This is a genomic window from Bifidobacterium sp. VU/mBH4 (B4), from assembly GCF_058199535.1.
Genome location: NZ_JBVPQJ010000001.1, coordinates 516,414 through 574,084 on the forward strand (window position 1 = coordinate 516,414; position 57,671 = coordinate 574,084).

At 60.8% G+C, this 57,671-nt stretch carries 46 protein-coding genes and 1 tRNA gene (2 of these 47 cut by a window edge); 27 read left to right on the top strand and 20 right to left on the bottom strand.

What is annotated here, in order from left to right; all coding sequences use genetic code 11:
* A protein-coding gene (locus tag AC0AII_RS02245; RefSeq protein ID WP_490445930.1) for an alpha/beta hydrolase crosses the window boundary here: on the bottom strand, positions 1-201 show its 5' end (the start). Its footprint begins 1,164 nt before the window's first position; only the first 201 of its 1,365 coding nucleotides appear in the window; it begins with the start codon at positions 199-201; the stop codon falls past the left edge of the window.
* A 220-nt stretch (positions 202-421) separates the two neighbouring features.
* On the opposite strand from AC0AII_RS02245, the gene AC0AII_RS02250 reads away from it, so the two are divergent.
* Positions 422-1,342 carry a metal ABC transporter solute-binding protein, Zn/Mn family gene (locus tag AC0AII_RS02250; protein ID WP_490445931.1) on the top strand — a complete coding sequence of 307 codons (921 nt, stop codon included), beginning with the start codon at positions 422-424 and terminating at the stop codon, positions 1,340-1,342.
* A 126-nt stretch (positions 1,343-1,468) separates the two neighbouring features.
* On the top strand, positions 1,469-3,646 hold the full coding sequence (locus tag AC0AII_RS02255) for an LTA synthase family protein (protein ID WP_490445932.1): 2,178 nt from the start codon (positions 1,469-1,471) through the stop codon (positions 3,644-3,646).
* Here AC0AII_RS02255 and purD read toward each other — a convergent pair.
* From purD to purT, 6 genes are all read right to left on the bottom strand, one after another.
* A complete protein-coding gene (gene purD / locus AC0AII_RS02260; RefSeq protein ID WP_490445933.1) occupies positions 3,643-4,914 on the bottom strand; it encodes a phosphoribosylamine--glycine ligase in 1,272 nt (423 codons plus the stop codon). The genes AC0AII_RS02255 and purD overlap by 4 nt on opposite strands.
* A 15-nt stretch (positions 4,915-4,929) precedes the next feature.
* The gene (gene purM, locus AC0AII_RS02265) at positions 4,930-5,982 is read right to left on the bottom strand and encodes a phosphoribosylformylglycinamidine cyclo-ligase (RefSeq protein WP_490445934.1); all 1,053 of its coding nucleotides are present in this window, start codon (positions 5,980-5,982) and stop codon (positions 4,930-4,932) included.
* 45 nt (positions 5,983-6,027) lie between these two features.
* Positions 6,028-7,533: an amidophosphoribosyltransferase gene (gene purF, locus AC0AII_RS02270; protein WP_490445935.1), complete on the bottom strand. Its 1,506-nt coding sequence runs from the start codon at positions 7,531-7,533 to the stop codon at positions 6,028-6,030.
* Positions 7,534-7,550: 17 nt separating this feature from the next.
* Positions 7,551-11,330 carry a phosphoribosylformylglycinamidine synthase gene (locus tag AC0AII_RS02275; protein ID WP_490445936.1) on the bottom strand — a complete coding sequence of 1,260 codons (3,780 nt, stop codon included), beginning with the start codon at positions 11,328-11,330 and terminating at the stop codon, positions 7,551-7,553.
* Between the two features lie 79 nt (positions 11,331-11,409).
* Positions 11,410-12,162: a phosphoribosylaminoimidazolesuccinocarboxamide synthase gene (gene purC, locus AC0AII_RS02280; protein WP_490445937.1), complete on the bottom strand. Its 753-nt coding sequence runs from the start codon at positions 12,160-12,162 to the stop codon at positions 11,410-11,412.
* Positions 12,163-12,239: 77 nt separating this feature from the next.
* Positions 12,240-13,547: a formate-dependent phosphoribosylglycinamide formyltransferase gene (gene purT / locus AC0AII_RS02285; RefSeq protein ID WP_490445938.1), complete on the bottom strand. Its 1,308-nt coding sequence runs from the start codon at positions 13,545-13,547 to the stop codon at positions 12,240-12,242.
* A 135-nt stretch (positions 13,548-13,682) separates the two neighbouring features.
* On the opposite strand from purT, the gene AC0AII_RS02290 reads away from it, so the two are divergent.
* From AC0AII_RS02290 to AC0AII_RS02310, 5 genes are all read left to right on the top strand, one after another.
* Positions 13,683-14,735, top strand: coding sequence for a methionine ABC transporter ATP-binding protein (locus tag AC0AII_RS02290; protein ID WP_490445939.1), 1,053 nt, complete (start codon positions 13,683-13,685; stop codon positions 14,733-14,735).
* Positions 14,732-15,412 carry a methionine ABC transporter permease gene (locus tag AC0AII_RS02295; RefSeq protein WP_198200016.1) on the top strand — a complete coding sequence of 227 codons (681 nt, stop codon included), beginning with the start codon at positions 14,732-14,734 and terminating at the stop codon, positions 15,410-15,412. The genes AC0AII_RS02290 and AC0AII_RS02295 overlap by 4 nt, the downstream gene beginning before the upstream one ends.
* Before the next feature lie 25 nt (positions 15,413-15,437).
* Complete coding sequence (locus tag AC0AII_RS02300; protein ID WP_490445940.1) at positions 15,438-16,319, top strand: MetQ/NlpA family ABC transporter substrate-binding protein; 882 nt, start codon at positions 15,438-15,440, stop codon at positions 16,317-16,319.
* Positions 16,320-16,352: 33 nt separating this feature from the next.
* On the top strand, positions 16,353-17,216 hold the full coding sequence (locus AC0AII_RS02305) for a MetQ/NlpA family ABC transporter substrate-binding protein (RefSeq protein ID WP_490445941.1): 864 nt from the start codon (positions 16,353-16,355) through the stop codon (positions 17,214-17,216).
* A gap of 77 nt (positions 17,217-17,293) precedes the next feature.
* Positions 17,294-18,451 carry a glycosyltransferase gene (locus AC0AII_RS02310; protein WP_490445942.1) on the top strand — a complete coding sequence of 386 codons (1,158 nt, stop codon included), beginning with the start codon at positions 17,294-17,296 and terminating at the stop codon, positions 18,449-18,451.
* Between the two features lie 12 nt (positions 18,452-18,463).
* Here the strand turns inward: AC0AII_RS02310 and AC0AII_RS02315 are convergent, their stop codons facing one another.
* Positions 18,464-19,240, bottom strand: coding sequence for an ABC transporter permease (locus tag AC0AII_RS02315; RefSeq protein ID WP_490445943.1), 777 nt, complete (start codon positions 19,238-19,240; stop codon positions 18,464-18,466).
* A complete protein-coding gene (locus AC0AII_RS02320; protein ID WP_490445944.1) occupies positions 19,237-20,169 on the bottom strand; it encodes an ABC transporter ATP-binding protein in 933 nt (310 codons plus the stop codon). Before AC0AII_RS02320 ends, AC0AII_RS02315 begins: the two co-directional genes overlap by 4 nt.
* A 157-nt stretch (positions 20,170-20,326) precedes the next feature.
* On the opposite strand from AC0AII_RS02320, the gene AC0AII_RS02325 reads away from it, so the two are divergent.
* Positions 20,327-21,019: a response regulator transcription factor gene (locus tag AC0AII_RS02325; RefSeq protein WP_015022157.1), complete on the top strand. Its 693-nt coding sequence runs from the start codon at positions 20,327-20,329 to the stop codon at positions 21,017-21,019.
* Positions 21,020-21,068: 49 nt separating this feature from the next.
* Positions 21,069-21,974, top strand: a complete 906-nt coding sequence (locus tag AC0AII_RS02330) for a sensor histidine kinase (protein WP_490445945.1) — start codon at positions 21,069-21,071, stop codon at positions 21,972-21,974.
* A gap of 190 nt (positions 21,975-22,164) precedes the next feature.
* Here the strand turns inward: AC0AII_RS02330 and AC0AII_RS02335 are convergent, their stop codons facing one another.
* The 10 genes from AC0AII_RS02335 to AC0AII_RS02380 all read right to left on the bottom strand — a co-directional run bounded on the left by AC0AII_RS02335 (position 22,165) and on the right by AC0AII_RS02380 (position 33,587).
* On the bottom strand, positions 22,165-23,214 hold the full coding sequence (locus tag AC0AII_RS02335; RefSeq protein WP_490445946.1) for an NAD(P)-dependent alcohol dehydrogenase: 1,050 nt from the start codon (positions 23,212-23,214) through the stop codon (positions 22,165-22,167).
* A gap of 267 nt (positions 23,215-23,481) precedes the next feature.
* Positions 23,482-24,507, bottom strand: a complete 1,026-nt coding sequence (locus AC0AII_RS02340; RefSeq protein WP_490446092.1) for a threonine aldolase family protein — start codon at positions 24,505-24,507, stop codon at positions 23,482-23,484.
* Positions 24,508-24,588: 81 nt separating this feature from the next.
* Complete coding sequence (locus AC0AII_RS02345) at positions 24,589-25,998, bottom strand: NAD(P)(+) transhydrogenase (Re/Si-specific) subunit beta (RefSeq protein WP_490445947.1); 1,410 nt, start codon at positions 25,996-25,998, stop codon at positions 24,589-24,591.
* Positions 25,995-26,363: an NAD(P) transhydrogenase subunit alpha part 2 gene (locus AC0AII_RS02350; protein WP_490445948.1), complete on the bottom strand. Its 369-nt coding sequence runs from the start codon at positions 26,361-26,363 to the stop codon at positions 25,995-25,997. The genes AC0AII_RS02345 and AC0AII_RS02350 overlap by 4 nt, the downstream gene beginning before the upstream one ends.
* Complete coding sequence (locus AC0AII_RS02355) at positions 26,360-27,550, bottom strand: NAD(P) transhydrogenase subunit alpha (protein WP_490445949.1); 1,191 nt, start codon at positions 27,548-27,550, stop codon at positions 26,360-26,362. The genes AC0AII_RS02350 and AC0AII_RS02355 overlap by 4 nt, the downstream gene beginning before the upstream one ends.
* A gap of 557 nt (positions 27,551-28,107) precedes the next feature.
* Positions 28,108-29,013 carry a hypothetical protein gene (locus AC0AII_RS02360; RefSeq protein ID WP_490445950.1) on the bottom strand — a complete coding sequence of 302 codons (906 nt, stop codon included), beginning with the start codon at positions 29,011-29,013 and terminating at the stop codon, positions 28,108-28,110.
* 635 nt (positions 29,014-29,648) lie between these two features.
* Positions 29,649-31,067, bottom strand: coding sequence for a hypothetical protein (locus tag AC0AII_RS02365; RefSeq protein WP_490445951.1), 1,419 nt, complete (start codon positions 31,065-31,067; stop codon positions 29,649-29,651).
* A 333-nt stretch (positions 31,068-31,400) separates the two neighbouring features.
* Positions 31,401-31,473 (bottom strand) — tRNA-His (locus AC0AII_RS02370).
* A gap of 540 nt (positions 31,474-32,013) precedes the next feature.
* Positions 32,014-32,592, bottom strand: coding sequence for a DNA-deoxyinosine glycosylase (locus AC0AII_RS02375; protein ID WP_490445952.1), 579 nt, complete (start codon positions 32,590-32,592; stop codon positions 32,014-32,016).
* Positions 32,589-33,587, bottom strand: a complete 999-nt coding sequence (locus AC0AII_RS02380) for a YwiC-like family protein (RefSeq protein WP_490445953.1) — start codon at positions 33,585-33,587, stop codon at positions 32,589-32,591. The genes AC0AII_RS02375 and AC0AII_RS02380 overlap by 4 nt, the downstream gene beginning before the upstream one ends.
* A gap of 112 nt (positions 33,588-33,699) precedes the next feature.
* Between AC0AII_RS02380 and AC0AII_RS02385 the strand changes: the two genes are divergently transcribed.
* The 10 genes from AC0AII_RS02385 to gmk all read left to right on the top strand — a co-directional run bounded on the left by AC0AII_RS02385 (position 33,700) and on the right by gmk (position 46,058).
* On the top strand, positions 33,700-34,068 hold the full coding sequence (locus tag AC0AII_RS02385) for a DUF488 domain-containing protein (protein WP_490445954.1): 369 nt from the start codon (positions 33,700-33,702) through the stop codon (positions 34,066-34,068).
* Positions 34,069-34,623: 555 nt separating this feature from the next.
* Positions 34,624-34,995, top strand: coding sequence for a 30S ribosomal protein S12 (gene rpsL / locus AC0AII_RS02390; protein WP_015022141.1), 372 nt, complete (start codon positions 34,624-34,626; stop codon positions 34,993-34,995).
* A 3-nt stretch (positions 34,996-34,998) separates the two neighbouring features.
* Positions 34,999-35,469 carry a 30S ribosomal protein S7 gene (gene rpsG / locus AC0AII_RS02395; RefSeq protein ID WP_015022140.1) on the top strand — a complete coding sequence of 157 codons (471 nt, stop codon included), beginning with the start codon at positions 34,999-35,001 and terminating at the stop codon, positions 35,467-35,469.
* A 26-nt stretch (positions 35,470-35,495) separates the two neighbouring features.
* Entirely contained in the window at positions 35,496-37,622 is a 2,127-nt protein-coding gene (gene fusA / locus AC0AII_RS02400; protein ID WP_101432624.1) for an elongation factor G, read from the top strand.
* 195 nt (positions 37,623-37,817) lie between these two features.
* Entirely contained in the window at positions 37,818-39,017 is a 1,200-nt protein-coding gene (gene tuf, locus AC0AII_RS02405; protein ID WP_024626601.1) for an elongation factor Tu, read from the top strand.
* A gap of 236 nt (positions 39,018-39,253) precedes the next feature.
* Positions 39,254-39,817, top strand: coding sequence for an elongation factor P (efp, locus tag AC0AII_RS02410; RefSeq protein ID WP_045935559.1), 564 nt, complete (start codon positions 39,254-39,256; stop codon positions 39,815-39,817).
* 22 nt (positions 39,818-39,839) lie between these two features.
* Positions 39,840-40,544, top strand: a complete 705-nt coding sequence (gene nusB / locus AC0AII_RS02415) for a transcription antitermination factor NusB (RefSeq protein ID WP_045935558.1) — start codon at positions 39,840-39,842, stop codon at positions 40,542-40,544.
* Positions 40,545-40,740: 196 nt separating this feature from the next.
* On the top strand, positions 40,741-41,970 hold the full coding sequence (gene carA, locus AC0AII_RS02420; RefSeq protein WP_490445955.1) for a glutamine-hydrolyzing carbamoyl-phosphate synthase small subunit: 1,230 nt from the start codon (positions 40,741-40,743) through the stop codon (positions 41,968-41,970).
* Positions 41,963-45,337, top strand: coding sequence for a carbamoyl-phosphate synthase large subunit (gene carB / locus AC0AII_RS02425; RefSeq protein WP_490445956.1), 3,375 nt, complete (start codon positions 41,963-41,965; stop codon positions 45,335-45,337). Before carA ends, carB begins: the two co-directional genes overlap by 8 nt.
* A gap of 97 nt (positions 45,338-45,434) precedes the next feature.
* A complete protein-coding gene (gmk, locus tag AC0AII_RS02430; RefSeq protein WP_490446093.1) occupies positions 45,435-46,058 on the top strand; it encodes a guanylate kinase in 624 nt (207 codons plus the stop codon).
* Positions 46,059-46,137: 79 nt separating this feature from the next.
* Here gmk and ilvD read toward each other — a convergent pair whose 3' ends face one another.
* Positions 46,138-47,997, bottom strand: a complete 1,860-nt coding sequence (ilvD, locus tag AC0AII_RS02435; RefSeq protein WP_101432618.1) for a dihydroxy-acid dehydratase — start codon at positions 47,995-47,997, stop codon at positions 46,138-46,140.
* Positions 47,998-48,175: 178 nt separating this feature from the next.
* Between ilvD and rpoZ the strand changes: the two genes are divergently transcribed.
* The 8 genes from rpoZ to AC0AII_RS02475 all read left to right on the top strand — a co-directional run.
* Positions 48,176-48,460: a DNA-directed RNA polymerase subunit omega gene (rpoZ, locus tag AC0AII_RS02440; RefSeq protein WP_015022131.1), complete on the top strand. Its 285-nt coding sequence runs from the start codon at positions 48,176-48,178 to the stop codon at positions 48,458-48,460.
* Positions 48,461-48,521: 61 nt separating this feature from the next.
* Positions 48,522-49,742, top strand: a complete 1,221-nt coding sequence (gene metK / locus AC0AII_RS02445; protein WP_490445957.1) for a methionine adenosyltransferase — start codon at positions 48,522-48,524, stop codon at positions 49,740-49,742.
* A 92-nt stretch (positions 49,743-49,834) separates the two neighbouring features.
* On the top strand, positions 49,835-52,138 hold the full coding sequence (locus AC0AII_RS02450) for a primosomal protein N' family DNA-binding protein (protein WP_490445958.1): 2,304 nt from the start codon (positions 49,835-49,837) through the stop codon (positions 52,136-52,138).
* 99 nt (positions 52,139-52,237) lie between these two features.
* Positions 52,238-52,942: an HAD family hydrolase gene (locus tag AC0AII_RS02455; protein WP_490445959.1), complete on the top strand. Its 705-nt coding sequence runs from the start codon at positions 52,238-52,240 to the stop codon at positions 52,940-52,942.
* A 45-nt stretch (positions 52,943-52,987) separates the two neighbouring features.
* Positions 52,988-53,962, top strand: a complete 975-nt coding sequence (gene fmt, locus AC0AII_RS02460) for a methionyl-tRNA formyltransferase (protein WP_490445960.1) — start codon at positions 52,988-52,990, stop codon at positions 53,960-53,962.
* 65 nt (positions 53,963-54,027) lie between these two features.
* The gene (arc, locus tag AC0AII_RS02465) at positions 54,028-55,605 is read left to right on the top strand and encodes a proteasome ATPase (RefSeq protein ID WP_490445961.1); all 1,578 of its coding nucleotides are present in this window, start codon (positions 54,028-54,030) and stop codon (positions 55,603-55,605) included.
* Positions 55,602-57,110 (top strand): depupylase/deamidase Dop, encoded by a 1,509-nt coding sequence (dop, locus tag AC0AII_RS02470; protein ID WP_490445962.1) that lies wholly within the window; start codon positions 55,602-55,604, stop codon positions 57,108-57,110. The genes arc and dop overlap by 4 nt, the downstream gene beginning before the upstream one ends.
* 90 nt (positions 57,111-57,200) lie before the next feature.
* Positions 57,201-57,671, top strand: the 5' portion of a protein-coding gene (locus AC0AII_RS02475; protein ID WP_045924645.1) for an inositol monophosphatase family protein. 366 nt of this gene lie beyond the right edge of the window; 471 of the gene's 837 nt are visible here — the first part of the coding sequence; its start codon is at positions 57,201-57,203; its stop codon lies beyond the right edge, outside the window.

Here is a 57,671-nt window from a genome sequence, read left to right on the forward strand (position 1 = left end):
GACATCGGAGACCAGCCAGGTGGCCAACAGCCCCAGGCCTCCAATGCCTAGGGCAATGGCCACTTGGCGAAGCAGGATCCGCCAGCGTCCGTGCGTCAGCCCGGTCAGCGTCAGCACGATCAGGGCCAGGGCTGTCAGCGAAAATATTGACGCAGGCAGCCACCCCTGGGTCAGATGGACCTTTGCCAGCCATGCACCCATGCCATTCCTTCCAGCCAAAATACATCCGCAGTTCAGTATAGGGAGTGTCCGGTCGCATGGCAGCCATTTGAGCAGTCATTCATGCTTGCCAAGACCGCATCTTCAGATTCCGGTCATGGGTTCGTCTATGGTAGATTTATTGATAATCAATCTCAGTAACGGTCGGCGAGCCTGACGACAGGTCTGTCCCATGCTGCCGCTAGGAAGGAACCCCCCATTCATGCATGCCAGCAGCCCACGCCTCCGCCGGACCCGCACCTTGGTCGCCGCCCTCCTGGCCGGACTGACCCTGCTGATCTGTCTGACAGGTTGCGGAAAGAGCGAATCGTCCTCGTCGTCCACGGGATCCGGCCCTCTGCAGGTGGTGGCCAGCATCAACCAATGGCAGTCCCTGGCCGTGGACCTGGGCGGCGACCAGGCCCGGGTGGATACCATTCTGAGCAACACCTCGACTGATGCCCACGACTATGAGCCGACGACGGCGGACATCGCCCGGATCAGTCGTGCAGATCTGGTCATCGTCAACGGGGCCGGCATCGACGACTGGGCTGCCAAGGCCGCGGAAACCGGACAGGCCAAACTGGTGGACGTATCCAAGGCGGCAGGGCGCAAGACCGGCGACAACCCCCATCTCTGGTTTTCCTCCCAGGGCAGGGGGGCAGCCGCCAAGGCCGTGCATGAGGCCTACCGGCAGCTGCGTCCAGACCGAGCGGCTGGCTTCGACAAGGCCTACCGGGACTGGCAGGGTCGGCAGGCCCGGTTGGACGATCAGATTGCCGATGCGCGCAAGCACACCCAGGGACGGCGCTACGCGGCCACGGAATCGGCTGCCTACTACCTTTGCCATGATCTGGGCATGGAGGATCTGACCCCCGAGGGGTACCTGCGGGCGGCCGCCAACGAGAGCGAGCCCTCGCCTGAGGACCTGGTGGCCTTCCGTCATTTGCTGGCATCCGGACGCTTGGACATGCTGGTCCTCAATACCCAAGAAGTCACTCGAACCTCCAAGGAGCTGGCTGCTGAGGCCGGCAAGGCGCATGTGCCGGTGTTCGAGGTCAGCGAGCAGCGCCCCGATAAGTACCGGAACCTGGAGGATTGGATCAGCGCCCTGGTCCAGCAGGTGCCGGGCGCCAAGGCCTGATGAGTCCGCTTGCGCTTGATGTTCGCTAAGGGGTGTTTTCGTGGGGCTTGTCGTCCTTGATGGGAACAATGGCACAGGTATCGGTAAAGGCCCAGCGGGCCCAATCGCCAAAGTCAGGAGTATGCGGTGAAGGATCGTAAGCGTCAGCCCGGCCGGTGGACATCCTGGATGCAGAACATGACCGGACGTCTTCGGGTACGCGGGTGGGTCTACCTGCTCGCCTTCATCCTGATTGACTTCCTGTCGGTGGGCATTCTGCAGTGGGGGGTCTCACTGAACAGCTCCCGCGTCGAGCTGTCCAACCCGCTGATCGGATTCTGGGGCTTCATCTCGGCCATGTGGACCCAGCGTCGGTTCGTCCTGGTGCTCAACATGCTGGCTGTGGGCCTGGTCTACCTGGCTCTGACCTACCTGACCAATCGCTTCTGGGCGGCATCAGGCCTGATTCTGGCCATCTGTGCGGTCATTGCGGTCATTGAACGCTTCAAGGTGCGTGCACGGTATGAGGCCATCTTGCCCTCGGATCTGGATTTCCTCCATGCTGATGCGGCCAACCTGGTCTCCTTCCTGCCGGCCCGGTCCCTGATCATGATCGGGCTGGGTGTTGTGGCCCTGATCGTCCTCGGAGCGCTGTGCTGGGTGCTGACACGGATGGATGCCCGTCGTGGCCGTCCGGTGGCTACTGGCAACAAGCCTTTGGGCGCCGGGCTGCGTACGGCAGGGGTCCTGGTTCCGGTTCTGGTGGTGGCGGTCTTCATGTCTACTGTGGGCACGTATGGCAGTCCCGCCTATCGTTTCTCGCAGTTCATGGGCGACATACCCTCCATGTGGGACTCGGTCTATGACGCCCAGCGCAACGGGGTCTTCGTGTCATTCTCCCGGCAGCTGCGGCCCAAGGTCATGGACCAGCCGGCAGGATACAGTCGTGCCACCATGCAGTCTCTTGCCCATCGATACCAGCTTTCCGCGGACCGCATCAACCATGACCGCAAGGCCTATATGAATGAGTCGAGCCTGGTCTACATCCTCTCCGAGTCGTTCTCGGATCCCACACGGGTGCCGGGCGTCGCGCTCAACCAGGACCCCATGCCTCATATCAGATCCATCAAGGGGGGGACCACCAGCGGGCTCATGCTCTCCTCCGGCTACGGCGGGGGCACGGCCAATCTGGAGTTCCAGGCCATGACCGGCCTATCCATGGCCAACTTCGATCCCTCGCTGACCTCCCCCTATCAGCAGGTCATCCCTCACCTGAACTGGATACCCACGGTCAATCAGGCTTGGGGGACGCCATCCAGGTCCCTGGCCTTCCACCCTTATGAGTCCTCCATGTATTCCAGGGCCGAGAACTACAAGAAGTTCGGCTTCTCGCACTTCTACTCGCTGACTGGCCCTGACCAGATAGCCCACCAGGACCGCATCGACCGCAGCCAGTATGTGGGGGATCGCTCCGCCTACGAATCCGCCTTGGAGCAGATGAGCGACGACAGGGGCAACCAGTTCGTCGAGGTCATCACCATGCAGAATCACATGCCCTACAACGACTGGTATGACGACAACGGCTTCTCAGTCAGCTCATCCGACCCCAACAGGCCCCTGGGCGACGATGAGATGCAATCCATACGCACCTACGCCAAGGGGGTCAGCCTGAGCGATCAGGCTACAGCCGATTTCCTGAACAGCCTCGATTCCCAAAGCAAGCCGGTCACCGTGGTCTTCTACGGGGATCACCTGCCTGGCATCTATGGCACGGCGAGCTGGGACGAGCGCAACTCTCTGGCCCTGCATCTGACCGATTACTTTATCTGGTCTAACAAGGCCTCGGATGCTTCGGGAACGCAGGTAAGCAACAGTGCCTATTCCTCGCCCAACTTCTTCCAGGCCCAGGCGGCCGAGCACATGGATGCCAAGGTCTCGCCCTTTACGGCCTTCCTGACCGAGCTACACGACAAGATCAGCGCTATCGAGCCTCCGGTGGCCAACCAGATCCAGGACTGGAACAGAATACCGGCAGGGCAGACCAACTATCTGAATGCTCAGGGTCAGCCCATGGATGCCCGAGACTTCGACAAGGCCACCCGGCAGCTCCTGAATGACTACAAGCTGATCCAGTACGACATCATGGCCGGCAAGCACTACCTGCAGGGGACCGGCTTCACTGCCACGCCCACCCGCCGCTCCGACGCTGTCCGGCAGAAGGCTGAAAAGAAGCGCCAGGCCAAAGAGCAGGCCAAGGAGCAAGTCCGTCAGGAAGAGCAGAACCGGGACAAGGACCGGGAGAGCTCGACCAGTTCGGCCAACTAGGCTTCCAGTCCGCGGTGGCCGATGTCGTGTCGATAGAAGAGTCCGGGCATCGTCAATCCGTCCAGCCGGTCATAGACCCGACGGGCTGCCTGGGCCAGGTCGTTGCCTTGGGCCACGACCAGGGCTGTCCTTCCTGAGGAGGACGTCAGACCAGTGGAAGCCGAGCCGGACACTCCGGCGTAGTAGGCTCTGAGATCCTGCTCCGGGGCGATCAGCGGCACGGGCACCCCGGTCTTGGGATTGCCGGGATAGCCCTGGGCTGCCAGAACCACCCCCAAGCGGCTGTGGGAGTCGTCCCAGGTGAACTGCGGCTCTCCGCCCTCCATCAGCGTGCGGATGGCCGCGCCCAGGTCGCTGGTCAGCGCAGGCAGCACCACCTCGGTCTCCGGGTCCCCCAGTCGCGCATTGAATTCGATGACCTGAGGGCCTTGGTCGGTGACCATCAATCCTGTGTAGAGGACTCCGGTGAAGGGGCTGCCTTCCTGAACCAGGGCACGGACGGTGGGTGCCACGATAGTATCCAGGGCCTTTTGGGTCAGTTCCGGGCCGAACTGCGGCAGAGGGGAGTAGGCCCCCATGCCGCCGGTGTTGGGACCACGATCCTCGTCATAGGCGGGCTTGTGATCCTGGGATAGGGGCATGGGCCAGAACTGCTCGCCTCTGACGAAGCACATGAGCGAGCACTCCTGGCCCACCAGCCGATCCTCGATGACCACCTGGGCTCCAGCCTGCCCGAACTTATGATCGATGAAGATGGCATCCAGGGCCTGCATGGCCTGGTCAAGGTCGGCGGCCACCGTCACGCCCTTGCCGGCTGCCAGCCCGTCAGCCTTGATGACTACCGGCGCCCCGTGCGAGCGCACATAGGCCTTGGCGGTCTCCAGGTCGTGGAAGACCTCATAGTCGGCGGTAGGGATCCCATGCCTGCGCATCAGATCCTTGGCAAAGCCTTTGGATCCTTCGATGCGGGCCGCAGCCTTGGTAGGACCAAAGGCGGGGATGCCGGCAACCTGCAGGTCGTCTACCAGCCCAGCGGTCAGCGGGGCTTCGGGTCCGACGAAGACCCAGTCGATCCCCAGCTCGTGTATAGCAGCGATCAGTTGTTCAGGCTGCGAGGAATCCACCTGCAGCAGGCTGATGCCGTCCGGCTCCATGCCGGGGTTGCCCGGGGCGCACCAGACATGATCCACTCCTGGCCCAGACAGCAGGGTGGTGGCGATGACGTGCTCCCTGGCTCCCGATCCTATGACCAGTACCTTGTCCGCCATGATGGGCTCCTCTCGCTATTGCTGACGACCGTTTTCATTGAGGATGACCTGCTGGCCGTTTTGAGCACCCGTCACCCGTCCGATCAGGGCGTAGGGCTCCTGCTCCTCATCCAGGACTGCGCGGGCCTGGTCCAGCTGGTCAGGAGAAACCACCAGAACCATCCCAATGCCCATGTTGAAGATGTTGTACATCTCCAGATGGTCGACCCTGCCCATCTCTTCGATCATTGTGAAGATGGGCGGCACCTTCCAGGCATTCAGGTCGAAGCTGGCAGCCAGCCCCTCGGGCAGGATCCTGGGCACTTTTTCCACGAAGCCGCCGCCGGTGATGTGGGCGGCGCCCCTGAGCAGGCCGGAGGCGAAGAGCGGGCGCAGGGCCTTGACATAGATGCGGGTGGGGGTCAACAGTTCCTCTCCCAGAGTCCGTCCGCCAAGCTGGTAGGGCCGATCCTCCAGCTTCATGCCTCCCTGGTCCAGCAGGACCTGTCGGATCAGCGAGAAGCCGTTGGAGTGGACGCCTGAGGAGGGCAGGCCGATCAGCTGGTCGCCTTCTCTGATGGCCGAACCGTCCACCAGGGACTCCCGCTCGACCACACCCACGGTGAATCCAGCCAGGTCGTACTCGTCGGGCTGGTACATGTCGGGCATCTCAGCGGTCTCCCCGCCTACCAGGGCGGCCCCGGCCTGGACGCAGCCGTCGGCCACGCCCTTGACCACCTGCTCCAGCAGAGCCGGGTCGTTGTGTCCGCAGGCGATGTAGTCCAGGAAAATCAGCGGCTCGGCCCCCTGGGCGATGATGTCATTGACGCACATGGCCACGCAGTCCTGGCCGATGGTGTCATGGCGGCCGGCTTCCCGGGCCACCAACAGCTTGGTGCCCACGCCGTCAGTGCCCGAGACCAGGACCGGGTGGCGGTAATTGAGCGCAGACAGGTCGAAGTCGCCGCCGAAGCCGCCGATGTCGCCGGCGCCCGGCCTGCGGGTCCTGGCCGTGTGGGAGCGGATCCTGTCGATCAATTCGTATCCGGCCTCCACCGATACCCCAGCCTGCTCATATGCCTTCGGCATGGATGCCCCTTTCTCTGCTCTGGCTGTTCTGCTTTCCGCTAGTGCTCATTGGCTGGCTTCCTGCCCCGACCCCGCAGGCATGTCAAGCCCGTAGGATCCCCTGGAGGCTTCCAGCCGGGCCCGGTCCTCTGGGGTCAGCGAGGCCAGGAAGCCCTGCTCGTAGTCGTCAAGCCGTGTGGGGTAGTCTCCGTTGAAGTAGGCCACGCAGAGCCCCTGGTAGGGTGCATCACGACCCAGGCCGATGGAATCCACCAGACCGTCCAGACTCAGATAGGCCAGGGAATCGGCCTCGATGGCTTCCCTGATCTGCTCCACGGACTTCTTGGCGGCAATCAGCTCGGAGGTCCGTTGGATGTCGATGCCGTAGTAGCAGGGATAGCGCAGGGGCGGGGAGGCGATGCGCATGTGCACCTCGCTGGCCCCAGCCTCCCGAAGCAGACGGACGATTCTGCGCGAGGTGGTGCCCCGGACAATGGAATCATCGATGACCACCACCCGTTTGCCGGCTACAACGCCGCGTACAGCCGCTAGTTTCATTCTGACACCCTGTTCGCGCATGGCCTGGCTGGGCTGAATGAAGGTGCGTGCTACATACTGGTTCTTGATCAGCCCCATCTCGTTGGGCAGCCCGGCCGCCTCAGCATATCCGGAAGCTGCTGACAGGGAGGAGTTGGGCACCCCGATGACCATGTCGGCGTCCACCGGGGCCTCACGGGCCAGCCTGGCCCCCATCCGCTTGCGGGCCGAGTGGACATTGACCCCGTAAATATTGGAGTCGGGCCTGGCGAAGTAGATGAACTCCATGGAGCATATGGACAGGCAGGTCTGATCGGTATAGCGCTCGATGCTGTAGCCTGAGTCATCCACCCGGACGATTTCGCCGGGGCCGATGTCCCGGACCAGCGTGGCGCCGACCAGATCCAAGGCGCAGGTCTCCGAGGCCAGGACATAGGCCCCTCCTGGCAGCTGGCCCAGGGAGAGGGGGCGGAAGCCGTTGGGGTCCATGGCTCCAATCATGGCGTCCTTGGTCATGAGCAGGTAGGCGAAGCCGCCATGAACCTGGCGCAGGGCCTGCTTGAGCGCCGCCATGAAGTCCTTTTCAGGGCTGCGCCGGATCAGGTGCATGAGCACCTCAGTGTCGGAGTTGGAATGGAAGATGGCCCCCTGATCCTCCAGCTGCGCCTTGAGGCTGGTGCAGTTAGTCAGGTTGCCGTTGTGGGCCAGGGCTATGTCACCGTCATGGAAGCGGAAGACGAAGGGCTGGATATTCTCGATGGATCCTGAACCGGTCGTGGCGTAGCGTACATGGCCGATGGCCCGGTTTCCGGTCAGCGGCGCCAGGCTGGACTCGTCCGGGAAGACCTGAGTGAGCAGGCCCAGGCCCCGCCGTCCGATCAGGTGCCCCTGGTCGTTGGAAACGATGCCGGCACCCTCCTGGCCGCGGTGCTGCAGGGCGTGCAGGCCGAAGTAGGTCATTCGGGCAGCATCGGGGTGTCCCCAGACCCCGAAGATCCCGCACTCCTCGTGGATGCCTTCAAGCTCCAACGACATGGTCTACGTCCTTTCCCCTAGGCGGCAAAGTAGTCCACTCCTGATTGGAAGAGCGGCTGCGTACGTTTTCCGGGCACATTGAGGTACAGGTCGGGGCCGCTGCGCTCCGTGTGGCCCATCTTGCCCAGCACCCGGCCGTCCGGGCTGGTGATGGCCTCGACGGCCATCTCGGATCCATTGGGGTTGACCAACGGATCCATGGAGGGACGGCCCTGCTCATCTACATACTGGGCGGCCACCTGTCCTCGGTCGATCAGGGTGCGCAGGAGGCCGGGCTCGGCCACGAACCGCCCTTCGCCATGGCTAATGGGCATGGTGTGGATATCGCCCACCCGGCAGGCGCTCAGCCAGGGAGAGCGTGTGGAGCTGATCCGGGTGTGGACCAGACGGCTCTGATGGCGGCCGATGGCGTTGACGGCCAGGGTGGGATCCTCGGGCGAGCCGGTGACGATTTTGCCATAGGGAACCAGGCCCAGTTTGATCAGCGCCTGGAAGCCGTTGCAGACGCCCAAAACCAGCCCGTCCCGGTCCTGCAAAAGCTCCTGGAGGGCATCGGCAACCTGGTTCGAACGCAGGAAGGATGCCACCAATTTGGCCGAACCGTCGGGTTCATCGCCGCCGGAGAAGCCTCCGGGCAGCATCAGTATCTGGCTGCTGCGGATGGCCCGGGCCAGACGGCGGGAGCTCTCGGTCACGTCTTCGGCGTTCAGATTGCGGATGACCACGGTATCCACCTGGGCTCCAGCATCCCGGAAGGCCCGGGCGGAGTCGAACTCGCAGTTGGTTCCCGGGAAGACGGGCATGACCACCCTAGGGTGTGCGGTCTTGGAAGTCCCCTTGGATCTGCGCGCAGCAGGCCTGCTGGGCTCACGGTCGGTGCGGCCAATGGTCGGCACCGGGTCGCCGTGGCCTCGGTATGGGAAGATTGATTCCAGGCCCCTGGCACGGATCTCCTCGAGTTCGGCCAGGTCCAGATCCTCGCTGCCGCAGCGCAGGCGGTAATCCTCACGGGTGTGTCCAAGGAGGTGCAAATGCAGGCCGGAATCCTGAATAAATAAGGGCTCCGGACCAGAAGCCTCCAGGATGAAGCTTCCATAGGCGGGACGGAAGAGCGCCGATATAGCAGTGTTTGCTGCCATATCCAACCCGATCTTGTTACCCAGGCACATCTCCATCAGGGATTGGGCCAGGCATCCGTAGCCTGGAGCGGCTGCCGCATCCACCAGGCCCTGGCTGATCATCGTCTCCACCTGGTCCATGACGGTCCGCAGGCTCTCCGGATCGGGCAGCAATCCGTCCTCCTGGTAATCGGGCGCCAAGAGATAGACCTGGCGGTCCGCTGCCTTGAATTCGGGGGAGATAGCATCCTTGGCCTGTCCCAAGGCCACGGCGAAGCTGATCAGGGTGGGCGGCACATCCAGGTCCTCGAAGCTGCCGGACATGGAGTCCTTGCCGCCTATGGCCCCCACGGAAAGATCCAGCTGGGCCTGGAGGGCTCCTAGAACGCCGGCCACTGGCAGACCCCATCGCCGGGGTTTGTCGCCGGGCTTGGGGTAGTACTCCTGCAGACTCAGGTGGGCATGGGAACGGCTGAAGCCAGAGGCCACCAGCTTGGCCAGGCTCTCGACCACGGCCAGGTAGGCGCCGGTGTAAGGGTCCTGGCTGCTGATCCAGGGGTTGAATCCCCAGGCCATGGCCGAGGCGGTGGTGGTGTGTCCGTCCACCGGCAGCTTGGCCACCATGGCCTGGGCCGGTGTCAGCTGTCGGGCTCCGCCGAAGGGCATGAGGACGGTGCCTGCGCCGATGGTGGAGTCGAACTGTTCGGCCAGACCCTGCTGGGAGCAGACGTTGATGTCTGTAAGCAGGGCCCTCATGCGTGCGTCCAGGCTGCCTTGGACTTCAAAGGGGGCATGGTAGGGAGCAGGGACCGCCACCTGGGCATCGGCCTTATGAGGGGCGCCGTTGGAGGCCAGGAAGGATCGGGGGATGTCCACGATGGTCTCTGATCGCCAGGTCATCCGCAGCCGGGGTTCTTCGGTGACCTCGGCGATGACGGTGGCCTCGAGGTCCTCCTGCTGGGCGTACTCGATGAAGGCGGGCGCATCTTCGGCAGCCAGGGCCACGGCCATGCGCTCCTGGCTCTCGGAAATGGCGATTTCAGTCCCGTCCAGCCCCTGGTACTTGAGCGGCACCCGATCCAGGTTCACGTCCAGTCCGTCCGCCAGCTCGCCTACGGCCACAGCAACGCCGCCGGCTCCGAAGTCGTTGCAACGCTCAATCAGCCTGGCTGCCTCCGGGCGACGGAAGAGGCGCTGGAGCTTGCGCTCCTCAGGGGCATCGCCCTTCTGCACCTCGGCTCCGCAGCGTTCCAGACTTTCTTCGTTCTGGGACTTGGAGGCTCCGGTCGCGCCGCCGATTCCATCGCGGCCGGTCCTTCCGCCCACCAGGATGATCAGATCGCCGGGTGCGGGCTGGCGGCGGATCACATGGTCAGCCGGGGTGGCGGCCACCACAGCGCCCACTTCCATCCGCTTGGCCGCATAGCCGGGGTGGTAGATCTCCCGAACCTGCCCGGTGGCCAGACCTATCTGGTTGCCGTAGGAGGAGTAGCCATCGGCCGCCTGACGGACGATCCGGCTCTGGGGCAGCTTGCCCGGCAGGGTCTGATCCAGCGGCTGACGGGGATCTGCTGCCCCGCTGACCCTCATAGCCTGGTAGACGTAGCCTCTTCCGGAGAGTGGATCGCGGATGGCTCCGCCGATGCAGGTGGCGGCACCGCCGAAGGGCTCGATCTCGGTGGGATGGTTATGCGTTTCATTTTTGAAGAGGAAGAGCCAGTCTTCATCCTGGCCGTCCACGTCGACCTTGGTCCGGACAGTGCAGGCGTTGACCTCCTCGGACTGGTCCATGTCGTTCAGGATCCCGCGTTTCTGCAGGTATTTGGCCCCGATGGTGGCCATGTCCATCAGGCATTCAGGTTGGTCCTGACGGCCCAGCTCTGCGCGAATGGCCCGGTAATGCTCCAGCGTGGCCCGGACTCGAGGGTTGTCTGCATCGATCCGCTCCAGCCTGGTATTGAAGGTGGTGTGCCGACAGTGGTCGGACCAGTAGGTGTCGATCACCTTGAGCTCGGTCAGGGTAGGATCCCGCTTTTCCTGGCGGTAGTGGTCCTGGCAGAAGCGGACATCCGGCAGATCCATGGCCAGGTCCAGCTTGTCAATCAGCGCTTCGAGTTCAGGATCATTCAGATCGCGGAACCCGTCCAATACGGGCACTGGATCCGGATCGTCATCAGGCATGGCCAGGGTCTTGGGCTGCTCCAGCCCTACCACCCGTGAGTCGACCGGGTTGACCAGGTAATTGCGGATGGCCTCGATCTGCTCGGCATCCAGGTCTCCTTGGAGCAGGTAGACAGTGGCCGTGGCCACCAGGGGGCGGGCGCCCTGGCCGATCAGCTGGACACACTGGGCCGCGGAGTCGGCTCGCTGATCGAACTGACCGGGCAGGGGGGCCACGGCGAAAAGCATGGGGGAGTCCAGTGGTGGCAGATCCTTATCGCCCTTCATGCGTAGGGCCTGCTCCAGCCGGGTGGCCACCAGGTCGGTCTGGGGCTGGGTGAAGACCGTGGGCAGGCAGCGTTTGAAGAGGTCTTCGTCGATGCCTTCCAGATCGTAGCGGTTGAACATGCGCAGGCCGGTCAGCCCTTGCACGCCCGGCAGGGTGCGCAGCTGTTGGGCAAGCCTGTCGGCGGCCTGGTCGAAGCCCCGCTTTTTCTCGGTATAGACACGGAAGAGCACAATGGATCCTTTCGCGATGGACTGGTTGGGGACCAATGAAAAACCCGGAGGCGATATGCTCGCTTCCGGGTCCACCGATTCAGCTGTTCGATTGGCTTTCGCGCTCCTCCAATTCGGTCAGCCCATCCAGAATGGTTTGATAAGCCGGAATGATGCTGCCTAGGTCCCTGCGGAAGATGTCCTTGTCCAGGTGGATGACCTGGCCGTCATGATTGTTGCCGATGGCCCAGAGCCGGCAGGTGTCGGGGGTGATCTCGTCACCGAGGAGGATGATGCCCGATCCGGTCTTGCCCATTTCGATCTTGAAGTCCACCAGCTCCACGTTGATGGCGCGGAAGATGCTGGTCAGGGCCCCGTTGATTTCCCGGGTCTTCGCGGCGATGATGTCCAGATCCTGCTCAGTGGCCAGTCCCAGGGCCAGAATGTCGTCCCTGTTGATAAACGGATCATCCAGAGGATCGGACTTGTAGAAGAATTCCAGCACCGGCTGCTTCAGGGCAGTGCCTTCATCAACCCCGTACCGCTGGGCGAAGGAGCCTGCGGCCCGGTTGCGCATGACGATCTCCAGCGGGAACATGTCCAGCCGGCGGTTGAGCTGTTCGGTATCCGAGATGCTGCGTATGAAGTGGCTGGGGATGCCCCGACGGGCCAGCAGGGAGAATATCACCGTGGTGATCCTGTTGTTCAGTCTGGCCTTGCCTTCGATATTGGCCTTCTTGGCCCCGTTCCCCGCGGTGGCCTGGTCGGTGTACTCAACCCAGAGTATGTCCGGGTCATCCGTCTCGTACAGTTTCTTGGCCTTGCCTTGATAGCGCATTCCCAACTTTTCCACTGTTCGCCTTCCTCGAGTTTGTTGCGAATTGGAAACTTCTGCACTGCTTGGGACACGACCACCATAGCAAGCCCGGGTTACATCCCCGCGCCCACCCGCGGTTTCAGATCGCTGGCCACGGCTTCAGCGCGTTCGGTGGCGGTCTGCAGATCCGGCCCCAAGGCCAGGGCCACGCCCATGCGGCGCAGGCCATGCACTTCGGGCTTGGAGAAGATGCGCAGGTCGGTGCCTGGGTGGTCCAGGGCCTGCGGCAGGCCTTGGAAGCTGACCGGTCCCTGGCCCCTGACCAGGATGGGTCGGCTGACCGCGCAGGTGCCCTCCGGCAGATTCAGGGCCAGATCCTCCTGATGAACGGGAATGCCCAGGATGGCCCGGGCGTGAAGGTCGAACTCGGTCAGGCGTTGGGAGATCATGGTCACCATGCCGGTGTCATGGGGGCGCGGGGCCACCTCATTAAAGAGCAGCGACCCGTCGCGCAGGACGAAGATCTCCACTCCATAGATTCCCCAACCGGTCTCGCCAGTCTGGCGGGCCAGGGAGGTCATGGCCTCAACCAGCTGGGTGGCCATGCTCCGGGCCTGCTGCAAGATGTCGGGATTCAGCTCCGCCGGTTGCCAGGAGAGCCGGTAGTCCCCGTCCTCCTGTCGCTGGCCGATGGGCGTGCAGGTGGCCACGCCGGCCGAGGAGGCCACGGTCAGAACAGTCAGCTCATGGGCCAGGGGGGCCAGAGCCTCCACAATGACCTCGGCTTTGCCCTGGTGCTTGGTGGCTGCCCGGCCCTGGGTCAGTGCCGAATTCCAAGCTTGAGACAAGCCCTCCTTGCTCCGCACCAGGGTCTGTCCGTGTCCGGAGGAGCTCATCAAGGGTTTGACCATGCAGGGGTAGCCCACCTGGTCCGCCGCACTGGCCAGCTCTTCGGGTGAGTCGGCGAATCGGTAGGGGGTAGTGGGCAGGCCTACCTGTTCGTGGGCGAAGACGCGCAGGGCCCTGCGATCCATGCACATGGCCGCCAGGGGGGCGGCAGGCACTACCTGGATGCCCCGGGCCGCGGCACCGACCAGGCGGTCTGTGGCGATGGCCTCCACTTCAGGCACGATCAAATCGGGGTGGACCTTGTCGATCAGGTCCTCCAAAGCCTGGGGATCGCTCATTTTCACTTGGTAGCCCGCATGGGCCACCTGGGTGGCCGGTGCGCCAGGGTAGGAGTCCGCCGCGCCAACCCAGGCACCCAGCCGCATCAGACTGATGGCTATCTCGCGGCCGAGTTCGCCGGCTCCTAGGAGAAGGACTCGTGTAGGTCTTGGCCCCAGAGGAGAGCCGAACGGTCGCTCCCCGGCATTGATGGTGTTGATAATCCGCTGCTGACCGGATGCGCTCATACCCATATTCTGCCACCGACCCATCGACCAAGCAGGCGGTTTATCGATACATGCCTATAAGCGACATCTATAGAGGCCTTCTTGTCCGCTGGCCGCCGGGACGATTACCATGTCATGCAGTCGACCAGGGAAGGCGGGAACGTGAGCGAGCGGACACCGGCGGTGCGGATGGAGCACCTGACCAAGACCTATCACAGCGACGACGACGAAGACAAGACGGCACTGGCCGACATCGATCTGACCGTCGAGACTGGGGATATTTTTGGCATCATCGGACTGAGTGGGGCGGGCAAGTCCACTCTGGTCCGCTGCATCAACGGGCTGGAGGATTACGACTCGGGCAGCGTCAAGGTTCGCGGCCGTGAGGTCAAGGATCTGTCACCGGCTGAGTTGAGGGACCTGAGGCGTCGTACCGGCATGATCTTCCAGCACTTCAACCTGATGCCCTCCAGGACGGTTGCCGACAATGTCGGCCTGCCTCTGCGGGGGAGCGGCCGCGACCGTGCATCTCGACGGGCCCGGGTGTCGGAGCTTCTGGAACTGGTAGGGCTGACCGAGCTGGCCGACCACTATCCCGCTGAGCTCTCCGGCGGCCAGCAGCAGCGCGTGGCCATCGCCCGAGCCTTGGCCAATGAGCCGGATATCCTGCTCAGCGACGAGGCCACCAGCGCGCTGGATCCGACCACCACGCGCTCCATTCTTCAGCTGCTGCGTGACCTGCACGACCAGCTGGGCATCACCGTGGTCATGATCACCCATGAGATGTCGGTCATCCGGCAGATCTGCAACCGGGTGGCGGTCATCGACCAAGGCGTCATCGTGGAGCAGGGCAGGGTCTTCGATGTCTTTGCAGACCCCAAGGCCCAGCTGACCAAATCCTTCGTGGCCACCACCTCCAACCTAGACAAGGTCAAGGATCTGATGGCCGCCGATTCGCCCCTGGTGGCCCTGGAGCCCGGGCAGATCCTCATGCGCATGTCCTATGTCTCCAAGGAGGTCTCCGAGGCCCTGGTCTCCACCATCAGCCGTCGCTACAACCTGGACGTCAACATCATCTTCGGCGACATCGATGTGGTGGAGGGGGCGCCCCTGGGCGGTCTGGTGGTCAGGATGGGCGGCGACGCTGACAATATCCGCCAGGCCATGGAATACCTGCGCGCGCGCAACATCGGAATCGAGGTTCTCAAGTCATGACGTCCCTGCTTACCACCTGGTTCCCCAACGTCATGAGCCGGCTGCCGGAGTTCTTCAGCAGCATGGTTCAGACCCTGGTCATGGTCGGCGTCTCCGGGGTGATCTCCTTCCTGCTAGCCCTGGTCATCGGAGTGGGGCTGATCATCAGCCGACGTGACGGCATCCATCACAACGGTCTGGTCTTCACCGTCCTGGACAAGCTGATCGACCTCTTCCGCTCCATCCCCTTCATCATCCTGGCGGCGGCCCTGGTGCCGGTGACCAGGATGCTCATGGGCACGGCCATCGGGCCCAAGGGGGCGATCTTCCCCCTGGTCGTGGGCATTACCCCCTTCTTCTCCCGACAGATCGAGTCGGCCCTTGCCGGTCTGGATCCTGGGTATGTCGAGGCGGCGGAGTCCATGGGTATGACCACCTGGCAGATCATCTGGCATGTCTACCTGCGTGAGGGCATCCCCTCCATCATTCGGGTGACCACCATCACCATCGTCAGTCTGGTGGGCGAGACCGCCACCGTGGGCATCGTGGGCGGCGGCGGCCTGGGTGACTTTGCCATCCGTCTGGGCTACCAGCGGTCCATGAACGACGTGACCATCGCCACCATCATCGTGCTGGTCATTTTCATCGCCCTGATCGAACTGTTCGGCCGGCTTCTGGCCGAGGTCGTCGAACACTGAGCAACCCGGGAAAGGTCAGATTATCGTGGTCGGTCGTAGTCACGTCGGCAAAAAGAACAGAGCCAAGGTCCAACTGGCGGCGCTCAGCCTGGTCATCGTCCTCCTGCTGGCGTTGGTGGTCGGCACCGATGTCCGCCTGAACCGGGTGGGTGCCGATGTCAAGGTCGTCAAGGTCGGTGTCATCGGCAGCTCGGACGACCAGATCTGGAAGGCCGTCCAGGCAGAGCTGGATCGGCGTGGCGAGCATATCAGGATCGAGCTCAAGCCCTTCCAGGACGCCATCTACGTCAACCAGGCCACATCCAACCGCGAGGTGGACTTCAACGCCGCCCAGCATTACGCCTACCTGGAGGACGATGTGAAAACCAACCACTACCAGCTGGCCGTGCTTGGCAATACCTACATCTCGCCCATGAACCTCTATTCGCAGCGCTATGCCAAGCCCTCGCAGTTCCAGGACGGCGACCGGGTGGCCATTCCCAACAACGCCACCAACATGGGCCGGGCCCTGAAGGTCCTGGCCGATGCCAAGCTGATCGGTCTGCGCGACCCCAAGGCCACCAACCCGCTGCCCGAGGATGTGGTGGACAATCCCAAGCATCTGCGCATAGAGCAGGTGGATCCGGCCGGCATCCTCAACCTGCTGCCTGACTATGCAGGCGGGGTCACCAATGCCAACTTCGTGGTCGATGGTGGACGAAGCGTGCACGATGCCATCCACGAGGTTCCCTACGACCTGCAGAACCCGGCCAACAAGCCATACATCAACATCATCGTCACCACCAGGGATCAGCGGAACAATCCCACCTACGCCGCAGTAGTACGCGCCTATCATTCCAAGCCTGTGGCCGACACTATCGTCCGTGTCTACAAGGGCGCCTGTCTGCCGGCCTTCAAGGTTTCCTGATGCGATAGGTTCCAACAATGAAGGAGGACGGATATGAGCACCAGAAGAACCAGAGCCAAGCGAGAGCTGGCGGCAGTTTCGGTCGTCATCCTGGTGGTCGCCGTCCTGATGGGCGTGGCCTATGTCAAGGTCAACCAGCCCGAGCGCGGCCAGCGGGAGATCAGCATCGGCCTGGTCGGCGACGCCGATGAGGAGATCTGGAAGGCCGTGCAGCACGAACTGGACCAGCGCCGGGCAGGCATAAGAATCAAGCTCCGGTCCTTCCAATACGGGCGTTATGCCAATCAGTCGCTGGCCAACGGGGAGATCGACCTGAACGCCTTCCAGCACTACGCCTTTCTGGAGCAGGAGACCAAGCAGCACGGATACCGGTTCGCCGCCATCGGCGACACCTACATTTCACCCCTCAACCTGTACTCCAAGAAGTACCGGAGCGTCGACCAGATAGGGCGAGGCGAGCGGCTGGCCATTCCTAGTGATCCCATTGACTTGGGCCGGTCCCTGAAGGTGCTTGCCAGCGCCGGGCTGATCGGTCTGCGAGACCCCAAGGCCACCACGCCGGTTCCTGAAGACATCGTCGACAACCCGCGCGGGCTGGTCCTGGACCAGGTCGATCCGCCGGGAATCGTCAAGGTCCTGCCCGACTATGCGGCCGGCATTACCAACACCAATTTCATCCTGGATGCCGGCATGAAGATCCAGGATGCCATCTACCAGGTGCCTGGCGATCTCAAATCGCCAGCCAATCACCCCTATGTCAACATCATCGTGGCCAGGCAGGCCGACAAGAACGACCCCTCATACAAGACCCTGGTCTCCGCCTACCACAGCCGATATGTGGCGGATGCCATCAACCGCTACTATCGTGGGGCGGCCGTCCCGGCCTTCTCCTACTAATAGTGGGTGCAATCGGGTCGTTGCTCTGTCTTGGTTCGGCCCAAGTCTGCTGATGATGAACAGCGGAGGGAACGCTGATGAGGGATCCTGCTCGCCTGACGCTGGCCTTGGTCCTGGACTCCTTTGGCAACAGGGGCAACGGGACCTCCAACTCCGCCATCCAATACGCTCAGGGTCTGGAGGCTCTTGGGCACCGGGTCCGTCTGGTGGGGGTGGGATCGACCGAGTATCCGGCACGGGTGCATCGAATTCCTCTGGTTTCCCGTGTGGCGGCCAGGCAGCAGATGAGCTTCGCCCGTGCCGATCCGGAACTCTTCCGAAGGGCCTTTGCCGGTGTGGATCTGGTCCATATCTACGAACCATTCGCCTTCGGCCGTGCCGCCCTGGCACAGGCCAGTTCTATGGGCATACCGGTGACCGCAGGGTTTCACATTCAGCCTGAGAACATCACTTATTCCGCAGGCCCATTGCGCTGGCTGCCCGGGGTGGATGCGGCCATCTACCGGCTCTTTCGGTTCTGGCTCTACGACCATGTCGGGCACATCCACGTTCCCACTCAGCTGACGGCCGACCTGCTGCGCTCGCATGGGTACAAGGCCCGTCTGCACGTCATATCCAACGGGTACCAGCCTAGGTTCAACCCTGGTGACCGATACGAGCGGCAGCGATCCGGTCGGTTGATCCAGGTCGTGGCCTCTGGCAGGCTGGCTCGGGAAAAGGATCATCTGACCCTGATCCGTGCCCTGGCCTTGTGCAGGAACAAATATAGGATCCGCTTGACCATAGCAGGTACAGGTCCCATGGAGTGCCGGCTGAGAGCGGAAGCCGCCCGGCAGCTGGCCGGCATGCAGGTTTCGATTGGATTCCATCAGAACGCGACCATGCCTGATCTGCTCAGGCAGGCCGACCTGCTGGTCCACCCATCCATCGCGGATCTGGAATCCGTCAGCGTCCTGGAGGGGATGGCCTGCGGCGCAGTCCCGATCATCGCCCGATCCAGCCTGAGTGCCGCAGGACACTTCGCCCTGACGCAGCACTCGCTCTTCCCAGTCGGCAAGGCTCAGGCACTAGCTGCGCAAATTGACTGGTGGATAGACCATCCTGATGTCTTTGCAGTCTGGTCCAGACGCTACGCCGAACATACCAAGGAACACTACTCCCTGGATGCCTCTGTCAGGGCCTTTGCCCATATGGCCGTGCAGGCCGTCAGCGGTCAAGAGCCGGGCCGGGTATAGGCTTGACCTGGCTTAGATCTCCTGCTTGGATATGATCAGAGCCGATCCGAAGATGGCCACCAGGACCACGCCTGCGGATACTCCGGCGTAGATCCAGGCCTGATCGGCCTTCAGAGTGTTAAGGATGATCTGTTCGCCGAACCCGACGAAGTCGATGTATTTCAGCCATTGCCATTTCGCAGTCAACTCGACGAGGCCGATCAGCATGGGCCATATCACGATCACCACCGCTGGGATGACCAGGGATTTGGTAAGGATCAAGAGAATAATGCCCAGGCTGATGATGACGGAGATGCAGAAGCTGACCAATAGGGTCATGACGGCCACATCCTTGCATAGGATGCCCCAGCCGGCCCCAGGCTTCCTTCCTAGGGCCAGTCCGGTCAGCAGAATAGCGACGAAGTAGCACAGGGTTAGGAGGATGATGTCGATCAGGATGGTCACATACTTGCCGAGGATGAACTGTATGCGCGAGATGCCCGATGTCAGCGTGTTCTTCAGAGTGTGCTGGCTGTATTCCGCGCCAATGACGATGACGAAGACCGCGATGTAGAAGTAGATTAGAGACGAGGCGGAGGCGACACCTGCTTGCAGGCCTGTCCTAATGGTCCAGCTTTGCCCTTCGATTTCCGACAGTTTATGAGCGTATTCTTCGCCTCCGGTGGTGATTCCCATAGTGCTCTTGCGCCATGTGGTCACTATGCCGAGTGCCATAGTGGCAATGAGCAGAATCAGCATGCCGATGGATCTCCGCTGCCTGTAAAAGTCGGCCCTGATCTGGTTAATCATTGTTGTTTCCTCGACTCTTGAGAATCCTTGTTGAGCAGATCTGTGAAATATTCCTCCAACGATCCTTTCTGCTGGCTGATTTGATTGACCAGGATGCCTTCCTGAACCAGAAGTCTGTTGATGGGGCCCGGCTCCAGGTTCTCCTGCCTGATCAGAATCTGATGGTCGTCAAGGACTTGGAAGGGGCCGATTTCCCGGCGATCCAGGATCATGGCGGCCCTGGAGCTCTGGTCCACGTCTATCAACAGTCCATTTTGATTGATCCGGTCTAGTTCATCCTTGTTTACTTCCTTGATCAGGCGACCGTGGCTGATGAACCCGAACCGGGAGGAGACCAGGTAGAGTTCGCTCAGAATGTGACTGGAGATGAGGATGGTCGTCCGGCGCTCCTTGTTGAGCCTGTCCAGGAGTGTTCTGAATTCCATGATTCCTCCCGGGTCCAGGCCGTTGATGGGTTCGTCCAGAATCAGGAAATCGGGTCGTGTGAGGATGGCCATGGCCAACCCCAGGCGCTGACGCTGGCCCAGAGAGAGGTGACCGGCACGAGTCTTGGCCTTTTCGCTCAGGCCGACGAAGTCGATGGTCTGAGCGATGGCGTTGTCGTCGGTCAGCCCGTGCTGGATGGCTGTCAGTTCCATGTTCTGGCTGACGGTGAGTTTTTTAAAGGCGGCCGGAGCCTCAATGATCGAGCCTATTCTGCTTAGTATCCGGCTGTCCTTGCCAATTGTGTGCCCCATCAGCCTTATGGTTCCCTCCTGGATGGGGGAGAGCCCGGTGATCAGACGCATAAGAGTGGTTTTGCCGGCGCCGTTCTCACCGATCAGCCCGTAGACCTCGCCCTTGTTTATGGAAAGGCTGACATCGTCCAGTGCCTGAAAGCGTCCGAACCGTTTGCTGGCATGGCTAATATCCAGAATGGTATCGTCCATGGGGTTCCTTTCTCTATGTCGCTATCAGAGAATCTAAAGTGCCTTTCTTAATTGCATGGCTAAGAAATCATTAAGAATTGCATAAATCCGCTTGGGCGAGACCGGCCTCGTTAGGTGGCTTCAGTAACATGAGAGTGACCTGCGAAAGGAAGACAGTATGCCGACGATTCTGGTCGTGGAGGATCAGGAGGACATCCAGTCCCTGCTCAAGGATGTGCTGGGCGAGACCTACAGGATTATCCAGGCGACGACGGGCGCCCAGGCCTTGGCCCGCTTTCAGCAGGAGGAACCCGACCTGATCCTTCTGGATCTGATGCTCCCTGTAGTCACCGGGGACAGCGTCCTCAAGGCCATTCGGCATATGTCGTCGGTGCCGGTCATCATCCTCACGGCCATTCAGGATAAGACCAGAACCGTCAGCCTCCTGGAGCAGGGCGCCAATGATTATGTGACCAAGCCTTTCGACATTGACGAGCTCCGCGCTCGTGTCCAGGTCCAGCTGCGCCAATCCGGGGCACTGAAAGCCGATGCGGATGCAGCAGGTGAATCCGACGCCAAGATTTGTTTTCAGGGGATCGAGCTGGACCGGATGGAGCACACGGTCAGCGTTGATGGGCACAGGGTCGAACTGGCACGCAAGGAATTCGCCATCCTTGAGCTTCTGATGGACCATCCACATCGGGTCTTCGAGAAGGAGGACCTCTACAGGCAGGTTTGGAACCAGCCATACATCAATGCCGAGAATACTCTCAATGTGCACCTGAGCACCTTGCGGACCAGTCTGAACAGATACGCCGGCAGTCAGCGCTACATCGTGTCGGTCTGGGGCATCGGCGTTCGCCTGGTCTGAATTCGGATGGAAGAAAGAACGATGAATAAGGGTCGTCGGAGGTGAATTCGTGAAGGTGGCCGCACTTGTTTTGGGTCTTGTCGCCCTCGCCCTGGCGATTGGCCTGATAATGCTGATTGTCGACCTCAAACGGATCAGTGACGATCTGGACTTCATCAACCATGCCGACACTAACGCCTTGGTAACCACTGGGTCCAATATCGGGCTCATCCGCACTCTGGCGGATAGGATCAATGCCGTTCTGAACAAGACCAGGCGGCTGCAGATCACCCAGGCTGAGCAGAACAAGCAAGTCCGGCAGATGCTGACCAACCTAACCCATGACATCAAGACCCCGCTGACCGTGGCCAGGGGATACGCCCAGCTGCTCAAGGAGGGATCGGCTGATCAGGAGCAATTGGGTAAGATCCTCAACAACCTGCAATCGGTGGATCACTATCTGCATTACCTGATGGATTTCAATCTGATACAGGAGAAGAGCGTGAGCCTGGATCTGACTAGGGTGAACCTATCGGAACTGGTTCAGCAGGAGCTCTTCAACGCTTTCGATTCTTTGACTGCGCGGTCGGTTGCGGTGGAGCCCAGAATCCAAACTGGTGTGGAAATTACGACGGACCAGACCATGATGAGTCGAATAATTCAGAACCTGATCGGCAACTGGCTCAAGTATGCTGACGAATCAGCCTGGGTCGAACTGATCAAGGGCAAAGATGGGCGAATACATCTGGATTTCGGCAATAAAACCAAGGGCGGAGCCGTCGATGTAGACAGACTCATGGAACGGTTCCAGACCGATGACCAATCACGGACCAAGATCAGAAGCACAGGTCTGGGTCTCAGCATTGTTGACTCCCTGGTGGATTCTCTGGGCGGTTCCATGAGCCTAGAATCCGCTAACGGTATTTTCCTCGTCCACTTGCTGCTAAGCGATGCCACGCAAACGAGCGAACTGTAAATAATGCGGGTCTGAGCCGCTTAGTGAGATGACAGTGGCCTGTCATGGCCTTATAGCAAGACTATGACAGGCCATCAGCGCATGTAGGCGGAGAATGGTGTCAGCACATGAATCTGACAGTACTTAAATCTGATGGTGCTTAATTCCGACCGACAGATGGGCGGCTTCTCCGTCTACATTCAAGGGAAAATCAAGCCTTGGTGTGGGGAACTACAACAGCCCTTGCCGAGAGCTTGTTGTCGACCAGCTTGTGATAGGCCTCCAGGGCATTGTCCAGCGAGTAGGTTTCGATCTCGGTCTCGATCTGGCCGTGGCGATACATGTTGGCCACATCGTAGAGCTCAGGAATAGAGCCCCAGTACACGCCCAGCAGCTCCTGTTCCCAGGGCTTGGAGTACCAGTCGTATTCCGCTTTGCCGCCGGCGATGCCGACCACGGTCACCCGGGATCCCGGGCCGCCCGAAGCCTGTGCGGCAGCAATGGTCGGGGCCACACCCACGAAATCGAAGGCAGCATCCACGCCCTCGCCATGGGTGATCTTCCTGATGTTCTCCACCTGGTGCTCGTCGCTCATAACGGGAATGGCACCCTTGGCCTCAGCCTTGGCCAGAGCCTCCGGCTTGGTGTCAGTGGCGATCACGGTAGCGCCGGTCAGCGCGTGCAGAATCTGAATGGCGATCTGGCCCAGCCCGCCCAGGCCAATGACCAGAGCATACTTTCCACCACCGTTCAGGTGGGGCATGGCAGCCCGGATGGCATGGTAAGGAGTCAGAGCCGCATCAGCCAGGGGTGCTGCGCCGATTGGATCCGCATCGCCCAGGGGCACCAGGTTGCGGGCAGGGACAGTCATGTATTCGGCCATGCCGCCATCGCGTCCCAGTCCCAGGGCCAGTGACTTATTGGTCGCGGCGCTGGAGCAGTAGTTTTCCTGGCCGGCCACGCAGTGAGGGCAGTGGCCGCATCCGGTGGGCCCGTAGACGATGTAGGCATCGCCCTTCTTGAAGCCCGTGACATCGGGTCCTACCTCTTCCACCCAGCCGGTGGTCTCATGCCCCAGAATGAATGGCGGTTTGGTGTGGCTCCCGGTTTCTGGTGTGTAATCTTGGAAGACGGAGACGTCGGAATGGCAGCAACCTGCTCCGGCCACCTTGAGCAGAACTTCGCCGCTACCAGGGGTCGGCTCCGGCACTTCCTTGAGGGTGGGGAAGGTATTGAATTGTTCGAAAACAACGGCTTTCATAAGCTTCCTTTCATCGTTGAAACATTTCGACCCCCGATGCTCAGGGCGGGGGTGTGTGCATCAGCATTGTTGCAATAAAAATCTTACTGAACGAGAGCTTTGCACTCACCCGAACGAGTGTGATATGTCCAACAATGTGGGATTGGTCGTGTTTGCAGGGCGGATGAAAAGTTCACGTACACATGCGAATACCCCTCCCTAAGGAAGACCAGCAGGGGAGGGGTAGCAGGATGACCGTGGTTTGTCTTGGTTGAGCTCGGAGGGCCTTTACAGCAAATTGATCAGAGCTTGGGTGTCCTCAACAGTCGTCGCCCATGAGGTGGCCAGTCGGATCACGGTGTGGGTGGCATCGCTGCGTTCCCAGAAGTCGAAGGCGACCTGCTTGGATAGCTCTTCCATGCGCTCATTGTCCAAGCGGACGAAGGTCTGATTGGTGGGGGAGTCCATGACAATCTGATACCCCTTCTCATGCAGGGCCTTCTTGATCATCGCTGCTGTCTGGATGGCGTTGCGGCTGATTCGTGAATAGAGGTCATCGGTGAAAAGAGCGTCGAACTGCACACCCAAGAGTCTTCCCTTGGCCAAAAGGGCACCTCTCCTTTTGACCATGGTGCTGAAATGCTCGGGAGCGTTTCCCCTGGGGAAGACCACCGCTTCCCCACAGAGTGCTCCGACCTTGGTCCCTCCGATGTAGAAGACGTCGCAAAGACGGGCTATGTCCGTCAGGTCGACATCGGTTCCGGGGGCCACCAGTCCGTACCCAAGCCTGGCCCCGTCCAGGTAGAGCGGAATCTTGTGTTCCCGACAGGTCTGCGAAAGGTCTTCCAGCTCCTCGCGGGTATAGAGGGTTCCATACTCGGTGGGATGGGAGATGTAGACCATGCCGGGGAAGACCATCTGCTCATGGTTTTCGTCGGCGTAGAAGCCTTCCAGGAAGGCCTTAAGGTCCTCGGCGCGAATCTTGCCCTGTTCGCCGGGAATGGTCAGGACCTTATGGCCTACGGCTTCGATGGCACCGGCCTCGTGGACATTGACATGGCCCGTATCTGCAGCGACTACTCCCTGGTAGGACTCCAACAGACAGGAGGCGACGACCTGGTTGGTCTGGGTCCCTCCGGCCATGAAAAAGACCTGGGCCTGGGGGCAGTTACAGGCTTGGGAGATCTTCTGAGCGGCGGAGGAACAGTACCGATCCTTGCCATAGCCGGGAAGGTGCTCCATGTTGGTGTCGATCAGCCGCTGCAGGACTGCGGGGTGAGCGCCCTCGGAATAGTCGTTGACGAATGACAGCATGTGGGTCCTTCCGGTTCGACGATTATTGGCTCCGGACCAGCCAAGCCGATCCGGAGCCATGACTCTTATTACAGCATATGCTCAGGCTATGAGCTCCTTGACGGATGCAATGATCGCCTGGAGGCTGACCTTGGCGTCGTTGAAGAGCATCTGGGTGTTCGGGTTGAAGTAGAGCTCATTTTCGATGCCGGCGTACCCCTTGCCCCTGCCTCTCTTGAGGACGACAACGTGCTGGGCCTTGTCGACGTCCAGGATGGGCATGCCGGAGACTGCGGTCCCTGGTCGGCGTGCGGCCGGGTTCGTCACGTCATTGGCGCCCACTACCAAGGCGACGTTGGCTGAGGGGAACTGGGGATTGATGTCGTCGAGGTCGATCAATTCCTCATAGGGGACGTTGGCCTCGGCCAAGAGGACGTTCATATGTCCGGGCATACGGCCGGCCACAGGATGGATGGCATAGGAGACCTCCACGCCTCGGCCCTTGAGCAGCTCGCCCAGGTCGGCCAGTTCGCGCTGGGCCTGGGCTTGTGCCAGTCCGAAGCCGGGGACGAAGATGACCTTGTCCGCATAGACCAGCTGGACGGCTACATCGTCGGGCGTGGTCTCCTTCATGGTCCCTTGGGCGCTCGCGTCCTGAGATGCGCTAGTCGAGGAGCCGCCGAACCCTCCGGCCAGCACGCTCAGGAGCGGCCGGTTCATGGCCTGGGCCATCAGGACGGATAGGGTGGCACCTGCTGCGCCGACCAAAGCGCCTGCCACGATCAGAGCGACGTTGTCGATGGCCAGACCGTTCATGGCCACAGCTGTGCCGGTGCAAGCGTTCAGGACGGAGATGACCACGGGCATGTCGGCGCCGCCGATGGGGATGACGAAGACCAGTCCGTAGCCCAGGGCGAATATGGCTGTAAGGAGGGCCCATAGGGTCCGGTGGTCCGGATTCAGGCAGAGCATGACCAGGCTGAGGACCGTCAACAGGGCGAAGAGCACATTCCAGACAGCCTTGGCCGGCAGCTTCAGATTTTTGATCAGGCTGATGCCCTGGAGCTTGCCGGCAGCTATCAGGGAGCCGGTGAAGGTGATGGAACCGATGACCACGCCCAGGCCGGCGGTGATCAGCACCACCAGAGTCGGGGTGCCCTCGGAAGTCAGTATGTCGTTCAGGGCGACCAGGGCTGCAGCGCCGCCGCCTACCGTGTTGAAGACGGAAACCAGCTGAGGCATGTCCGTCATTTTGACCTTCTTGGCTGAGTAGACTCCTGCTGCGGACCCGATCAGGATGCCAAGCACGAGCAACACGATGGCCAGGGAGGAGGTGAAACCGGTGGCGAACAGGTGGATGAAGGCCATAGCCACGGCGATGACCATGCCTGCCGCAGAAATCCTATTGCCTGTACGTGCCGTCTTGGGTGAGTTCATGTAGTGCAGACCCATGACGAACATGACCGAGGAAAGGAGATAGACGAACCAGGTAATGATGTCGAGGGTGTTCACTTGTCGGCCCCCTGATCCTTAGCGGTCTCGGTCGTGGCGGTCGAAGCCTGTTCGTCCTGACCGGCCTTTTCCTTTCCCTTGTCGGGTTTGGAGGATTTGAACATCTCCAGCATCCTGTCGGTCACCACGTAGCCGCCCACCACATTCATGGCGCCAAGGACGGCAGCCAGGAAAATAAGCACGTAGGAAAGCGGGGAATGAGCCTCCGCCGCGATGATAACCACCCCGACGATCACAATGCCATGAATGGAGTTGGCGCCTGACATGAGCGGTGTGTGCAGCGTGGCCGGAACCTTGCCGATCACCTCCACGCCGATCAGCAGGGCCAGAATGAAGAGCGTAATGGCTATGACCACAGAATTCATTGCTCTTGACCTTTCTCTTCGGTCTCTTCGGCATCTGGAGCTTCTGTGCTTCCATGCGTGCCGGATTCGGCTGCTCCTGATACAACCAATGCTTGATCGATTTCGTCGTCCGCTCTGATGCCGAGCGTGCCATCACGAAGGAAATGCACCAGCACGTCCGCCACATTTCTGGACAGCAGGTTGGAGGCTGTCGTGGCTACGCCGCTGGCCAGGAATGGGGCCCCGATCATGATGACCCCCTTGTCGGTGGTCCTGGTTCCCACCAGTGATCCCTCGACATTGCCGCCCAGGTCGCTGGCAGCGCAGTCTACGATCACGGCTCCGGGATGGAGATTAGCCACACCCTTGGCGCTCAAGAGGCGGGGAGGTTTTCCGCCTGGAACCTTGGCCGTGGTGATGACCACATCGAAGCCCGCCGCTTTGGCATCCACCGCAGCCTGCTGCTGAGCCTGCTCCTGATCGGTCAGCTGGCGCGCATAGCCGCCCTGGCCCTGTCCCTTGGAGAAGTCAAGCCCCAGGTCGAGGAACTTGGCTCCCAAGGATTCCACCTCCTGCCTGGAAGCGGGTCTGACATCGTAGGCAGTGACCACGGCTCCCAGGCGTTTTGCGGTCCCGATGGCCTGCAGACCTGCGATCCCCGCGCCCAGGACCAGGACTTTGGCTGGTCGGATGGTTCCTGCTGCAGTGGTCATCATAGGGAAGAAGGATCCATAGGCATCGGCAGCCACCAGTGCTGCCTTGTATCCCATGACCGAGTTCTGCGAGGTCATCTCATCCATGGACTGGGCCGAGCTGAGTTGGCGGGGAAGTCGTTCCATGGCGATTCCGGTAAGCCCGGACGCTTCTAGGGACTTGATGTAGTCCTTGTCGCTCAATGACCCCAGCATGCCGATGATCCATGTTCCGGCTGGAATTCGCTTGAGCAAGGAGCTATCCGGTCTGTTGACGAAACCCAGGACTTGTGACTTGGATAGGATGCTATCCCTGTCGGTGACTGTGGCTCCCGTCTGCTGGTAGTCCTCATCCCGGAAGCCGGCTCGGGCTCCGGCTCCGGACTCCAATAGGCAAGCAATGCCTTGCCTAGTCAGCCGAGTCACGATGTCAGGGGTTAGGGCCACACGGGACTCGTCATCGTCAGTCTCTTTGAGGACCCCGAAGGTTACAGGAGATTGTTCTGGTCCACTCATGTCTTTCCTTTTTCAAGCACAACTGTGTGTGAGCAATTTCACCAATGATTCTAGTCGGTGCATGTTGCTGTTGGGAGGTTATTGCAGCCTGTATGTGCTTGCGCTTTATAAGTATCAGTCGAGAAGGGACCGAGCTCAAGGTATTTTCCGAATGTGGACGAGAAATAGAAGGGACATGAAGCTGTGCCTGCATAGTTGCACCCGCGTAACCTATGCAATGTCTGAAGAGTTGTATTGTCCGAGGAGTGGGCTCACGGTTTTGTTGCCGAATTTTTTGGGAGCCGGTCGGCGTAGCACATGGCATCGTAGCCTCTGTCCATCCGACAGTTTCCAGCTATGACCAGCTACGGTATGTGGGTTGATCATGCAAGGGTGCCGCGCGTCTTCAAGAATGATACGTGGCACCCTGAGACGCAAAATCTCAGTGGGCACGAGACCTTGGCGACAGAACGACTTGGCGAGCTGATTTGTTCGTCTGCTGTGACGGTCTCACATTGACAGTCAGTCTGCCTTTCTGGACTTGTGTGTCGTCTCTGATTTATGTGCGCTGTGGCGCCTTATTCCTTTCCCTCATGCTTATCGTTTGCCGCGGAATCCTTGGGCTTGGACTGCAGGGGATTGTGATGGTAGATAAGGGCGAAGGCAGCCAGGGTCTCGATCATGCTGGCGATGATCCAGGCGATCACGATGGCGTTCTGGTGTTTGCCGACTGTTCCCATTCGGGTGAAGATGAAGACATCCATGATGAAGGTCTGCAGCACCAGAAGGACCGTCGCCACAACCACGGTCCTGGTATGCCTGTCCGTCTCCGTTCCCTCTCCCTCCGGCTTGCCGGGAGACTTGAAGCTGGCATAGGAGAGGAGCCAGATGCCGATTCCGAACAAGACTGCGGCAAGAGGCAGGGAGAAGAAGATCGGCATGGTGCTCAGGCTGAGGCCCAGAGCTGCGACTAGGACTGCTGAGGCCAGGCCTAGATAGAAGGAGTCATGGTTCTTCGCCTTCCGTGGTTTGGGTAAGCTGGCAACACTTGGTTGAGATGGTTTGCCGACAGGCTTACTGGGTTGGCTTGGCTTGTCATCGTGGAAGGAGTCATGCTCTCTGTCTGTGTGAGAGGCTTGCTCGCGGTCGGTAGCTATGGTCTGTTCCTGCTTATTTTCCGTTTCAGGCCTGCTATGATCAGTGTCCTTGTTGGATGAATCCCTGCCTTCCTTCTCGCCTGTTTGTTCAGGTGTAGGCTTCGGCTTGGGTGAATTTTCTACATGGTTATCTTTGCTGGCCTTGGGATTGTCCACCGGCTTTGGCATATGGTTCTTGGTGTTCATTGTTGGTTGTTGGGAACTTTCCCGGGTGTTATTGCTCTGTATGGAATTGCTTTCATGCCTCTTCTGCTGGCTGTCGGGCACCCGCGATTCCTCATGCCTGCCTTGGTACTTATTCGCTCGTTCGTTTCGATTGTTGCTCATCTGACCCTCCAGGCTTGTTCTTCCCCGTAAATTGTGGCAGGTCATCTGGCGGCCTACCCATTTCCGGGAAGCAACCTCTGTTGAGGCCAGTGTATGTGCCATTTTCTCGTAAAAGTGGCATTGACCGGCACCAAGCAGATATCGTTCCGCTATTGACTTTTAAAGGATGTAGCAACGATACTCTAGCGTTGGAAAGAGGGTTTATTTAGCGCTGGAGAGTAAACCGTAAAATTTAGTAAAATATGTAGTTTCATCAGGCATGAAGAATTTCCTATTCTAATCTTATAAGCGTCTGTCCTTAATCTTTCGCTATCCGTTCGCCCTGCAAACTTCGTGGTTTAGCCGTCTTTGTCATGTGAGAATTATGGATGAGATGCCTTCTCTACTCGTCGCTGAAACGTTGAATAAACAAGGTAAACTTCGGATTTCCGATGCTCATTGATAGTGCTCATTGACGGATAAGTATGTGAGGGCGACCAGTTTAGTATATGTAATTGGTTTCTCAGAAGCTGGAATCACGAATTCAGATGTAAAGAATGCCAGCATCTAACTTTCGCAAAGATGAAGCCACCCCCGCTTTGTTTCTGCGGCTTTTAACAGCATGCGATGGGTGGCTTTAATGAAACTCGTGCTTACTACTCTATTCCTGCGAGAGCTAATTTGTAATCATCGAGGGCGTTCTGGTAGCTTCCAATCGATTTTCCGATTTTTTGTGGGTCATAGCCCCACGGTGTGAATATGGTTACGTATCGCTTGATGATGCTTGCCAGGTGCTGATCGAGCCAAGGTAAAGGATCTTGACTCCATACCACGCGTGGGTATTCGTTTTGCTTTTGAGGTTGTTCAACCGTCATCAGTGCGCGTAATCCATATACCAAGGGTGTGATGAACCCATCCGGACTCAGATATTCTACTTGTTCATGACCATATGGAGCTAAATGGCTGTTGTGGCGCCGATTGAGTGATTTTACAGCGTTGATTTTCCCGTAGCTTCCGCCGTTTTTGTTGTAAAGCCTAGGGAATGTCGCATAAATGTGGTCATACAGACGAGGAAGTTGCACAGCGATCTGAAATGCACTGTAGACGCTTGGATTGCTAAGCTCGCGCTGATATCCCTTACCTTGTGATGAAACGCTATCCAGACTCATGAACTGCTCGAATTTGTTCAGACAGACAGCCTTGCTCGAATAAAGTTGCACCGGATTTGGTGCCTCAAAGGGTTTTCCGGACTTGTTTGGTATCGAAGGCAACAATGATAGTGGTATCCATGCCAAAGCTATGACATCTGCGGCTTTGATGTCACCTCCATCATTGGTTTTCCACTCAATGCGCTTCTCAACGTCAGGATCCTGTTCGGACAGTAGTTTTTTGAAGGCATCAAAATAACCATGCTTGTTGGCCTTGGTGCTTACTGTCAACTGAACATTGTTGTTGCGTGCATTACAAATGTCCAAGAGGTTTGAATTGAATTCATCGAGGCAATTGCTATCGTTCTGGTCTCTAGGAAGCAATAGCTCTATCGGGACTAAAACGTCCAATCGCGTTACGGATTCCGTATCGTCTTCATCTTTGCGGGTGTCTTGGAGGTACTGGTCAATCAGATCATGGAACTTGTACCAAGCAGACTTGAAGTCGCTCCAAGTTTTTATGGATCGAGGGAAGGGGTGATTTGCTGCATCCATTGCTAGGCGCAGTACATACAAACCTATAGCCAGAGCATTGTGACCGCCGTCCAAAATACCCTCAGTCTGTCGGTCCTTGAAGTGCAGACGATAACGATGGCGTTCAAGCTGCTCATATTCGGAGGATGCCACGAGTAAACCTTTGGTTTTGAAAGGAAAGATGTCTGGAGTATTCTCGATTGAATCTTGAATGTCGTTGGTCACTGTGCCGACCTTTGATGAACGGGGATTCGCATCAAGATCTAGCACGTCGATAAGATTTATTAAACTTCGAATCTTTGCGTACCCGACGACACGGGTAATACATCCACTGTATTGCTCGTCGTATTGGATGAATTTAATTATCGCAACATCGTTCTTCAGATTATCCATAACTAATTCCTTACTTATAGCAATATGAAACATCAATATAAGGAAGGAGTAGGTTAAGCGTCATTGCGCAAGAAAAACACAAACTACCTAAACCTATCCAGGCTTATAACCAGATCTTATCCAAGATCTTTAATAAAGAGTATAGAGTTGCTCCGATGATTTGTCAAATTCAAGTTGGAGAGACGATGTGGTTATTGTTAATGGCATTTATGTGATAGAGAATCGTGCACTGTTTATGCGCAATGGAGCTTTTGTCAGGTATAGGGACCTTTATGGTTCAAGGAATTCGATTTAATCATTTGTAGGAAAACATGGAAGCCTACTAACAAAACGGGTGGCTAACGCGGCTCGAACGCGCGACCTCCTGAACCACAATCAGGTGCTCTACCGACTGAGCTATAGCCACCATGGTGAATCGACCCGCATGGCAGATCAATGCAACAGATGAAACTATACACGATGGCATGACATGGCACGCCGGTGAAGCCTGACCCATGTGGCAAAGGTTGTGCTTCGTCTTTGGGTTTTCAGTTTACGACCATGGCCTCTATATAAAGTCTCCGGCACAACTGGGCTCTGGTTGTCGACTTGAAGTCTGGATCATTCAACGCTTGTCGCGCGCTCTTTGACGTGCAGAAGGACTTATGAGTATAGCCTTCTCCTTCATGCAGAACATGTTGCCGCGTGCCCAAACCCAGTCGGGTTGCCGTCACCGATACATATCTGAGGACTGCAACTGGCTGGTCATCTGAGTTCACCAGAACCGTGCGTCGGTCGGAGTAGGGCAGTGTTCATGATCGTGGATGCACTCTGCATCAGGCAGGCCATAGCAGTTGTGCGCCCATTCAGAATCGCGGTTACCGGCCGATTGCGTTCTGGACCGGGGAAGGGGAATTCATCTTTGGGAAGGTTCCCAACATTTCCGGCTTTGACTGTCGGTATTTGTCTACTTGCCAAAGTCGATGCGAGTGTCTTGCCTATTGGGCTCTTCGTCGTCCAGCACTTTTCTTATTGGGTGGTAGGCCTTGATTAGATCAGCCAGATTCATGGCGGCATTGGCAGGGCTGGTGGATGGCAGATTGATCATGGTCGGTCGATACCTCTTTTTCTCCAGGTTCGGCAGGCAGTAGCGACGGTACAGCTGACCGGCCTTGCGTCCTGTGGTGAATATGGTGCCGATGGGCGCATGGTCCAGCAGGCCGGCGATGTCGGTAGGCACGACATTGGTGATTGAAGCATCGGAGGCACCGTGGATGTCGCATTCTTGGATGACATCCCAGAGGGCGATGTGGTGATTGATGACAAATCTGGCGCGGACAGCTGGATCAGGCTCTGGAACAGGCTGGTCGAAGAGTGCGGCCAGCACGGGCCAGAAGCGGTTGCGCGGAAACATGTAGTAGAAGCCAGCCTCGCGCGAACTCGGGCTGGGTATGGATCCAAGGATCAGTACACGGGACCGGTCATCCCAAACAGGCCCGAACCCGTGGGTGACGTGGGTGACGTGTGAGGACGAACCTGCAGTCATGCGCCGAGCAGGCTTGTCAGAGCCGCAGTCATCACGTCAGCCTGAGCGATCACCAGGATGAAGACCAGCAGGCTGGTGGCGCATTCGACCAGTCCCACGTACAGAATGGGGATGCGGCGCCGACGGGAGATTGCGGGCAGCAGGGCCGCGCGAACCAGCAGAACCAGGGCGGTCAACAGAGGCCACCATCCTGCGTTGCGCACCATGGCGATCCCGATCAGGCAGAGGGCCAGGTTCCAGGCCAGGGAAAGCAGGTAGCACCAGGTCTTGCCACGCTCGCGGATCATGGTCTTGACGAAGATGACCGAACCGAACTGGGTCACAGCGAAGACAGCTGCACTGACCACTCCGATCGATGGCAGGGCGGCGCTTGGCAGGAATCCGCTGGTGAAGCAGTCCACAGCGGGATTCGGTCGGCACCCGAAGTAACCGGTGTTCGCGCCTTCCAGTCCTGGTCCGGGCTTCTGGAATCGCGACCCCAGGGAGACGGCGATCAGACAGAGCGTGCAGGCCGCAATCACGGCCACGGCATCGTTCCACCAGGAGCGTTCCGTGCGCATCCAGGCGGCAGCGAAGTTCAGCACGCCCAGCACCAGGTAGAGCGGGGCCCATCGCAGGAGCCCGGGGGTGCCGATCAATAGGATCAGCCCGGTCACGGCCGTGAGCAGAGCGTATCCCAAAGCTGGTGGCGCAAATCTGGCAGCTCGGTGCGATACCATCCACCGTGAGCCGGTGAACTCAAAGCAGTAGCAGAAAGCCCAGGCGACCATGAGCAGCAGGCTCCTCCAGGTCGGGCCTCCGACCAGCAGCCCAGCCAAGCCCGGCATCAAGGCCATGGCCCAGCCGCCTATCTGGTCGGGTATCCATAGGCGCCGCCACTGTCGTCCCTTGGATCCTGGTCCGGTCGGTTTTGCCGAATTGCGGGCTTGAGGGCTTGGTCTGCTGCCGTTTGATCCGGCCGCCTTGCCCTTGTCTGCGTCTGTAAGCATACTCATCAGCCTACGCCCCGGTATGGCAGTCGCTGCCTCTTCCGTAATGCCGATTCCGTCAATATCATGGTTCAAGGAGACATGAATCACTCGGGTCCCTGGTTTCAGGAGGCAGATGATGGGTCAGGTGGATATCAAGCGCGTATACGAGCAGGCCGCTGACGAGGATGGGATCCGCGTCCTGGTCGACAGGCTCTGGCCGCGCGGCGTCAGCAAGGAGCGGGCCGCCCTGTCCGGCTGGATCAAGGATGTCGCACCCAGTTCGGATCTGCGGCGTTGGTGGCATCATGATCCGGACCGTTTCGAGGAATTCGCCCGCCGCTACCGCACTGAGTTAGATGATAACCCCGCCTTGGAGGATCTGCTGAGCATTGTGCGCGAACACGATCGGACGACGCTGGTCTATGCAGCCAAGGATCCAGCTGTCAACCATGCCCTGATCCTGCGCGACTACATAGGCAAGGCTCTCGAGAAGCAAGACAAGTAGACGACTGGCCGCCCATAAATTCCAGGGCGCAACCGGGCAATGACATTTACGTCACTGTACGTGGGCATTTATGTTTCCGGCATCTCTATTCACTGATAGTAGGTATGCTCTGTATTTTCCGATACCTATATATCGGGAAGCTGTTATGGGTAGGCACTCGTTTATTGATTGTTTATTGGGATTTATGAAGGAATATAGGCGCACGCAAAAGTCAGTGAAAGGTCTGTTGCAGAGGCTTTCCCACTAACGGTTCCGGTGCGGCGTCACAGCGAGCAAAGCCTAGAGCGTATAGCCTCGCGCTAGGCGCAACGATGTCTGCCTCGGTGATATACTTTTCATCGTGTGTGCCGACAGCATGCCTTATGTCACAGGTGAGCTTGTCGGGATATCCCCGAATCCGAAGAATGCAGGCAGCAATGCCCGGCAGGAGGATCAGGGGCCATCGGGCCGGTGGACAGTGGCTGATCTCTCCTCCTGGGAGCGACTGCGGCTGCGGTGCGGCGGTCTCGCAGTGCAAACGAAGACAAGTTCATCGAAGGAATCGGAGAGAGTCAGTTGCCAACAATTGAACAGCTCGTCCGCAAAGGGCGCAAGGCCAAGCCTCGCAAGTCGAAGACTCTGGCACTCAAGGGCAGCCCGCTGCGTCGCGGCGTGTGCACCCGTGTCTACACCACCACCCCCAAGAAGCCGAATTCGGCTCTGCGGAAGGTCGCCCGTGTCCGTCTGAGCTCCGGCATCGAGGTATCCGCCTACATCCCCGGCGAGGGCCACAACCTGCAGGAGCACTCCATCGTGCTGGTGCGCGGCGGACGTGTCAAGGATCTGCCCGGCGTGCGCTACCACATCGTGCGCGGTGCGCTGGATACCCAGGGAGTCAAGGATCGCAAGCAGGGCCGTTCCCTGTACGGAGCAAAGAAGGCCAAGTAACACATGTCACGCAAAGGACCAGCTAAAAAGCACCAGCTCCTGCCCGATCCCATCTACGGTTCCACCGTGGTGGCCCAGCTGATCAACAAGATCCTGCTGGACGGCAAGAAGTCCATCGCTGAGAACATCGTCTACACTGCTCTGGAGCAGGTCAAGGAGAAGACCGACCAGGAGCCTGTGGCCGTGCTCAAGCGCGCCCTGGACAACATTCGTCCCAGCCTGGAGGTCCGCAGCCGTCGTGTCGGCGGCGCCACCTACCAGGTCCCCGTCGAGGTCAAGCCGAACCGCGCCAATACGCTCTCGTTGCGGTGGCTGACCGATTACAGCCGCGCCCGTCGTGAGAAGACCATGTCGGAGCGGCTGGCCAACGAGATCCTTGATGCCTCCAACGGCCTGGGTGCCGCGGTCAAGCGCCGTGAGGACACCCACAAGATGGCCGAGGCCAACAAGGCGTTCGCCCACTATCGCTGGTAATCCCAAGAGAGCGAGAACAAGGAATTATGGCACAAGACGTGCTCACGGACCTGACCAAGGTCCGCAACATCGGCATCATGGCCCACATCGATGCCGGCAAGACAACGACGACCGAGCGCATCCTCTACTACACCGGCGTCAACTACAAGATTGGCGAGACCCACGATGGCGCCTCCACCATGGACTGGATGGACCAGGAGAAGGAACGTGGCATCACGATCACCTCCGCCGCCATCACGGCCTTCTGGAACCGCCAGTCCCACGATCCTGAGGACCGCTACCAGATCAACATCATCGACACCCCCGGCCACGTGGACTTCACCGCCGAGGTGGAGCGCTCCCTGCGCGTGCTCGATGGCGCAGTAGCGGTGTTCGACGGCAAGGAGGGCGTGGAGCCCCAGTCCGAGACCGTCTGGCGTCAGGCCGACAAGTATGGCGTGCCCCGCATCTGCTTCATCAACAAGATGGACAAGCTGGGCGCCGACTTCTACTACTCGGTGGACACCATCAAGGACAAGCTGGGCGTCAAGCCGCTGGTCATGCAGCTGCCTATCGGCGCTGAGAGCGACTTCCACGGCGTGGTCGACCTGGTGCGCATGGTGGCCTACTACTGGAAGGACGAGGCCGACCTGGGCGCCAAGTACGAAACCATCGATATTCCCGACGATCTCAAGGACAAGGCCGAGCAGTACCACACCGAGCTGCTCGAGGCCGTGGCGGAGTCGGACGAGGATCTGCTCGAGAAGTACCTGGGCGGCGAGGAGATCTCCCAGCAGGAGATCCGCACCGCTGTGCGCAAGATGACCATCGAGCAGTCGGCCTTCCCGGTCTTCTGTGGATCCGCCTTCAAGGACAAGGGCGTGCAGCCCATGCTGGACGCGGTCGTGGACTACCTGCCCAGCCCCGAGGACGTGCCGGCCATCAAGGGCTACAAGATCGGCGACGAGTCCGTCGAGATCGACCGCAAGCCCACCGTGGACGAGCCCTTCTCGGCTCTGGCCTTCAAGGTGGCCACCCACCCCTTCTACGGCAAGCTGATCTACGTGCGTGTCTACTCCGGCAAGGTGGCCCAGGGCGAAACCGTTCTGGACTCCACCAAGGACAAGAAGGAGCGCGTCGGCAAGCTCTTCCAGATGCACTCCAACAAGGAGAATCCGGTCGACGAGGCCATCGCCGGCAACATCTACGCCTTCGTCGGGCTCAAGAACGTCACCACCGGTGACACCCTGTGCGACGAGAAGGCGCCGCTGGTGCTGGAATCCATGACCTTCCCCGATCCTGTGATCGAGGTGGCCGTGGAGCCCAAGACCAAGGCCGACCAGGAGAAGATGGGCATCGCCCTGCAGAAGCTCTCCGAGGAGGATCCCACCTTCCAGGTCAAGACCGACGAGGAGTCCGGCCAGACCCTGATCTCCGGCATGGGCGAGCTCCAGCTGGACATCCTGGTGGACCGCATGCGCCGCGAGTTCCACGTGGAATGCAACGTGGGCAAGCCTCAGGTGGCTTACCGCGAGACCATCCGCAAGCCCGTCATGAACCAGGAGTACACCCACAAGAAGCAGACCGGCGGTTCCGGCCAGTTCGCCAAGGTGCTCATGAACTTCGAGCCCCTGGACACTTCCGAGGGCGAGCCCTATATCTTCGAGAACAAGGTCACCGGCGGCCACATCACCAAGGAGTTCATCCCCTCGGTCGATGCTGGCGTGCAGGAGGCTATGGAGTCCGGCGTGCTGGCAGGCTTCCCGGTTGTGGGCGTCAAGGCGACCCTGACCGATGGCCAGATCCACGAGGTCGACTCTTCGGAGATGGCCTTCAAGATCGCCGGCTCCATGTGCTTCAAGGAGGCCGCTCCCAAGGCCAAGCCCGTGATCCTCGAACCTATCATGGCTGTCGAGGTCCGTACTCCCGAGGAGTACATGGGCGACGTCATGGGCGACATCAACTCCCGCCGTGGCTCCATCCAGTCCATGACCGACGCCACCGGCGTCAAGGTCATTGACGCCAAGGTGCCCCTGTCGGAGATGTTCGGCTACATCGGCGACCTTAGGTCCAAGACCCAGGGGCGCGCCATGTTCACCATGCAGATGGACTCCTACGCTGAAGTCCCCAAGGCCGTCAGCGACGAGATCATCAAGGCCCAGCGGGGCGAGTAATGCCGGTCCGGCCTGCCGCCACGGCGGGCCGCCGCAACAAGGCTCTTCTGTCACAAGTCGGCGTTACACTCTTGTAGCGCTGACTGGGCGGAGGGCAAAAGTGGCAAAGAACCCGATAACCCAGTAATATGTAGCGAGTGCTCTGTGCGTGGTTCGTGCAGGCAACCTACGAGACGTCCAGGAGGACAAAACACAATGGCAAAGGAAAAGTACGAGCGGAACAAGCCGCACGTTAACATTGGCACCATCGGCCACGTCGATCACGGCAAGACCACCCTGACCGCGGCCATCTCCAAGGTGCTGCATGAGGAGTACCCGGACGTCAACCCCGAGTACGATTTCGCTCAGATCGACGCTGCTCCTGAGGAGAAGGAGCGCGGCATCACCATCAACATCGCGCACATCGAGTACCAGACCGCCAAGCGCCATTACGCCCACGTGGACTGCCCCGGACACGCCGACTTCGTCAAGAACATGATCACCGGCGCTGCTCAGATGGATGGCGCCATCCTGGTGGTCGCCGCCACTGACGGCCCCATGGCTCAGACTCGCGAGCACGTGCTGCTGGCCCGCCAGGTCGGCGTGCCGAAGATCCTGGTCGCCCTGAACAAGTGCGATATGGTCGACGACGAAGAGCTGATCGAGCTGGTCGAGGAGGAAGTCCGCGATCTGCTGGATGAGAACGGCTTCGACCGCGACTGCCCCGTCATCCGCACCTCCGCCTACGGCGCCCTGCATGACGATGCCCCTGACCACGACAAGTGGGTTCAGACTATCAAGGACCTCATGGATGCCGTCGACGACTACATCCCCACTCCGGTCCACGACCTGGACAAGCCCTTCCTGATGCCCATCGAGGATGTCTTCACCATCTCCGGCCGTGGCACCGTGGTGACCGGCCGTGTCGAGCGCGGCAAGCTGCCCGTGAACACCAACGTGGAGATCGTCGGCCTGCGTGACACCCAGTCCACCACCGTCACCTCCATCGAGACCTTCCACAAGCAGATGGACGAGGCTGAGGCCGGCGACAACACTGGTCTGCTGCTGCGCGGCATCGGCCGTGAGGACGTCGAGCGCGGTCAGGTTGTGGCTGCTCCCGGCACCGTGACCCCTCACCACAAGTTCGAGGGCGAGGTCTACGTGCTGACCAAGGACGAGGGTGGACGCCACTCGCCGTTCTTCTCCAACTACCGTCCGCAGTTCTACTTCCGGACCACCGACGTCACCGGCGTCATCACCCTGCCCGAGGGCGTGGAGATGGTTCAGCCCGGCGATCACGCCACCTTCTCCGTCGAGCTGATTCAGCCCGTCGCCATGGAGGAGGGCCTGACCTTCGCTGTCCGTGAAGGCGGCCACACGGTCGGCTCAGGTCGAGTCACCAAGATCATCGAGTAGGATTGCCTGTCGCTTATCGACACGATCCAATGACGGGGCCCGGAATCCTTCCTGTGATTCCGGGCCCTGCCCATATCCGGCAGACTTCGCCGCCGGACCAGCCGCGGTGTTCATGCGCCGTGGCATAATAGGCGAGGATTTATCGCGAGCGGGCCGGATCCTGTGTGGCCCGGTGCTTTCGGCAGATGGCCAGGAGCCCTCCGAAGGAACGTTCATCAGAATGAGGTGGTATCAAGGTGGCACAGACTTCCAACGACATCAAGAACGGATCGGTCATCAACCTGGATGGCAAGCTTTGGACCGTCATCAAGTTCCAGCACGTCAAGCCGGGCAAGGGACCGGCCTTTGTACGCACGACCATCAAGGACGTCCTCACAGGTAAGATTGTGGACCGCACCTTCAATGCGGGCATGAAGATGGATTTCGAGACCGTGGACAACCGGACCATGCAGTACTCCTACCGCGACGGGGACTCCTTCGTCTTCATGGACATGAACACCTATGAGCAGGTCAACATCCCCGAGGCCCTGGTCGGCGATCAGGAGCGCTTCCTGCTTGAGGGCACCGACTGCATCATCAGCTTCCATGACGGCAACCCCCTGTCCGTGGAGCTGCCTGCGTCCGTGGTGCTGACCGTGACGGCAACCGAGCCCGGCGTGCAGGGCAACCGTTCCAACGCCGGCACCAAGCCTGCAACTGTGGAGACCGGTGCCGAGATTCAGGTGCCCCTCTTCGTAGGCGAGGGCGAGAAGGTCAAGGTGGACACCCGCGACGGCTCCTACCTGGGCCGCGAGAACTGAGTCAGGCAGAAACCACACATCCATGGCACGTTCCACAGCCCGCAAGCGGGCCTTGAATACCCTGTATGAGGCCGATGAGAAGAGCCAGGATTTCCTTTCCCTGTTGGAAGAGCGTAAGGTTCGGCCTGGGGCTCAGACACCTCTGCCTGCTTATGCGGTGACCATCGTCGAGGGTGTGGCAGAGCATCGTCGAGATATCGATGAGGCTTTGCAAACCCATTCCACCCGATGGCCGCTGAGCCGGATGCATGCCATTGACCGCAACATTCTGCGTATCGCCGCCTGGGAGATGCTCTACAACCCTGAGGTTCCTGACAAGGTGGCCATCGATGAGGCCCTGTCCTTGGCCAAGACACTTTCGGATGCCGATGCTCCCTCCTTCATTCACGGCGTTCTCAGCGCCCTGGAGCAGGAGAAGGATGAGCATCAGGCTCGTCGTGAGCAAGCCGATCGAATTGCTGCCCTGGCTGATGCCGAGGCCGATGCAGATGTTTCGGATGATGAATCCGATAAAGCAAAAGCAGAGGTCGTAACCTCCGAGCCCGTTTCCTCCGAGGACGCCCATGCTGACAGCGAGTCGGAATCGGCAGCGAGTGGATCCGAAGGAGGGGAATCCGGTCAGGTTCCTGACCATACTGTTGATCAGTCGGCCCCCAGCTTGGACCAGCTGAAACTGACCTTGCCGGAGGAACTGACCTCCGATGTGGATCGTCCTTCAGGCAACTGAGCAATGATTCGGATAAAGGCCGACCGATGCCCGCTAACTATCAGGGCATCAGGTCGGCCTTTTGCCCTATTCGGACTGGTTGACCTGCAGTCTATCCAGGAAGATTTGACCAACCATTTTTTGGCTGGGTCTGCCGGCATAATCCATGGGGGTCATTAATATGGGTGCGAATATCCGCGGTAAACAAGGGGGTTCGGTGAACCTGAAAGACACCAACACCATCACCTCCGATAGCCGTTTCTCCAATCGTGCCTTGCTCATCCTTGAGGATGGGGAAGTGTATGTGGGGAGAGCCTTCGGAGCGGTGGGCACTACCATAGGTGAAATTGTTTTCTCGACCGGAATGACGGGGTATCAGGAAACCCTGACGGATCCCAGCTATGCTCGGCAGATCGTTGTGCAGACCTTCCCCCACATCGGTAATACCGGTGTCAATGACCAAGACGGGGAGTCAGACAGGTTCTGGGTGGCAGGATATGTAGTCCGGGAACCCAGCCCCAACGTCAGCAACTGGCGGGCCCGGGGCAGTCTCCATGACCAGCTGGTCGATCAGGGCATCGTCGGTATCAGTCACATAGACACCCGCCGGCTCGTGCGACACTTGCGTTCTGCAGGTGTCATGCGGGCCGGTATTTTTTCAGGCCCGGACCCAATGCTCAACGACGGCGGTAGGCCCAGAACCATGCAGGAACTTCTCAATCAGGTCCGTTCGGCCCCCAAGATGACCGGGTCCCACCTGACTGGCGAGGTCAGCACAGACAGGTCCTATATCGTCGAACCAGTCGGAGACCGTCAGGCGAAAGAGCCTGTCTGCACGGTGGCGGCGGTGGATTTGGGAATCAAGTCCATGACCCCTCACAGGCTGGCTGAGCGCGGGTGCAGGGTCCACGTACTTCCCGTCGACACCACCATCGAGCAGATACAGGCCCTGGGGCCTGACGGGGTTTTCTTCTCCAACGGTCCAGGCGACCCATCGACCGCAGACGAGGAGGTGTCGCTCCTCAGGCAGGTCCTGGATGCCGGACTACCATTCTTCGGAATCTGCCTGGGCAACCAGCTTTTGGGCCGCGCCCTGGGCTTCGAGACCTATAAGCTGAAATTCGGTCATCGCGGCATCAATCAGCCGGTCATGGATCTCAGCACTGGCAAGGTTGAGATTACCGCCCATAATCACGGATTCGCAGTCAAGGCACCCAAGGGAGACCCAGTGCCCTCACCCTATGGTGAAGGCCGATATGGCCGTGTCCGAGTCTCTCATGTCGATCTCAACGACGGTGTGGTCGAGGGTTTGGAGTGTCTGGACATTCCAGCCTTCTCCGTTCAATACCATCCGGAGGCGGCGGCTGGCCCGCACGATGCCTCCTACTTGTTTGACAGGTTCGTCACTTTGATGCAGGACGCCAAGGAAGGGAAGGCACATGCCTAAGCGGCAGGACATCCATTCGGTCATGGTTATCGGCTCGGGGCCCATCGTCATCGGGCAAGCGGCTGAGTTCGACTATTCGGGGACCCAGGCCTGCCGGGTGCTGCACGAAGAGGGGATTCGTGTCATCCTGGTCAATTCCAATCCCGCCACCATCATGACGGACCCCGAGATGGCCGATGCCACCTATATCGAGCCCATCGCCCTGCCCTTCCTGGAACGGATCATCGCCAAGGAGCGGCCGGATGCGCTGCTGCCCACCCTGGGTGGCCAGACCGCTCTGAACGCTGCCGTGGAGCTGGGCAAGGCTGGCGTGTTGGAGCGCTACGGGGTTGAGCTGATCGGCGCTTCGCTGGAGGCCATCGACAGGGGAGAGGACCGCGAGCTCTTCAAGCAGGTGGTGGACCAGGCCGGCGCCGAGTCGGCCAAGTCCCGCATCGCCCACAGCCTGGATGAGGCCGAAGCGGTAGCTGCCGAGCTGGGCTACCCCCTCGTGGTTCGTCCCTCCTTCACCATGGGCGGTCTGGGCTCTGGAATCGCCCATGATCGCGAGGAGCTGAGGAGGATCGCCGGCGCTGGCATCCATTATTCGCCCACCGATGAGATTCTTCTGGAGGAGGGCATCGAGGGGTGGAAGGAGTATGAGCTGGAGCTCATGCGGGACCGCCTGGACAATGTGGTTGTGGTCTGCCCCATCGAGAACGTGGACCCGGTCGGCGTGCACACTGGTGACTCCATCACCGTGGCCCCGGTCTTCACCCTGACCGACCGGGAGTATCAGCGCATGCGCGACATCGGCATCGCCATCATCCGCGGCGTTGGGGTGGATACGGGCGGCTGCAACATCCAGTTCGCCGTCAACCCAAAGAATGGCCGGATCATCGTCATCGAAATGAATCCCCGTGTTTCGCGCTCCTCGGCTCTGGCATCCAAGGCCACCGGCTTCCCCATCGCCAAGATCGCGGTCAAGTTGGCCCTGGGATACACCCTGGATGAGATCGAGAACGACATCACCCGCTCAACGCCTGCCTCCTTCGAACCGACCATCGACTATGTGGTCACCAAGATCCCGCGTTTCACCTTCGAAAAGTTCCCCGGGGCGGACACTACCCTGACCACCTCGATGAAGTCTGTGGGCGAGGCCATGGCCTTGGCCGGAAACTTCCGTGAATCCCTGGGCAAGGCCATGCGCTCCATCGACAAGCGGCACATGACCTTCTCCTGGGATGGCCCCCGGCCCGACCAGGCCGAAACGGATCGGCTGCTGGAGGCCATGCACACCCCCACCGAGCACCGTTACCTGCAGATCCAGCGGGCCTTCTGGGGCGGAGCCACCGTGGAGCAGGTCCACCAGGCCACCAGGATCGACCCCTGGTTCCTGGAACAGATCAGCATGATCAATGACCTGGCCCTTCAGGTGCGCCAGTCCGAAGTCCTGGACGATGACCTGCTGCGCCGTGCCAAGCAATCAGGACTGAGCGACCTGCAGATCGCCCACCTGCGCGGCATGGGCGACCAGGGCGAGGCGGTCGTCAGGGAGCTGCGTTGGGCCTTCGGCCTTCATCCTGTCTACAAGACTGTGGATACCTGCGCAGCCGAGTTCGATGCCGTCACGCCCTACTACTACTCCTGTTACGCCGAAGAGTCCGAGTTGCGACCCCGTGAACGCGAGGCGGTCATCATCCTGGGTTCGGGGCCCAACCGTATCGGCCAGGGGGTCGAGTTTGACTACACCTGCGTGCACGCCGTCCAGGAGCTGGGCAAGGACTATGACACCATCATGGTCAATTGCAATCCCGAGACGGTCTCAACCGACTATGACATGTCGGACAGGCTCTATTTCGAGCCACTGACCTTCGAGGACGTTCTGGAGATTTATCGGGCCGAGAAGGCCATGGGGCCTGTCAAAGGGGTCATTGTACAGCTGGGCGGTCAGACGCCCCTGTCCCTAGCGGCCAGGCTTAAGGCGGCCGGGGTGCCCATCCTGGGAACCAGCCCCGAGTCCATCGATCTCGCCGAGAACCGTGAGCTCTTCGGCCAGGTGCTTAGCAAGGAGCATCTGAACGCTCCCCGGTACGGCACCGCTCTTTCCCTGGAGGAGGCCAGAGATGCAGCACATGCCATCGGCTATCCGGTTCTGGTCAGGCCCTCTTACGTGCTGGGCGGGCGAGGCATGGAGATTGTCTATGACGACCAGCAGCTGGGCACCTACGTGGATCGAGCCCTGGAGGAAGCCAAGGCCGATACAGTGGTCTCCGGCCGGCTGCCCTCGCCCCTGTTGATTGACAAGTTCCTTCAGGATGCCATCGAGATCGATGTGGATGCCCTTTATGACGGGCAGGAACTCTACATCGGCGGAATCATGGAGCATGTGGAGGAGGCCGGGGTTCATTCCGGTGATGCAGCCTGCACCCTGCCGCCATCCACGCTCTCCGACGACCAGATCAACCGGTTGCGGCAGGCCACCCTGGCAATAGCCCAAGGTTGCGGGGTCCAGGGGCTGATTAATGTTCAGTATGCCTTCATGGCCAACACCCTCTATGTGATTGAGGCCAATCCCCGCGCATCCCGAACCGTCCCCTTTGCTTCCAAGGCCACGGGTACGGCATTGGCCAAGGCTGCAGCGCGAATCATGGTGGGGGAGTCCATCGCCCAGCAACGAGCCAATGGCCTGCTCCTGCCTGTCGGTGATGGCGGCATGGTCCGTGTCGGCCAGCCTGTGGCGGTCAAGGAGTCGGTATTGCCCTTCAAGCGCTTCCGCACTCCGGTTGGCCGGACCGTGGACATTTTGCTGGGTCCGGAGATGCGCTCCACCGGAGAGGTCATGGGCTTCGATCGGGACTTCCCCCACGCCTTCGCCAAGAGCCAGCTGGCCGCATACCAGGGCGGATTGCCCTCCGGCGGGGTCGCCTTCCTGTCGGTCAATGATGCGGACAAGCGTCAGTTGCCCATGCTGGCCGCTCGTCTGCTGGAGCAGGGCTTCAGCATCTGCGCCACCAGTGGCACGGCCTCCGTCCTGCGCCGGTACGGCTTTGACGTGGCCGTTGTCGACAAGATCAGCGATGCTGAAGAGCCGGGTCAGGCCTTCACAGATGCCGACGGAGTAAGGCATATGGGCCGAAATCCTGTCCAGTTGATTGAGGATGGGGCCATTGACATGATCCTCAACACGCCCAGCTCCAGGGGTTCGCGCTCTGACGGCTATCTGATCCGGGTGGCCGCCATAGCCGCTGATCTGCCGCAGTTCACCACCATCACTGAATTCTCAGCCGCGCTGATGGCCATCGACGTGGTCAAAAAGGACGATTACGAGGTCATGAGCATCCAGGAACACGCGGCCCGGCTGCTGGAGCTGGAGAAGGCCAGGTAGGTGCTCGCTATATGATTGACCCATGTTCCGGTCCATACAGGCCGGAGGGTGACCTTGAGGGAAGGAAGTGGCCGTGTCATCGATCAACGGTGCCGACATGTCGAGTCAGGACTCTTCGGGAGAGCAGACCGGGGGGCCAGGGAAGACGGGCGGCCGGCTGATCGTGTTGACGGGGCCTACGGCTGTGGGCAAGGGCACTGTGGAGGCAGCTCTGCGTCAGGTTCATCCAGAGGTTTGGGTCTCTGTCTCGGCCACCACTCGGGCACCGCGTCCGGGCGAAAAGGACGGCATCACCTACTGGTTCATGGACGAGCAGGAGTTTGCCCGCAGGGAGGCAGCCGGAGATTTTCTGGAGACCGCCCTGGTCCATGGCATGTCCCACTATGGCACCCCGTTGCAGCCGGTCCTAGATCATTTGGCAGCAGGGGTGCCCACGATTTTGGAGATTGACCTGCAGGGGGCGCATCGTGTCCGCCAGCGGGCGGGGGAGCTGGGCCTGGAAGTGTTTTATGTCTTCCTGGCGCCGCCGTCATTCCAAGACCTAGTCACCAGGCTGAACATGCGGGGCACCGAAAATGAGGAGCAGCGGGCCCGCAGGCTGGAGACCGCCAAGGTGGAGCTGGCCTCCGAGGGGCAGTTCGACCAGGTCATAGTCAACGACAATGTGGATAAGGCCGCGCAGGCGCTCTGGGAGGTAATTGCCAAGGAATACGGCCTCTGAGCACCTTCCTGGGCTCTGCCTCAGCAGAGTCAAAAAATCCCCCGATCGAGTGAGAGCCCGATTGGGGGATTTTGGTCTATCAGTCCAGACCCGACAGCCGATTGATCAGGTCCGGGTCGCGGGTGGCGCCCTTGTCTGCTGAGCGGGCGAAGGCGGCGTAGGCCTTCAACGCCAAGGAGACCTTGCGATCCCTGTGGGCCACATACCCTTCGCCGGCCTCCAGTTCAGCGCGGCGCTGGGCGAGTTCCTCATCGCTCAGCTCGACGTCCACCCGCCGGTTGGGGATGTCGATGCGGATCATGTCGCCGTTGCGGATCAGGGCGATGGGGCCCTTGTTGGCTGCCTCAGGAGCGATATGGCCGATGGCCAGGCCCGATGAGCCGCCGGAGTAGCGGCCGTCGGTCAGCAGGGCCACGTCCTTGCCGATGCCCTTGCCCTTGACGAATGAGGTGGGGTAGAGCATCTCTTGCATGCCCGGGCCGCCCTTGGGTCCCTCGTAACGGATGACCAGGGCCTGACCCTTGTGCAGGGTGCCATTGAGGATGACCTCCACAGCCTGCTCCTGCGATTCGACCACCAGGGCCGGTCCGCGGAAGTTCCAGATTTCCTTGGGCACGCCAGCGGTCTTGACCACGCAGCCGTCGGGGGCCAGATTGCCGCGCAGTATGGCCAGACCGCCTTCGGAGACAGCCGGGTGATCCAGGTCGTGAATGGCACCATTGACGCGGTCGGTGTCCAGATCCTCCCACTCCTTGGACTGGTTGAAGGGCTCGGGGGAGGTGATGTGGCCGGGCGCTGCGTGGTAGAGATCCTTGGCCTGGTCCAGGCAGGTGGGGCGCATGATGTCCCAGTCGTTGAGCTTGGACTCCAGATCCGGGTAGTCGATGGAATGCGTGTCCTTGTGCAGCACTCCGCCACGGTCCAGCTCGCCCAGGATGCCGCAGATGCCGCCTGCACGGTGGACGTCGGATATCTCCCAGTCTCCGGAGGGAGAGGCCTTGCAGATGCAGGGGACCGTGTGGGAGATGCGCTCGATGTCGTCCAGGGTGAAGTCCACATCCGCCGACTGTGCGGCAGCCAGGATGTGCAGGACGGTGTTGGTGGACCCGCCCATGGCCACATCCATGGTCATGGCGTTTTCGAAGGCTTTCTTGGTGGCGATGGAACGCGGCAGCACCGAGTCGTCATCATCCTGGTAGTACCGGTTGGCAATCTCCACGACCAGCTTGCCGGCTCGCTCAAAGAGCATCTTCCGGGCCGTGTGCGAGGCCAGGGTGGTGCCGTTGCCGGGCAGGGCCAGACCCATGGCCTCGGTCAGGCAGTTCATGGAGTTGGCGGTGAACATGCCGGCGCAGGACCCGCAGGTTGGGCAGACCGTCTTCTCCAGGGCCAGCAGACCCGCATCATCGATGCTGTCATCCGCTGAAGCGTACATGACGTCGATCAGATCCGTGCTCTCCTGGACTGTCCCGTCGGGCATGACCGTACGTCCAGCCTCCATGGGGCCGCCGGAGACGAAGACCGTGGGAATGTTCAGACGCAGAGCGGCCATGAGCATGCCGGGGGTGATCTTGTCGCAGTTGGAAATGCAGATCAGGGCATCGGCGCAGTGGGCGTTGACCGAGTACTCCACAGCGTCTGCAATCAGGTCACGGCTGGGCAGAGAGTAAAGCATGCCTGTATGGCCCATGGCGATGCCGTCGTCCACGGCGATGGTGTTGAACTCGCGGGGGATGCCGCCCGCTTCCTTGACGGCCTTGGAGACCAGGCGCCCCACCTTGTTCAGGTGGACGTGGCCGGGCACGAACTCGGAGAAGGAATTGGCGATGGCCACGATGGGCTTGCCGAAGTCCTCACCCTTGACGCCAGCGGCACGATAGAGAGCACGGGCGCCCGCGAACTCTCGTTCCTTCATCAATTTGGCTGATCGCATCTGCATAGTTTTATTCAAGTGAACGTGGGCATCAGCGGTTTGAACATGACCACATGTTGGAATTTTCGGCCTTTTCGCCCTGCTTTTTCCGGCAGAGAAGCCTGCGAGGCTAAAATCGAGCCCGGGCGGTAAAATCATTCAGATTGAATGAATGGTTCATCCAGTTGAATTGGAGAAACATCTTATGGCATTCGGTACCGAGCCCCATCCGCAGGGATTTGCGAATCCTCCCATCGACGACCTCATGAAGCACGCCGATTCGAAGTATGCGCTCTCTATCTTCGCGGCCAAGCGGGCCCGTCAGATCAATTCCTATTTCACACAGCTCAATGAGGGCCTGCTGCAGAACGTCGGTCCGCTGGTTGAGTACCAGAACCAGGAGAAGCCCCTGTCCATCGCCTTCCGTGAGATCAACGAGGGCCTGCTTGAAGAGACCCTGGGTGAGGATGATCTGAGCGAAGGCAACTGAGTCTTCGACTCTCAGTGCAGGGTCCTCGGACGGTGACGGTTTCTAGACAAAGGTGAATGAAATGACAGAGCGACGGCTGATTTCGGCTGAATCAGTGACCGAGGGCCATCCAGACAAGGTCTGCGACCAGATTTCCGATGCCATTCTGGACGATCTGATCGCCCAGGATCCGCACTCCCATGTGGCTGTGGAGACCTCGGCGGCCACTGGCCTCTTCTTCGTCTTCGGAGAGGTCTCGTCCCAGGGCTACACGGATATTCAGTCCCAGGTCCGGTCGGTGCTGCGCAGGATCGGCTACACCTCATCCGAAATCGGGCTGGACGCGGATTCCTGCGGCGTGACCGTGGCTCTGAGCGAGCAGAGCAAGGAGATCAACCAGGGTGTGGAACGGCTGTCGGCCAGCCAGGAGAGCGCTGCCACCCGTGAGGAGCGTTACCAGTCCCAGGGGGCCGGCGACCAGGGGGTCATGTTCGGGTACGCCTGCGACGAGACCGACACGCTCATGCCCCTGCCCATCTATCTGGCCCACCAGCTGGCCTTCCGGCTGGCACAGGTGCGCAAGGAAGGGATCATCCCCCACCTGCGGCCCGACGGCAAGACCCAGGTCACCATCGAATACGATCAGGAGGACCGGCCCCGCCGGGTGGACACGGTTCTCATCTCCACCCAGCACGATCCCGAGGTGGGGCATGACTGGCTGCAGGAGCAATTGATGGAGCACGTCATCACGCCCGTGCTGGATCGCGTCTGCGGCCAGGCCGTCGAGCACCAGGGCTACCGGGTGCTGGTCAATCCTACCGGTTCCTTTATTCTGGGCGGCCCCGCGGCTGACGCGGGACTGACCGGACGCAAGATCATTGTGGACACCTATGGGGGCGCGGCCCATCACGGAGGCGGCGCCTTCTCCGGCAAGGATCCCAGCAAGGTCGACCGATCCGCCGCCTACGCCGCGCGTTGGGTAGCCAAAAACATCGTGGCCGCTGGACTGGCGCACAGGGTCGAGGTCCAGGTGGCCTATGCCATTGGCGTGGCCGAACCGGTCAGCGTCAACGTGGAGACCTACGGCACCGAGCAGGGGGTCAGCAGGGAGCAGATTCAGGAGGCCGTGCGCGAGGTCTTCGACCTGCGGCCTGCTGCCATCATCGATGAGTTGGATCTGTTGAGGCCCATTTACGCCAAGACTGCAGCCTATGGGCACTTCGGCCGTGAGGACCCCGACTTCACCTGGGAACAGGTGGACAAGGTGGGCGAGCTCAAGGCCGCCATCGGCATGACCAGGTAGTAGCTGTTCGTCAAGAGCCGCGGCGGGTTTCCAGGTCATCGACTGGGGAATCCGCCGCGGCTCTCTTCATTGTGAAAGCGAGGGGAGGAGCCATGGATTCGCAGGACGTCAGTCAGCCCGCCCTGGACGGTCTCGCTCCGCGCCGTCGTTCGAGCAGCAGTCGAAAGAAACCTCCGCGCCGACCGGCCGATGAACTCCCTGTGGCACGGGTGGTGCTGGATGTACAGGCCACTCATCTGGGCGGGACCTTCGATTATCTGGTGGATGCGGACCAGGACGATCATGCACAGCCGGGATGCCTGGTTCGCGTCAGGTTCGGAGCGCGAAGGGTCAACGGCATCATCTGGGAACGTGTGGCAGACAGCCAGGTTCCCCGCGCCTCCCTGCGTTTCCTGGAGCGAGTGGTGCTGGATCGCAGCCTGATCTCACCTTCCCTGCGCGCGGACATCACTGCTATCGCCAAGGCCTACGGGGGAACCGAGGCCAACATTCTGCGGCTGGCTTTGCCCCCTCGTGTGGCCCGCATCGACAAGGAGCAGCAGCTGGTTCCCGGTCAGCCTCGGTTGGCCTCTGACCCCGCCTGGGTGGCCGGGCTGGACCAGCGGCAGCGGGGTCTGAAACAGAGGCTTGATTCAGGCTATCAGGGGCTGGAGAAACTGGATCGGTCACTGGAAGAGGATACGTTCACCGCCTATCTGATCGACATTCTGCCCGGTATGGACCAGGCCGCCCTCCTGGCTGCCAGGGTGCTGATAGGTGCCCTGCTGGCCGGACGGTCGGCAGTTATGGTGCTGCCAGGCACCCGTCAGGTGGCCCATCTGTCCGCAGTCCTTCAGCAGCTGGGGTTGCGCCCCTTTGGTCCATCTGTTGCCGCCGGTCCTGGTCAACAGGAGGCTCACGGCTGGTCTGGTGATTTCGCCATTCTGGACAGCGGCATGGCTCCTGCCGAGCGCTACAGGGCCTACCTTGCGCTGGCCTCCGGCCAAGTCCGCTGCGCTATTGGGCTGCGGGCTGCCATGTACGCCCCGGTGGAGGGTCCCGCCCTCTTCGCTCTGATGGACGATGCCAGCTACCAGTACGCCGATGGGATGATGCCCTACGCCAACGCCCGCGGAGTGCTGAGGCTGCGGGCGCGTGCCCACGGCGGCGTCTTCCTGGCCATGGCCCGTGCCAGAAGTGTGCGTTCCCACTGGGAGAGTCTGCCCGAGGCCACTGAAGCGGACTCTGGCGTGACCGGTCCAGGCACTGCCCTGACGCTTGACCGGCCTGTGGTGACCACTCTGCTGCCTTGGATCCGCTGGCTGAACCGGGAGGAGCTGAGCCATCTGGCCGATCCGACTATCGGCGCCCGGGTTCCCCATACCGCAGTCGCCGTTATCAACAAGGCCTTGGAGCGTGGTCCGGTTCTGCTGTCCATCCCGCAGGATGGCATCTTCGAAAGCCTGAGCTGCGCTCGCTGCCATCATCAGGCTCGTTGCCCCCGCTGCACTGGGCCCCTGCGGGCACGGCGGCCTGGCGCGCCCCGATGCGCTTGGTGCGGGGCTGCGGCTACGGACTGGTCCTGTCCTGACTGCGGGGGTTCACGGCTTCGGGTGGTCAGGGTAGGCGCCGCTGGGACGGCCCAGGAGCTGCGCATGCTCTTCAGGAATGTGCCCATCGTCATCTCTTCGCCCAGTCAGCCCCGCGGGGTGGTCGAGCGTGTACAGGATCGTCCCAGTCTGGTTATCGCCACTCCAGGTGCTGAGCCCAGAGTGGTCGCCCCGAGTATGGAAGGCAACAACAAGGGCACCAACGATTCGGATCTGCCCCGGTTGTCGCGAGGATACCGGGCCGTGGCCATTCTGGATGCCTGGACCAGTCTGTATGCCCCTGGCGTCGATGCGCGTATGGATACCCTGGGAGCTTGGATGCGCGTGTCCTCCTTCTGTCGCTCCCGGGCCCAGGGCGGTCAGGTGCTCCTGCTGGGGGAATGCGATCCCCAGCTGGCCCAGGCGCTGATGACCTGGCAGGGGCCGGTACTGGCCGCTGCCGATCTGGAGGATCGTCGGCTGACGGCCATGCCCCCTGCGGTCGGTATGGCTGCAATATGGGGTGAAAGGGAGGCCGTCGTCTCGATGCTGGACGCCGTCGGGATTGCACCGGGTCAGGAGGCGGTGACAGATGCTGGTCCTGAGTCTGTTCCCGCCCTGCTTGGACCTGTGCCCATCCCCGCGCCCGTCACGCTGAAGGCTGGCTATCTGGAGGGAACCCAGGACAGGGTTCGAGCCCTGGTTCGGGTGTCCACCAGCCGCCGGGATAAGCTGGCTGACGATCTCAAGCAGGCTCAGGCCAAGTATGTGGCCGGTCGCGGGCGAGGAGAGCTGCACTTCCGAATGGATCCCAAGGATCTGACCTGACTGCCGTTCCGGTGGCTATGTACGGGTCTATGCGGCGTGGTTTCATGAGGGGGCGCAGGCAGAGGCGCAGATGAACGGATTCAGGAAAGGCGGAGAGCCATGAAAGGATGGCCGGGCGAGGTCCAGATTGAAGCAGATGTGATCCAGGCTGAGCAGGAAGCAGCTCAGTGCCAGGGTCAGCCCATTGAACAGGTCATCTTCGACTTCGGCAACGTCCTGATTCGTTGGCAGCCCGAGATGGCCATGGTGGCCCGCTACGGGCGCAGGAGCATCGAGGCCATGCTGGATGACAGCCGTTCCGGCTTCTACCGGGCCAACAACATGATGGACGGCGGAGCCACCTGCGCCCAGGCCCGTGACTGGGTGGCCGACAACTGCGGGGCTCCTTGGGATGCCATGTTCGCCTACTACTGTGACCACTTTCTCGATTCACTGACCGGCCCGGTGCCCGGTGCACGCATGTTGGTGGAGGATCTGAAGGCGGCAGGCCTGGGTGTCTGGGGGCTGACCAACTGGGGCGCCGAGCTCTTCCATCACGCCTGGGACGGCGACTCCTTCCTGCATAGGCTGGACGGGGTGGTGGTCTCCGGGCCCATCCACATGCGCAAGCCTGACCCGGCCATCTACCGGTACGCCCTGGATCAGTTCGGAATCCAGGCTGGCAGTACCCTCTTCGTGGATGACAAGGGTATGAATGTGGTCGGCGCCAACAAGGCCGGCATCCGCAGCCTGCGATTCAGCAACCCCTACGGGCTGCGCACCGCCCTGATCGAGGCCGGGGTGAACATTCCTCAGGTCCAGTGAACGTGCAGAGGTCCGAAGCCGTCAGATGAAAAGGAGATTGCCGATATGGTCATGACATTGCTGTTTGCAGGCACACCCCAGGTCGCCTTGCCGTCGCTGAGACTGCTGGCGGCCGATCAGGAGCATTTCCGGGTTGCTGCCGTGCTCACCAGACCCGACGCCCCCCAGGGGCGTGGAAGGCATCTGCATCCCAGTCCGGTCAAAGCCGAGTCCCTCAGGCTGGGGATCCCCGTTCTTGAGAACAATCCATCCGATCCGGATTTTCCGGCCCGTCTGCAGGATACAGGCGCCAGCTGTGCGGCCGTCGTGGCCTACGGACGGATCCTGCGTCAGCCGGTCCTGGACGCCTTTGATGGTGGATGGTACAACCTGCACTTTTCCCTGCTGCCGCAGTGGCGGGGGGCAGCTCCGGTCCAACGGGCCATCTGGGCCGGGGATACCATCACTGGCGCCACGGTCTTCAGGCTGACGGCCGGCATGGATGAGGGGCCCGTCCTGGCCCAGTCAACGGTGGAAATCGGGCCGCACGAGACATCGGGCGAGCTGCTGGATCGCCTGGCCGAGGATGGGTCCCACCTGCTGGCTGCCAGCCTGGAGGCCCTTGCGGAAGGTCGGATTCAACCCAAGGAGCAGACGCAGGGCGCCTACCAGGTGGCCGCCAAAATCACCCACCAGGATGCCCACATGCGTTTCGATGTGCCCGTCTTTGCCCTGGATCGGCAGGTTCGGGCCTGCAGCCCGGAACCGGGAGCCTGGTGTCTGTATCGGCAAGGCGATGACCCGCAGGACAGGCAGACAGGGCTGACCGTGCTCAGGGCGGCTCCGGCCCGAAGGGATGAGCCTGGTCTTCCCTCGCATCTGGAGCCGGGTCGGCTGGCCATGGATCGTCGCCACCTCTGGGTGGGCACCAAGACCCTGCCTCTGGAGCTGCAGGTGGTCAAGGCTGCCGGCAAGCGCGCCATGCAGGCCATGGACTGGGCCCGTGGCGCTCGCTTGGAAGACGGGGCCCGCTGCAGCTGAATTCTTCCACCGGCTGGCTGTCCAGGCCATGCGGGGATTCCAGGGGCGAATGAAGGAGGAAAGCCATGCAGTCTGATGATGCTGACCAGGCCGACAAGGAGCAGGCCGAGGATGCAAATGACCAGGATCTGGCCGGGGATCGGCGCAACCGTGCGCTGGCTGCGGCGCTGACCAGGGCTGCGAAAGAGCTGTCCAAGGCCAAGAGCCAGTTGGCCCAGTTGGCTCAGCCGCCCCTGACAATCGCCCTGGCCTTGGGCGTGGATTCTGTGGCCTACGACAGCCAGGGGGTGCAACAGGCCCGGCTGCTGATCCTGAGCGGTTCGCGTCGGATGGTGGTGCCCCTGGCGCCCAATATCCACGCCGAGCGGATCAGGGCCGGCCAGGAGATTCTGCTCAACGCCGACATGGTGGTGGTGCGTGTGGGCGATCAACCGGTGACCGGGCAGGTCCGCACGCTGCGGGAGACCTTGGAATCCGGTGCTCTGCTGGTGGAAGACCCCTCCGGGCAGACCCGCGTCGCTGCGCGTGCGGGCTCTCTGCAGGACCAGCCCATCGAGGCGGGCAGTGCCTTGCTCATGGACGAAAGCTGTTCGCTGGCCCTGGCTGTGCTGCCTGAGTCGGACCAGTCCGACATGCTGCTGGAGGAGACTCCTGACGTGGACTTCTCTGATATTGGCGGCCTGGACAGGCAGATCGAGCGCATCCGTGATGCGGTCCAGATGCCCTTCCAGCATGCCGATCTGATGCGCCGTTATGGGCTTCAGGCCCCCAAGGGTGTTCTGCTTTACGGGCCGCCCGGCAATGGCAAGACCATGATTGCCAAGGCCCTGGCCCGCGCCCTGGCCCAGGAGAGCGACGGTCACGGGGTCTTCCTGTCGGTCAAGGGCCCCGAGGTGCTCAACAAGTTCGTGGGCGAGTCGGAACGGCTGATCCGCCGCCTGTTCGCGCGAGCCCGCAGCCTGGCAGGCCAAGGCGGACCCGTGGTGGTCTTTATCGACGAGATGGATGCCCTGCTGCGAACCCGAGGATCGGGCATCTCATCGGATGTGGAGACCACCATCGTCCCCCAGTTCCTGACCGAGCTGGACGGTGTCGAGTCCCTGGACCAGGTCATGGTCATCGGCGCCTCCAACCGCATCGACATGATCGACCCGGCGGTTCTGCGCCCAGGACGGCTGGATGTCAAGATCCGCATCGATCGGCCCGACAGGACCAGGTCGGCCGCTATCTTGGGCAAGTACCTGGGCTCCGACATGCCCATGCAGGATGATGCCGGGCCGGAGGAGCTGATCCAGGTGCTGGTTGACGGACTCTTCGCCCGGGATGATGACCACCTGCTGGGCAAGGTCATGGATGCCACGGGCCGCTGGCAGCCGCTCTACCTGGAGTCTGTGGTCTCCGGCGCCATGTTGCACAACCTGGTTGATCGGGTCAAGACCATGGCGGTCAAGGCCTCCATCGAACAGGGTCGACAGGTGGGTCTCGACCGTGGATTCTGCTTGAGAGCGGTCCGTGGGCAGTACGAGGACACTCTGGAGGAGCTCAGCGGACAGGATCCGGACCGGTGGGCCGATCTGGCAGGACTGCGCCCAGGGCGGGTCCAGGAGGTTCGCCCGGTCGACTGGCAAGGGGAGCGGTCATGAGTGCCGGGCGGGTCATGGGCACCGAGACGGAGTATGCCATTGCCGACCCCCAGGATCCCGGCGCTGATCCACGCACTCTGGCCCTGCGTCTGGTAAGGGCCGCTGCTCAGCCGGCCTTGGCGCACATCCGCTGGGACTATGGGGAAGAGGACCCGGTCAATGATGCCAGGGGAGGTCGGCTGCCGCGTTCCGCTGCCGCTCCGAGCATGCTCACTGATGCGCCCGGCGCCCGGCTGATCGATGTGGCAGCTCCCAATGGGGCGCGGATTTATGTGGATCATGCCCACCCAGAGTATGCCTCGGCGGAAACGGTGAATGCCTTCGACGCGCTGGTTCAGGATCGTGCGGGTGACCGTTTGATGGCCCAGGCCGCGGAAAAGGCTGGAGGTCTGGCTCTCTACAAGAACAACGTGGACGGCAAGGGCGCCGCCTGGGGATCCCATGAGAACTATCTGATGGACAGGGCGGTGCCCTTCGCCAGGGTGGCGGCCCTGATGACCATTCATTTCGTCACCCGGCAGATCTACACCGGCTCGGGCAGAGTGGGTCTGGGGCCCAGGAGCGAGGAGGCCGGCTTCCAGCTCAGCCAGCGCGCCGACTATCTGACCAGCCGGATTGGGCTGCAGACCACCTTCGGGCGGCCGATCATCAATACCCGGGACGAGTCCCATGCTGGGCCGGGCAGCCGTCGCCTCCACGTGATCGTGGGCGATGCCAACCGGCTGGATGCGCCCCTGGTCCTCAAGCTTGGGACCACCGATCTTCTGCTCGGGCTCTTGGAGTCCGAGGATGATTCGACCAGTCAGGTCGATGAACTGCTGGATCGCTGGACGCTGGATGACCCGGTGTCAGCCCTGCACACGGTTTCCCGTGATGTCGCTCTGACCAAGCCGCTGGCCTTGGCGAACGGGGGGTTCGCCGATGCGCTGACCATCCAAAAGGCATTGCTGGATGCGGCCCGCCAGGCCAGAAGGGGTATCGACCGGCCAGGTTGTGCCGACGACCGGGTTCTGAACCTCTGGGACCAGGTGCTCGCGGATCTGGCTGCCGTGCGTTCGGGCGACGAGGAGGATCGTCTGGCCATGCACGATCAGGCAGGCAGGCTGGAATGGCTGCTCAAGTGGCAGCTCTTGGAGCGACTGCGCCGCCGCCGTGCCATGCCCGACTGGTCGGATCCCCGTCTGGCGGCGCTGGATCTGGCCTGGGCACGGGTGGACCCCGGCCGTGACCTGCCATGGCGGCTGAAAGGATCTATCCAGCGACTGGCTGATCCCGACCAGATCACCAGGGCCATGAACCAGGGGCCGGAGCAGACTCGTGCCTGGTGCCGTTCCCAGCTGCTGCACCGCTGCCCTGATGCGGTCAAAGCCGTCTCCTGGAGTCGTGTCATTCTTGAGGAGCAGGGACCGGAGGGGGAGCCTGAAACCAGGATCGTGGATCTGTCCGATCCGCTGGGTCATACAAGGTCTTCCTGCCGGGATGACCGCGACATATACTGCAGGTAGCGCAGAAAACAGTCCGATATCCGACCGGACGACCACCGGTGGACCACAGTTGGCAATGCCTCGACCACCCGTTTGAAAGAGAAGAGAAGTATGGAATTGCGCGATTTGGCCATGCAAGCCGCCACCATTGCTGTGGAGGCCGGCCGTCATGCCCTCCAGGACCAGATCAATCCCCACGATCCCCGCTCCACCTCAGCCATCGGCCAGGGCACCCAGTTTTCGCCGGGCATTGACACGCGGCTGATTCGTTACTGCCGTACCAAGATCGCTGCCCTGGACCCTATGGACGGCTTCTGGGAGGAGGAGGCCGGCAACCGCCGTCCAGGCGGCCGCTACTGGTGCCTGGGCCACATCGACGGTCCGGTCAACTATGTGCGCAACATGGCCGAATGGACGCTGACCATTTCCCTCTTTGCCGTGGACGAGAAGGGCCACGCTTCACCGGTCCTGGGCATCGTGCACGCACCGGTCCTGGGCCTGACCTACCTGGCCGCCAAGGGCCAGGGCGCCATCAGGATCCGACGGACCATTGTGGGCGACAAGCGGGAGAAGATCATTCCT

Bases quoted from the DNA above. Each gene is read 5' to 3' on its own strand.
- AC0AII_RS02250 (WP_490445931.1), top strand. From the start codon at position 422: ATGCATGCCAGCAGCCCACGCCTCCGCCGGACCCGCACCTTGGTCGCC.
- purD (WP_490445933.1), bottom strand. From the start codon at position 4,914: ATGGCGGACAAGGTACTGGTCATAGGATCGGGAGCCAGGGAGCACGTC.
- purM (WP_490445934.1), bottom strand. From the start codon at position 5,982: ATGCCGAAGGCATATGAGCAGGCTGGGGTATCGGTGGAGGCCGGATAC.
- purF (WP_490445935.1), bottom strand. From the start codon at position 7,533: ATGTCGTTGGAGCTTGAAGGCATCCACGAGGAGTGCGGGATCTTCGGG.
- purT (WP_490445938.1), bottom strand. From the start codon at position 13,547: ATGGGTATGAGCGCATCCGGTCAGCAGCGGATTATCAACACCATCAAT.
- AC0AII_RS02295 (WP_198200016.1), top strand. From the start codon at position 14,732: ATGACGTCCCTGCTTACCACCTGGTTCCCCAACGTCATGAGCCGGCTG.
- AC0AII_RS02305 (WP_490445941.1), top strand. From the start codon at position 16,353: ATGAGCACCAGAAGAACCAGAGCCAAGCGAGAGCTGGCGGCAGTTTCG.
- AC0AII_RS02310 (WP_490445942.1), top strand. From the start codon at position 17,294: ATGAGGGATCCTGCTCGCCTGACGCTGGCCTTGGTCCTGGACTCCTTT.
- AC0AII_RS02315 (WP_490445943.1), bottom strand. From the start codon at position 19,240: ATGATTAACCAGATCAGGGCCGACTTTTACAGGCAGCGGAGATCCATC.
- AC0AII_RS02320 (WP_490445944.1), bottom strand. From the start codon at position 20,169: ATGGACGATACCATTCTGGATATTAGCCATGCCAGCAAACGGTTCGGA.
- AC0AII_RS02325 (WP_015022157.1), top strand. From the start codon at position 20,327: ATGCCGACGATTCTGGTCGTGGAGGATCAGGAGGACATCCAGTCCCTG.
- AC0AII_RS02335 (WP_490445946.1), bottom strand. From the start codon at position 23,214: ATGAAAGCCGTTGTTTTCGAACAATTCAATACCTTCCCCACCCTCAAG.
- AC0AII_RS02340 (WP_490446092.1), bottom strand. From the start codon at position 24,507: ATGCTGTCATTCGTCAACGACTATTCCGAGGGCGCTCACCCCGCAGTC.
- AC0AII_RS02350 (WP_490445948.1), bottom strand. From the start codon at position 26,363: ATGAATTCTGTGGTCATAGCCATTACGCTCTTCATTCTGGCCCTGCTG.
- AC0AII_RS02355 (WP_490445949.1), bottom strand. From the start codon at position 27,550: ATGAGTGGACCAGAACAATCTCCTGTAACCTTCGGGGTCCTCAAAGAG.
- AC0AII_RS02360 (WP_490445950.1), bottom strand. From the start codon at position 29,013: ATGAGCAACAATCGAAACGAACGAGCGAATAAGTACCAAGGCAGGCAT.
- AC0AII_RS02365 (WP_490445951.1), bottom strand. From the start codon at position 31,067: ATGGATAATCTGAAGAACGATGTTGCGATAATTAAATTCATCCAATAC.
- AC0AII_RS02375 (WP_490445952.1), bottom strand. From the start codon at position 32,592: ATGACTGCAGGTTCGTCCTCACACGTCACCCACGTCACCCACGGGTTC.
- AC0AII_RS02380 (WP_490445953.1), bottom strand. From the start codon at position 33,587: ATGAGTATGCTTACAGACGCAGACAAGGGCAAGGCGGCCGGATCAAAC.
- AC0AII_RS02385 (WP_490445954.1), top strand. From the start codon at position 33,700: ATGGGTCAGGTGGATATCAAGCGCGTATACGAGCAGGCCGCTGACGAG.
- rpsG (WP_015022140.1), top strand. From the start codon at position 34,999: ATGTCACGCAAAGGACCAGCTAAAAAGCACCAGCTCCTGCCCGATCCC.
- fusA (WP_101432624.1), top strand. From the start codon at position 35,496: ATGGCACAAGACGTGCTCACGGACCTGACCAAGGTCCGCAACATCGGC.
- tuf (WP_024626601.1), top strand. From the start codon at position 37,818: ATGGCAAAGGAAAAGTACGAGCGGAACAAGCCGCACGTTAACATTGGC.
- nusB (WP_045935558.1), top strand. From the start codon at position 39,840: ATGGCACGTTCCACAGCCCGCAAGCGGGCCTTGAATACCCTGTATGAG.
- carB (WP_490445956.1), top strand. From the start codon at position 41,963: ATGCCTAAGCGGCAGGACATCCATTCGGTCATGGTTATCGGCTCGGGG.
- gmk (WP_490446093.1), top strand. From the start codon at position 45,435: ATGTCGAGTCAGGACTCTTCGGGAGAGCAGACCGGGGGGCCAGGGAAG.
- ilvD (WP_101432618.1), bottom strand. From the start codon at position 47,997: ATGCAGATGCGATCAGCCAAATTGATGAAGGAACGAGAGTTCGCGGGC.
- rpoZ (WP_015022131.1), top strand. From the start codon at position 48,176: ATGGCATTCGGTACCGAGCCCCATCCGCAGGGATTTGCGAATCCTCCC.
- metK (WP_490445957.1), top strand. From the start codon at position 48,522: ATGACAGAGCGACGGCTGATTTCGGCTGAATCAGTGACCGAGGGCCAT.
- AC0AII_RS02450 (WP_490445958.1), top strand. From the start codon at position 49,835: ATGGATTCGCAGGACGTCAGTCAGCCCGCCCTGGACGGTCTCGCTCCG.
- AC0AII_RS02455 (WP_490445959.1), top strand. From the start codon at position 52,238: ATGAAAGGATGGCCGGGCGAGGTCCAGATTGAAGCAGATGTGATCCAG.
- fmt (WP_490445960.1), top strand. From the start codon at position 52,988: ATGGTCATGACATTGCTGTTTGCAGGCACACCCCAGGTCGCCTTGCCG.
- arc (WP_490445961.1), top strand. From the start codon at position 54,028: ATGCAGTCTGATGATGCTGACCAGGCCGACAAGGAGCAGGCCGAGGAT.
- dop (WP_490445962.1), top strand. From the start codon at position 55,602: ATGAGTGCCGGGCGGGTCATGGGCACCGAGACGGAGTATGCCATTGCC.